Source organism: Streptomyces sp. NPDC046203 (assembly GCF_040646255.1).
GTDB lineage: Bacteria > Actinomycetota > Actinomycetes > Streptomycetales > Streptomycetaceae > Streptomyces.
Map to the genome: position 1 here is coordinate 173,015 of NZ_JBEYZX010000007.1, position 53,999 is coordinate 227,013.

Here is a 53,999-nt window from a genome sequence, read left to right on the forward strand (position 1 = left end):
CGTCGCGGCCGTCCTCCAGGTTGGCGCTCGTCACCTCGACGGGGAACTCGCCGCCGTCGGTACGGCGGGCGGTCATCCGCGCCGGGCGGGTACGGCCCTGCTCGTCGGCGGTGTCCGGGCGGCGCATCGAACCGGGGATCAGCCGCGAATCGAACTCCGGCAGCAGATCGAGCAGCCCGCGCCCGACGAGCGCGGTGCCGGGGGTCTCGAACATGCCGAGCGCGATGGTGTTGGCGTTGACGACCGTGCCGTTGCAGTTCACGAGCACGAGGCCGTCGGGGAGCGCGTCGAGTATGGCGGCGAGGCGAGCAGCGCCTCGGGATGGCCTGCTGCTCACGAGACGCTTCCTCCCTGAACCCACTGCAGGTGCCCTGCAGCTCTTGCGCTTGCGCTGGTGCTTAGTGGCCGGCGGGCCCCATCTTGCCCCCGGGGCCGCGGTGTGTCACGGAGGGATTCTAAGGGAGACACCGGCGGCCGGGGGCTCTGCCCCGGCCAGGGGCCGGACATGAGGGGGCTTCAGACGCGGGTCAGGGGGAGGACGGGCCGCAGGTTCTCCCAGCGGTCCGTCTCGCATCCGTTGATCCGCGAGAAGCGGGCGTCGACGCGGTGCCCCTGCCAGGTCCCGGTGACGCGCGCGGTGGCCGGCCCCCCGTGCAGCTGGGTGCACAGCTGCCCCTCCGGGACCGGCGCGAACGGATTCCCGCCCGCCTGCGCGAGCTGCTTCAGCCGCCGGCACGCGCTCGCCGCCGCCGGGTGCGTCCCGCCGGGCGTGGCACCGCACTCCAGCCGGAAGTCGCCGTCGGCCTCCGGGGACCCGCTGTGCTCGACCCGCACCCGCAGGGAGTCCGCAGCCGGGGCCGAGAGCAGCGGCAGCGGGGGCAGCGGCCCGAGCGCGGGGGCGGCGGTGACGCTCGCGCTCGCGGTCGGGCCCGTGACGGGTACGAGGGCCGCGGCGGCGACGAGGACGGCGGCCGCGGTGGCGGTACGGAGCGGGGCACGGAGCGGGACACGGGTGCGCTGCGGCATGGGGGACTCCCGTCGGGACGTCTGGGTGCCCCGGCGCCCGGGCCGCGCCGGGGCGGGCGTGCCGCGGCGGCGCCCGGGGCGCGGGGCGTTCTGCCCTGCCTAACGCTCCCGGGCCCGCCGCGTTGCGCAATCCGGGTGAGCCGGCGGGAGCGCGGGAGGGAGCGCGGAGCGAGACACGGAGCGAGACGCGAAGGGGAGCGCCGCGCGGGCGCGGGTGGGGCGCGGACCGGGTGGGAGCGGGTGCGAAGGGGGTGCGAGCAGGGCCTGGGGCCGGGTTCCGGGCGGGTGCGAAGGGGGCGCGAGCAGGGCTTGGAGCCGGGGTCCGGGCGGGTGCGGGCAGCGCGGGAAGCGGGGCGTGGAACGGGGCGCGCAGGGGTCGCGGGGGCTTTGCCCCGGGCACCCGGTGCCTAGTACGGTGAAAGCGATTGGTGACACGCCGCTCTTCTGTGTCATCATCTGCACACACCGCTCGCCTGCGCGTGAGGTGTATGGAGGCGTCGCCTAGTCCGGTCTATGGCGCCGCACTGCTAATGCGGTTTGGGTTTTAAAGCCCATCGAGGGTTCAAATCCCTCCGCCTCCGCACGAAGACTGAAGCCCCGGCCCTCAAGGCCGGGGCTTCAGTCGTTCCCGGCCCCGGCGATCCCCACCGCGCCCACTTCGTGCCGCCGCACCTCTTGCGCTTCGTGTGACCCCGGTCTCTTTCCCGCCATTTCGACCCCCTGACGGCGTTCCGCTTGCCCTCCCCGCCCGCCTGGGCGCCCTCCGTGTGATTCGCGTTTCCGCAGGTCAGAGGGGGTGTGGCCAATGGATTTCACAGGACGGCGGCAGTCATGTAATGTTCTTCCTGTCGCCGCGAGCGGGCCGAAAGGCCGGGGAGCGGAGACAAAAACTAAAAACAAGCACTCGTAGCTTAACGGATAGAGCATCTGACTACGGATCAGAAGGTTGCAGGTTCGAATCCTGCCGAGTGCACAGAGTCGAGAGGCCCGGACTAGAGTCCGGGCCTCTCGCGTTATGCGGCCGTACAGCAGTGAAGTACAGCAACCGCACCGATCGCTGCCGACCGCCGTCAGCCGGTGGCGCCGCCCATGACGTCGGACAGCTTGCCGAGGGCAGCGCGCACGTCTTCTTCCCCGGCCGCGGCGTAGACCTCCATCGTCATGGCGATCTGCGAGTGCCGCAGGATCCGCTGTGCCACCTTCGGGTGGACTCCCAGGAGGACAAGGAGAGCGGCGACCGTGTGGCGGGTGTTCCGGAGCGGGATCACGCGGAGGCCGGCCCGACGGGCCCGCAGCGCGAACATCCGGGTGAGGTTCCCCGGCTCGATCGGGGTGCCGTACTTCGTCGTGAAGATGAGCCCGCGGGTGTCCTGCCAGAGCTCACCGACGGCCTTCCGGTCTCCGAGCTGCTGGGCGCGGCGCATCCGGAGCGCCTTGAGACAGATGGCGGGCAGGGGCAGGAAGTCGTCCGACTCCTCGGTCTTGGTCTCCCGGTGGAGGATCTGCCGCCCGGCCCGCTGGATCTGGTGATCCACGTACAGCTCGCCGGTCTCGAAGTCGATCGACTGCCACGTGAGGCCGAGAATCTCTCCGCGACGGAGCCCGAGGCACAACGCGAGCACCCAGGCGGCGAAGAGGTGATCGTCCCGCGCCGCCGCGTCCGCGAGGAACCGTCCTGCCTCGGCGACGGACCACGGCTTGATCCGGCGCCGGCGCGGCTTGGGGACCTTCACGAGGGAGGCGACGTTCTTGCTGATCTCCTCCTCGGCCACGGCGTGCGTCAGCGCGGCACGGAGGGCATCCCGGGCGCCCTGGACGACGCGGCGGGACGGGTACGCCTCACAGCACTCCCCGATGGCGCAGCACTTCTGCCGACGCGGTTCCCGCTTGGTGTCCTTCCCCTGCGCGCAGCACTGGCAGATGCCCGCGAGCTTGGTCAGCCACTCCCGGACGTCCCGGACGGTCAGCTTGTCGAGCCGCTTAGCACCGAGGTGCGGGGCGATGTAGAGCCGGACGTACCCCTCGTACGAGACGTAGGATAGCGGGGCGAGGTTGGGCTTCACGATCGAGTCGAGCCAGTAGGCGAGGAACACGGCGAGGGTGCGGTGCCGGGTGGGCATCGGGCCCTTCTTCGCCTGAGCGTGGAGGTTGAGCCACTTCTCGTGGACTTCCTCGCGAGTCTTGCCGTATGCGTACTTCCGATCACGCTTGCCGTCCGGCTTGGTGACCCAGACGTAGGCCGCGTAGCCGTTCTTGTACTGGTAGATGGACCCCTCGCCGTTGCCACGCTTCCCGCTCATGCGGCCCACTCCTCGGAGCCGGCGGCGACGCGCTCGACGTACTCGTCGACCCAGGCCGGGAGGATGCGGCGGTTGCGGCCCACCTTCACGGATCGGATCTCTCCGGTGAGGACGAGCATCTTCGTCTTAGAAAGCCCGAAGCCGAGCATGGACGCGACCTCGGCGGTCGTGTGCCACCTGGGCTCAATCACGGTCGTGGTCATGCTTCCGTTCCCTCCAGGGGGAGTTGGTCGCGGAGGGCTTCGCGGGCGGTCTCGCGGTTGAGGCGGATGTCCCGGGCGATGGACGCGGCCAAGGCGGCTTCACCGGGGCTGTGGCCCTGGCCGGCGTACGTCCAGGAGGTGAGGACGAGGACGGTGTCCGGGGCGATGTCGTCCAGGCCGCGAGCGGTGTGTTCCTGGGCGGCGCGGTAGTCGGCGCGGGTCTGGCGGAGTTCGCCGAGGGTGGTCGAGTACCGCCGTGACTTGGTGGAGAAGTGGCCGCGGAAGCCGAGCATGTGGGCCCAGGCCGTCAGCCTGCGGTCGGGGTAGAGCGGGTCGAGGTCGAAGCAGGCTTCGACGAGGCGTCGGGTGTGGTCGGGGACGCCGAGGAGGAGCAGGGCTTCCCGGTTGCCGATGCGGCGGTCGAGGCTGCCGGTCGTCTCCGCCGCCTTGGTGGCGTACTTGGCGATGTAGGAGGCGACGGCCTGTTCCGTGACGTCGGAGCCGTCCCCGAACGCCTTTACGGGACGGATGTCGAGCTGGGTTCCCCAGCGGAGAGAGCGGGCGGGGTGCTTGCCTACGGCGGGGACGGTGACTGTGGTGTACGGGTGCGTGGCGGCGGTGCGGATCGCGTCGGTGAGGAGTCCGGTGGTGGCCCACGAGGGCGGCGGCGAGTCGGGTCCGTTCGGGCCGTCGACGCGGATCACGGCGTGGAAATGGACGGCGCCCCGCTTCTGGAACTCGGCGACCTTCCCGTAGGAGATCCGGACGACCGCCTTCAGGTCCTTCTGCGAGAGGCCGGCCGCAGCGGCGATCTCCCGGCGGAGGCGGGTCGTGAATCGCTGCCAGAGCTGCCCGGCGTGGTTGTTGAAGAGGACGGCGGCGGCGTAGTCGTACGACTCGGGGTCGAGCGGCGTGCCAAGGGCGGTGTCGTCCTCGGGGTGGTGGGTGCCGCAGCGGCAGGGGCGGGCGCCGGGGCGGTTGTGGACCGGTCCGAAGGACGGGGCGGTGAGGGTGAGGAAGACCCGGGGGTGTTCGCGGACGGCGGCGGGGATGTCCCGGGCGTTATCTCCGGCGAGGCCGGCGCGGATGAGGTGGAAGGTGCGCCCGCGTACGTTCACGCGCAGGCGGGGCAGCGGGAGGCCCGGCGGTTGCCGCAGGCGATGCGGAGGCGGCCGCCCGGTTCCGTGTCGGTGGAGTATCGGTGCAGGGTCTCGCCGGTGGCCTTGTCTCGGGTGAGGGTCCAGCCGGTGAGGTGGATGGGGTGGGAGCAGCCGCCGGTGCGGTGGATCTGTTCCTTCCAGCGGTCGAAGCCGGGGGACCCGGCCACCCGGAGCATGTCGCTCAGGGTGGCGGTGTCCCATCCGGCCGACGAGGTGGCCGCGTCGGTCATCATGGGGTGGTCCTTCTGGTTCTGCGAACTGGGCAGGGACGGGGCTCCCGGGCGGCGGAGACTTGGCGGTTGAGCCGCCCGGGAGCCCGACTAGCGGTGTCGACGCGGGCCGTTGAGGAGCGAGCGCAGGACGACGGCGCACACGGCGACCGAGGCGGCGCTGACGGCGACGGCGAGGAGCATGGAGACCAGGACCGCGCCGACGACGAGGGCCACTCCGGCGCTGCCGGCGACGACCACGGCCAGCCCGGCCGGGGTGAGGCGCACGGCGGAGGAACGCGCCGGGACCGGAGTGGGGGCCGGGGCGTGGTGGTGGCCGCAGACCGGCGCGTGAACGGTGTGGTGGGGCTCGATGTCCCCGGTCGGGGTCGGCTGGACGAGCGGGGTGACGATGCCGGTCGGGAGCGGGTTGACCGGGATGCGCGGCTGGAACATGGCGGTTCTCCCTACTTGTTGATCGTGTGGTCGATGAGCGGGGCCAAGACACTGTCGGCGAGGAGGTAGCCGCCGAGGAGGATCACAGCGACGAGCCACCAGGGCGGGCGGATGAGCTTGACGCCGAGGCCGCCGACGACGACCAGGGCAAGCCAGAGCGGGACGTCCATGACGTGGTTCCCTTCGACGTCAGCGGGGCTGGCAGCGGTGGGTGCGGGCGGCGAGCTGGGCGGCCGAGGGGCTGGAGTACTCGGAGGACCAGCCGCAGCCGTCGGCCGTGCACACGGCGGCGTGTTTGGTGCGGCCGCGGCGGTCGCGGCGGGTGCCGGTCTGCACCGGGCCGATCCGCATCACGGAGTGGAAGTGGTCGCGGGCAGCCACTGTTCAGACCTCCCTGGTGAAGTCGTCGGCGTGGTCGAGGAGCCACTGACGGATCTCGGCCGACTCGGATTCGTCGGCGGTCGTGATCACCGGCTCGGCGATGGCGACGGCGTCCACCAGCCGGTTGTTCCGGGTCAGTTCGGCGGCGCGCTCCAGGGCGAGCCGGGTCGAATCGCGCATGGTCGACCTCCTTCTCAGGCGAGTTGGGCGGCGATGGCGTCGGCCAGTTCGGGCGGCAGGCCAAGGCGGGTTCGGAGGGTGTCGGTGTCGATTCGGGCGCCGGTGCGGGTGTGGTGGTCGTCGGCGACCTTCCGCGCGTGGGCGACGAGCGCGGCCGGCACGGGCGCCATCGGCGCGGCTTCAGAGGTGGGTTCGATGGCAAGCGGTGTGGGTTGTCGGGACGGGCTCAGCGGCCGACTTCGCCGGTTCGTCAGGCTCAGCACCAGCCGAGGGGGTGGGCGTCGACCCCTCCGGCACCGGCATGGGCGCAGCGCTGGGGGAATGGACGAGGAGAGTGCCGCCGAGGAACGCCAGGGCGGGCCAGCCGGCGACGAGGATGCGCAGCCAGGCGGGTACGTGCCCGAGGTCGAGGAGTCCGGCGGTGGCGACGTTCGCACCGAGGGACGCGACCAGGGCGACCGTGAACCACGTCCAGGCCGAGTGAGACGGCTCGCCCGCCGTCCGCGAGGACCGCAGCCGACGCCAGGCGGCGACGAGCAGGAGGTCCACGGAGACGGGGTAGGCCCACGCTTTCCAGCCGGACTGTCCGGCAGCCGCAGCCAGGTCGTGGAGGTGGGCGAAGGACAGGGCGCCGGCGATCACGGCTTGTACGAGGACGGTGTCCGGCCGGCTGATGGGACGCATCGCAGGTCCTCCCTTCTGGTTTCGGGCATGGGTGGGGTAGGGACCTGGCGTGAAGCGGTCACGCCGCCGTGGAGCGAGGGGATTCAGGCGGTCACGGGAGCCGTGACGGTCGAGGGCTCCGCGGCATTGCGCAGAGGCGGCAGGACGGGCCGAAAGGCGTCCAGCGCGGGGATCTCCGGCGTGCGGTGGGCGTGGGAGTTCGCGATGTTCACGGCTCGCCGGAGTGTGAGGTGGGGCGTGCGGATGCGGACCCACCCGCCGGACGAGTCACCGGCCACGGCGGTGCCGGGGCGGTCGGTGCGGATCTGGACGGTGGCGAGGACGGCGTCCGGGGCGATGTCGCCGAAGGCCATGTTGGCGGAGGTCTCGTCATTGACGCGGTGTGCGGTCCGGCCGCTGAGCTGGGCGCGAAGCATGGTGATGCCCTTGCCGAGCTCGGAGCCGAAGCGCTGCCCGCAGACCTCCAGGTAGATACCGGCGGCACGGCCGAGCTGAGCGAGCCGGATGAGGGAGGTGACGATCCGGTCGCGCCGCTTCTCCTCCTCCTTCGTGGTGTAGAAGGCGAGTTCGGCGACCTCGTCGACCAGGAGCACGATGGGGGTGGGGCGGAGGTGCTGGGGGAGATCCCAGATATCGGAAGTGATCTCCGCATCCGGCAGATCAGCGCTCAACCTCTGCTCGCGACGGATGAGTTGATAGACCTCCTCCATGTGCTCGACCAGGATGTCGAGTAGATCGGCGGCGGCATCAGGATTGTCGGCGAGGGCCGTGAACCGGCGGGCAAGCGGGGCGAGTTCGACTCCTTGCTTGCAGTCGGTTCCGACCAGGGCAACGTCAAGCGCGGCGAGAGCGGCGACGAGGTTGCGCTGATAGACGGACTTCCCGGACTGGGTGGCACCGACGTTCAGAGCGTGCGGGGTTTGACGGTAGTCGCGGTAGTAGACCTCCCCGTCCTCCCGCATGGCCACCGGGACCCGCATCACCCCAGCACGGGTGACCGCAGGCATCTGAACCCGCTTGAGGACGTCGTAGCCGGTCATCCGCAGTTCGACGACACCCGAGCGGATCTCCCGGCCGGTGACGTTCTGCATGACGAACGAGTGCCGGAGCCGGTCCGAGGCGGCGGAGAAGTCGAACGCGTCTTGGCCGGGACGCAGCTTCACCCGCAGGACCAGTCCGGTACGCGTTGCCCGGAGCCGCAGGATTCGAGGCGCCCGGGAATCGGGGATGGGCCGGCCGGTCACCCGGGCGAGCGCCAGACGCCAGCGAGGGGGCGGGACCGTCAGTCCGCACGCGTCCATGACCGAGGCGTAGCGGACGAGGACCCGCACCACGGCGAAGACGACGCCGAAGCTCATCCAGTACCAGGCCGGGTGCTGCCACCGAAGCAACAGCGCGGCCACGGCGACCAGAGCGAAGGTGGCCGTTAACGCGGTCATGGGTCAGCCCACCCGTGCGGCGGAGAGCGAGGTGACCGCGACGGCCCGGAAGCTGATGCCGTGGCGCTTCTGGCCGTTGAACTCGTTCTCCCACGGCCGGGCGACGACGCCGGTCAGCGCGACCGGGGTGCCCATCGTGAGTTCCTCGGAGATGCCGGGCTTCGGCACGGTGAGGTTCAGGATCTCGGCGTTGCCGTCCATGACGAACATGACGTCGATCGTCATCAGAGGGGCGCCGGTGTCGCGGTCGGTGGCGATCTCGCCAGTCTGGCGGTTCGCGATCTTGGGGGTCGGGGGCTGGGCCACCATCACCATCGCGGCGGAGGTGTCGACGGGAATCTGACGCTAGTGGATCACTCCTCTATATGGGCTGGACTCCTTCGCTCATGTATATGAGTGCCATGAAGAAGAGTGCCCAACTCCTATACATGAGTCGCCCTGCCACGGAGAGAATCCGCAGCGGGCTGGGGAGAGTTGAGCGTGTGTCAGTCGGTCGCGGGGATCCGGTACTGGAAGACGAACTGATCAGCGGCCATGAGGGTGTCGCAAACCTCCACGACCCGTCCCTTCTTCGTCACGGCGTTCCGCAGCAGGTGCACCACGGGCGCGCCGGGGCTCAGGGCCAGTTCCGACGACTCCGCCTTCGTGGCCGGTCGTGCCTGGAGCGTCTCCACGAACTCGGTGAAGGTGTGGCCGTGGTCTTCGAGCCGGGCGTAGATGCCGCCGGGGCCCGGGTTCTCGGAGAACAGCTCGGGGATGTCCTTCACCACGTCCCACGGCAGATACGAGGAGGCGGTCTCGACGGGCGCCCCGTTCCGGAAGTGCAGCCGGCGCCGTGCCAGCACCTGTGTCCCCGCGTCGACGCCGAGCCGTGTGGCGATGTCGGCCGGCGCCTCCATGGGCCCGATGTAGAGGACGCTCACCTTGGCCGCGACGCCGGCCTGCTCGGATTCGGCAAGGTAGGCCGCCTTGCCACCGCGGCGATGCGAGGCGTGGAAGCGGTCGGAGGAGCGGAGCCGTACGGGAGGTCGGTCCTTCACGATGGACCCCTTGCCGTGGCGGGTCTCGACGAGACCACTGGCACGCACTTCGACCATGGCCTTACGGATCGTCCCGCCCGCGACGCCGTACCGCTCGACGAGCTCGGACTCGCTGGGCACCATGTCGCCGGGCCTCAGCACCCCCGACCGGATCTGCTGGACGATGTCGTCCGCGATCTGCACGTACCGAGGTACGGCCTTGCCGGCGCCTGCTGGAGTTCCCACGGTCTTACTCACTCTCCTATGCTCCTGTACATGAGTAACGGGAGTTCGGGAACCACGTCAACGCCACTCCCCTCGGTCTCCGTGGCCGGGGCGGTAGTACGCGAAGACGGGCGTCTCCTGGCGATCCGCCGAGCGGACAACGGTACGTGGGAGCTCCCGGGCGGCGTACTCGAACTCACCGAGGCACCCGAAGCCGGCGTTGCCCGCGAGGTCCTGGAGGAGACCGGGATCCACGTCGAGGTGGACGAGCTGACCGGGGTCTACAAGAACACGACGCGCGGCATCGTCGCCCTGGTCTTCCGCTGCAAGCCGTCCGGCGGCACCGAGCGAACCTCGGACGAGTCCACCGCGGTCGACTGGCTCACCCCGGCCGAGGTCGAGGAACGGATGGCGGAGGTCTACGCGGTCCGCCTCCTGGACGCCCTGGACGGAAACGGCCCACACGTCCGCAGCCACGACGGCCGCCAGCTGATCACGCAGCGGTGAACACGCAGCCGGCAGGGCGGATGACCCGCGAGGAAGCCAATGCCCTTGTCCTGCGCCTCATGAACGCAGAGGACTCCGAAGAGGAGTCATCCAAGATCCTTGCCGCCCTTGAACGGGGCCTGGCCTGCCCCCACATCAGTGACTACATCTTCTGGAGCTTCGATCCAGATCTGACGCCCGAGAAGGTCGTCGACAGGGCCATGGCCTACAAGCCGATCGCCCTCTGAGGCCGGCGCGGTAAGAGTTTTTCTACTTCATCAAGGCACCCGCCGCGCCCAGCGCGGCGCGCGCGGCCCGTCGCCCGGGCCTGCGCTCCTGTCTCCGCCCCGCTCCAGCCCGCCCGCCGGCCGCACGCCTGACAGCTCGGGTTGTTGGGCGGATAGAACCGCGGTGTGGCCGGGGTGAGTGCGCGGCGTGCCGGCCAGGACGATGCCTCCGGCGGGGGCGCTCAAGCTCCGGGATGGAGGGGGCCCGTGGGCGTCCGCCGGCAGCGTCGTGGTGGAGGTGGGAGCTGAGGCGCGCTGTGGGTGGTGCAACCGGCCCAGGCATAGACGCTCGGGCCATAAGTCACACGGGACACATAAAAGTGACTTGATTCCGTTTCCTGGAACTCAACTTTGTGGGATGATCTGATGATCAACTGGGGAGGTGCCTAGTGGCAAAATACACACTCGCAAGTTACGCCGTTCGAATCCGCAAGAGCCGGAACAACGACTATCTGCCACTGGATAATTTTGATGGGGCTGGGGGGGATCTCCTTAAGGAGTTCTATGGCTTCCTTCTGCACATCCAGGAGAGGCCCTACGAGAATCAACTCAAGGAGCGCTCTCTCGAGTGCCAGGAGATTGTTCAAGACAAGAGAGCGGTGCGCTTTAAGCTTGGCTCGGGCTATTATGGCGCTCAGTCGCGCATTCGAGACAGGTCTACAGGGCAGGTCGTATTCCAGAAGGAGGAGGATCATGTCGACCTGACCGATCTCCGGAACTATCTCATTGCGCCGGTAAATTCCAGCGCTGGACTCCTGTTTACCGAGAGGTTCCAGGGGAACGGTGTGATCGCATCCCTTACTGAGGCATTCAAGAAGGCGTTTGCGGCCAAGCACTCTGGCTACACGCTGGAAGTCAATAACATGACTTCCGAGTCGGCCTTCGGTTCCTACCTTGCGGACGGTCAGCTTAAGAAGATCCGGCTTGTAAGGCAGGCGATTCCGGACGATGTGGCGGATGCCCTCGGAATGGGGGAAGCGGAGCGAAACCTTGGTTCCATGGAAGTCGTATTGCGCCCCCCGCGCCTAGTTCCTTTCGGCAAGAAGAAGATCCAGTCGGTAATCAGCGGTGAGACTGACGTTTCGAGCATGCTCGAATGGCGTGGCGTGGAGTACCGAGAGATGAAGATCGAAGTCAAGATCGCCAACTCCACCAGGACGTTGTCAGTGTCATCTGGTACAACTCCTGCCATGCTCTACGACTTGGACTCCGAACTCCAGAAGGATGGCCTTCCCGACATCAGTGATGAATGGGTGTACGTTAAGGCCAAGGAACTTGCGGAGGACCTCGCTCAGAATATGGGCATGAGTGTCGAGCTTATGCGTCGAGAGTTCGCGTGGCCGGAACTCTGGGACTTTTACCGACTGGAGGTTCCCGTTGATCCGAATGATTGACCTCATTCCGATCGTTAAGGACCATTTCAATACGCTCCGCAGTCACTCCACAAATAAGATTCTCTGGGGGGAAGTGGTGTTCTTCTATGGGGCGCCACTCATCCTGGGGGGAGCCGGATTTGCCCTAAGTTGGAAGATAGGGGGGGTGGGGAATATTCTCGCTGCCTTCGCTATTCTCGCGGGCCTGCTCTTTAACCTCCTTGTGCTGCTCTTTGATGTTGCAGCGAAGGCGGTGCAGGTCGGCGGGGCCGGTAGTCAGAATGTTCGCCTAAAGCTGGCGAAGCAACTGCAAGCCAACGTTACCTATGCCCTCCTGACTGCGCTAGTAGCAGCCGGGATTCTCGGAGTTGCCTCCGGGATGGGCATGGAGAAAGTCAATCGTTGGCTGAGTGGAATTCTCCTGATCCTGCTCGCGCATTTTACGCTCACGCTTTTGATGATAATTCGCAGAATTCGTTCTGCGTTTCTGAACTCTCTGGTTTAATGCTGCCCTATCTCTAGGGTTGCAGTAGAGAGTCCCGTCGCGGTCGATTAGGAATAGCGGCGGGAGTGCGAGCGGCGAGCGCGCGGGGCCGGAAGTCGTCGGGGGCGGGCCGTGGTGGTTGACGGGGGTCGCGGCCGGGGGGTGAGGGTGAGGGATGGCTGAACATCCGATGCCCGAGCCCGTTCCCCAGTCCCAGTCCCAGTCTGAGTCCGAGTCTGAGCCCGTATCCGTTCCCACGCCCGTGCCCGTGCCCGCGTCCCCGGTCGTCCAGCGGCTGGCGCGGTACGCGAAGGAAGAGCAGGACGAGATCCTTGGCGGCGGCGACGATCCCTTCGGGGTCGCGTACGCCGGTCTGACGTGGCGGCCCAAGGAGGAGCATTTCGGGGTCAGGGCCGGTGGGCGGCTCGTGGCGCATGCCGGGCTGGTGCGGTTGCCGTTGTCGGTCGGCGGCGTGGATACCGAGGCCGTCGGCGTCGGTGGGGTGGCCGTTGCGCCCGGGATGCGGGGGCAGGGGCTCGCGCGGTTGGTCGTCGGGGCCGCGCTGGATCACGCGCGCACGTTGGGGCCGCCGTACGGGTTGCTCTTCTGCCGGCCCGCGCTGGTGCCGCTGTACGAGCGGCTCGGCTGGCGGGAGGTCGGCGAGGAGGTCCGGGTCGAGCAGCCGGAGGGGACCGCGGTGATGCCGCTGCGGACCCTGTGGACGCCGCTCGGCGAGGGAGTGGCATGGCCGGGCGGTGCCGTACGGCTGCGCTCGAATCCCATGTAGGTGCAGGCGTATGCAGTCCCATGCAGCCGATGCCCCCGGCCGGTTCGGACGGGGGCATCGGTGCGGCGGGGCCGGCGGATCGGAGAGGTGGGGAGGGTCAGCAGCCGTCGAGGTAGGCGGTGTGGATCCAGACGCCCGTGTTGCCGCCCCAGAGGTCGCCCATCACCCAGTTGCCCTCGACGCCGCGGAAGTTGAGCTTCTGGCCGCGGTTCACCGTGCCGAGGACGGGATAGTTGGTGCCCGGGCCGCCGCGGAAGTTCACCCCGTTGTCGTTGACGGTGCACACGGTGGCGGCCTGGCGCGGGTGGGACGCGTGGGCGGCCGGAGCGGCGGTCTGGGGGGTGGCGGCGGTGGCCATGCCGGTGGACACGGCGGCCCAGCCGATGAGTGCTGCGGCGACGGCGGTGGAAGCGCGCTTGATCACGATGATCCCTTCGTTCGTACCGGAGTCTCGCGCCCTCAGTCTGCATCGCTCTCTGTGGCCTGAACAGGAAATTCACTACTGTGAGTGACTGTCGAGGGGTGAGGGAATGGCCCTCGGAGTGTCGGGGTAGCGGGCGCCGCGCGATAGCGTCATGCGTCGTGGATGTCTGGTACGTCGCCTATGGGTCGAACATGCGGGCCGAGCGGCTCGGTCGGTATCTCGCGGCGTGCCGGGCCACGGCCGCGCCCCGGGAATCGCGGGCGGTCGTGACCGCGGGGACGGTGTACTTCGCGACCGAGTCCCGGGTGTGGGGCGGCGGCCGGGCGTTCTGCGATCCCGGTGCGCCCGGGGCCGTTTGGGGGCGGGCGTATCTGCTGTCCTCGGGGCAGTTCTCCGACATCGCCGCGCAGGAGATGTACCGGGCGGCGGGCGCGGACCTGGACCTCGGCGACGTACTGGCGCGCGGGCGGGCGGAGTTCGGGCCCGGACGGTACGAGACCCTCGTCCGCGTCGGCGAGCTGGAGGGGGTGCCGCTGCTGACGTTCACCGCGCCCTGGGCCCTCGGCGAGGCCGAACTGCGCCCGCCCGTCGCGGCGTACCTGCGCCAGCTCGCCGCCGGCCTGCGCGAGGCCGGGGCCTGGAGCGACACGGAGATCGCCCGCTATCTCGCCACCCGCCCCGGCGCGGCGGGGCGTTGGGGGGAGGGGGAGCTTCTCGGGTTGATTGCCGGGGATTTCCCGAAAACCTACTGATCCATCCTGAAAGACCGTTAACATCCTGAATACGGTGAACCCACACCTTCGGGTGAACCGAACTGATATCCATGTCAGTTGAATATGCCTTCGGCCTAGCTTGTGCGTGGAGGTGATGACCGGTGAAGGCCACCGATGCCATCGATGTCGACGACTTCGTGTACGCCGCCACGGGATCGCGGCTCAGGAGGCTGACGCTCCCGGACGGGACGCACTGGTTCCCCGCCGTGGACGCGGCCCGGCAGCTCGGGTACGCCAGCGCGCGGCAGGCGCTCCGGGCGCATGTCGACCCGGCCATGCACACCACGGTCGGGGAGCTGCCCTGCGATCCCGACACGGACGCCCAGGACGCCCACCCCAAGGGGCTCAAGGACTCGACCCGCGTCGTGTGTCTCGAAGGGCTCGTCCAGCTCGTCACCGCCTCCGGCCGCGTCGAGGCGAGGCCCTTCAAATCCTGGGTCGCCGAGGTCGTGACGGGCGTCCAGCGGGACGGTTCCCACGGTCTGGAGCTCTCGCCCCTGCGCGCCGCCGGGTTCGTGCTGCCGCAGCGGCTGCTCGACGTCCTCGTGCGGCTGGAGGAGGGCACCATCGAACTCGACGCGGAACAGAGCGCGCTGCTGGAGGAGGCCGGCCGGGATCTGCACCGGATCGCCGAGCGGATCTCCGAGTCCCTGGGGCGGTTCGCCTTCCCGCAGATCCCGGCCCAGCGCTCGCTCGGCGCCTCCTCCCCGGTCTCTCCGGTCTCCCCGGCGGCTCCCGCCGCGCCCGCCGCCGCTCCCCCTTCCGCGGACGGCCGTACGGACCGGACGGGCCGATCCGCCGGGTCCGGTTCCGGCTCCGGCTCCGGTACGGCCGGCGCCTCCGCCGACAACGAGGTCACCGGCAACGGTTCAGGCGGCGGCTCCCGCTCCTCCGCCCTCACCCCGCAGGAGCTGCTCGCCTCCTGGTCCGCGCGGGACGTCGTCGTCGGCGAGGACATCCACGCCGTCGCCTCCTGCCTCGCCCCCGCTCTCGTCCGCGGCGGGGTCCGCTACCGCCTGGAGGAGGTCGCCCGCCGCACCGGGCTCACCTCCGAACGGGTCCGCGACTGCGTCCGCATACTCGTGGAGCGCGGCTGCATGCGGCACGCGGGCGGCACCGGAGCCGACGGCGGACTGCTCTACGTCCTGCCCTGACGGCCCCGAGCGCCGAGCCCCGCGCCCACCCTCATGCCCCCCTACGCCCCCGCGCCCGGCTCCCCGGCTCCCGCGGTGCCCGCTGTCAGTGGGCCGTACGAGACTGGACCCATGGTGGTGTGGCGGAGTGCCGGCGTGTCCTGGCGGGACGGACGGCCCGCGCTGCGGTGGGAGGGCCGCGACGGCCGGGCCAGCGTGCTCGCGTACGGGCAGGACCTGGCCTTCCGGGCCCTCGGCGAGCGGCACTGCTCCGGCGCCCGCGGCAACCCCTGCCCCCTCGCCGCCACCGTGCCCGGCCCCGCCACCGGCGGACGCTGCCCCTCCTGCGCACGTCTCGACCGGGCGCACTCCGTGGCCGCCGACACGTTCGCCGACGACCCCCGCCCGTACCGCGTCTATCTCGCCTGGTTCGGCCCCGGGATGGTCAAGGTCGGCATCACCGGCGAGGCGCGCGGCGCCACCCGCCTGCTCGAACAGGGTGCGATCGCGTTCTCCTGGCTGGGGCGCGGACCGCTGATGGCCGCCCGGCGTACGGAGGAGGTGCTGCGGCACGCGCTCGGCGTGCCCGACCGCATCCCGTACGCCCGTAAGCGCGCCGCCCGGTACGCCCTGCCCCCGGCCCCCGAGCGGGCGCGCGAGGTCGAGGAACTGTACGCACGGGCACACGGCGTCCCGGCCTGGAGCGAGACGCTGGAGGCGCTGCCCTGCGAAGTCCACGACCACGCCGAGGCGTTCGCCCTGGCCGCGCTCGGCCCGACGGCCCCAACGGCACCGACGGCACCCGGACCGCACACCCCGCCCCGTACCCACGACCCCTACGGGCTCGTCGTCACCGAACTCGTCGACGGCGGGGTCGTCTCCGGGCGGCTGCGCGCCGCCGCCGGCCCCGATCTGCATCTGAGCGATCGCGACGGGCGCGCCCTGGTCCTCGACACCCGGCTCCTCACCGGCTGGGAACTCGCCGCCGCGCCCGCCGGGCACCCGGTGACCGTCCCGCTGACCGCGCCGCCCCCGCCCGCCGAGGGCAACGGGGTCCGGGGCAGCCAAGGGACCCCGCAGGAACCGCTGTTCTGACACCGCCCGCGACCGAAGCCCGAAGCCCGAAGCCCGGAGCCCGGAGCCCGGAGCCCGGAGCCGTACAGTCGCCTCACCTGCCAGGAGAGGAGCGACGCCCATGAGCGCGACCGAGGACCGGTCCGAGGCCGACGACGTCAGGGACTTCGCGCGGCGGATCGGGATACCCGGACTCGTCGACGTCCACACCCACTTCATGCCCCGCAACGTCCTCGACAAGGTGTGGGCGTACTTCGACTCCGTCGGCCCCCTCACCGGCCGCCCGTGGCCCATCGCGTACCGCACCGAGGAGGACCGGCGGGTGGCGACCCTCCGGGAGTTCGGGGTCCTTGCCTTCACCTCGATGCTCTATCCGCACAAGCCCGCCATGGCCGCCTGGCTCAACGAATGGTCCGCCGGTTTCGCCGCCCGTACCCCCGACTGCCTGCACACCGCGACGTTCTTCCCCGAGCCCGGCGCGCCCGGTTACGTCCGGCAGGCGCTCGACGGCGGGGCGCGGGTCTTCAAGGCGCATCTCCAGGTCGGTGCGTACGACCCGAACGACCCGCTGCTCGACGGCGTCTGGCGGCTCCTGGAGGACACCGCGACCCCGGTGGTCGCCCACTGCGGATCCGGACCCGTCCCCGGCCCGCACACCGGCCCGGGCCCCGTCGGCGCGCTCCTCGCCCGCCACCCCCGGCTGCGGCTGATCGTCGCGCACATGGGGATGCCGGACTACGGCGACTTCCTGGACCTCGCCGAACGGTACGAGGGCGTCCACCTGGACACCACCATGGCCTTCACCGATTTCGTCGAGGAGGCCGCGCCCTTCCCGGCCGCCGATCTGAAGCGGCTCGCGGAACTGCGCGACCGGATCCTGCTCGGCACCGACTTCCCCAACATCCCCTATCCGTACGTCCATCAGCTGCGCGCCCTCGAACGGCTCGGGCTCGGTGACGACTGGCTCCGTGCCGTCTGCCACGGCAACGCGGCACGTCTGTTCGCCCTCGGGTAGCGACGGCTTTGCCTGCCCTTTTCCGTTCTCAGGAGATTCACAGGAAAGCGAAAGGGTCGTCTCACGCGCATCGGAGAGCGTGTCCCGTATGACTGCGACCACGTTCCGCTCGCGTACCGAAGCACCCCGGTCCGACAGCAGCAGTACGGTCCGCGTCCTCGTCGTCGACGACGAGGAGGCGCTCGGCGAACTCCTCTCGATGGCCCTGCGCTACGAGGGATGGCAGGTGCGGCGCGAGGGCGACGGCGCCGGGGCGCTGGAGGCCGTACGGGCCTTCCGGCCCGATGTCGTCGTGCTCGGTCTGTCCCTGCCCGACATGGACGGCCTGTCGGTCCTCGCCCGGCTGCGGCGCGAACTGCCCGAGGTGCCGGTGCTGTTCCTGGCGGGGAAGGCGGACCGGGCGGCGAAGTCCGGCAAGGACGCCACCAGGGAAACCACCAGGGACGCCGCCAAGGACGCCTCCGAGGGCGTGATCAAGGGCGTGATCAAGGGCGTCGCCGAGGACCGGGTCGCCGGGCTCACCGCCGGCGGGGACGACTACGTCACCAAGCCGTTCGGCATGGAGGAGGTGGTGGCCCGGCTGCGCGCGCTGATCCGCCGGTCCGGGGCCGCGCGGGCGCGCGGCGGCCGGCCGCTGCTCACCGTCGGCGACCTCACCCTGGACGAGGACAGCCATGAGGTGACGCGGGGCGGCGAGTCCGTCCATCTCACCGCCACCGAGTTCGAGTTGCTGCGCTATCTGATGCGCAACCCGCGCCGGGTGCTCAGCAAGGCGCAGATCCTGGACCGGGTGTGGTCGTACGACTTCGGCGGCAAGGCCAACGTCGTCGAGCTCTACATCTCGTACCTGCGGCGGAAGCTCGACGCGGGACGCGCCCCGATGATCCACACCCGGCGTGGGGCCGGTTATCTGATCAAGCCGGCGGAGTGACCGCGCCAAGGCGCCTTTCCCGGGCGTGACTTCGCTCGCGGCCCGTTCCGGCCCCGGCCCCCGCTTCGGCCCGGGGGCGGCCGGGGGCGACCCGTCCGGGCTTGCGCCGACAGGTCTTCCATAAATCCCTATACAGCGTACGAGGACTCCTCTACGGTGTACGAGAACTCGCCTCGTACACCGTATAAGGAGTTGCCATGACGGCGTCGACCGCCACGAGCGGACGCGTAGCGACAGGCGGCCATCCCCAGCGCTGGCTGATCCTCGGCGTCATCTGCCTCGCCCAGCTCACCGTCCTCCTCGACAACACCGTCCTCAGCGTCGCCATCCCCTCCCTCACCACCGAACTCCACGCGTCCACCAGCGACATCCAGTGGATGATCAACGCGTACTCGCTCGTCCAGTCCGGCCTGCTCCTCACCGCCGGCAACGCCGCCGACCGCTACGGCCGCAAGAAGCTCCTCGCCCTCGGCCTCGCGCTCTTCGGCATCGGCTCGCTCACCGCCGGCCTGGCCGGCTCCACCGGCCAACTGATCGCCGCCCGCGCCGGCATGGGCATCGGCGGCGCGCTCCTGATGACCACGACCCTCGCCGTCGTCATGCAGATCTTCGACGACTCCCAGCGGGTCAAGGCCATCGCCATCTGGGCCACCATCGGCTCCCTCGGCTTCGCCGCGGGCCCGCTGATCGGCGGCGTGATCCTCGACCACTACTGGTGGGGGATGATCTTCCTGATCAACATCCCGGTCGCCGTGATCGGCCTCGCCGCCGTCCTCAAGCTGGTGCCGGAGTCCAAGAACCCCAAGGGCGAACGCCCCGACCTGCTCGGCGCGCTGCTCTCCACCATCGGCATGACCGCGCTCGTCTACGCGATCATCACCGGCCCCGAGCACGGCTGGACCTCCGCCCAGGTGCTGATCCCGGCCGCGATCGGCATCGCCGTCCTCGGCGCCTTCGCCGCGTGGGAACTGCACATCCCGTACCCGATGCTCGACATGCACTTCTTCCGCAACCAGAAGTTCGTCGGAGCCGTCGCCGGCGCGATCCTGGTCATGCTCGGCATGGGCGGCTCGCTCTTCCTGCTCACCCAGCACCTGCAGTTCGTCCTCGGGTACGAGCCGCTGGAGGCGGGCCTGCGGATGACGCCGCTCGCGCTGACGATCGTCGTCCTCAACCTCTCCGGAGTCGGTCCGAAGCTCGTCATGAAGATCGGCACGGCACCGGCCGTGGCGGGCGGGCTCACCCTGGTCGCCGCCGGTCTGACCTCGATTGCCCTGCTCGGCGGCGGTACGGACGGCGCGTACAGCGGCATGCTGCTCGGCCTGGTCCTGATGGGCGCGGGCATCGCGCTCACCAGCCCGGCCATGGCCAACGCCATCATGAGTTCGATCCCGCCGGAGAAGGCCGGTGTGGGCGCGGGCATCAACGGCACCCTCTCCGAGTTCGGCAACGGCCTCGGCGTCGCCATCCTCGGCGCCGTCCTCAACGCCCGCTTCGCCGCCCTCGTCACCGTCACCGCCACCTCGCTCCCGGCGGCCTTGGCGGCGGCGTCCGGCACCGCCGAACGGCAGAAGATCGCGGACGCCTTCGCCACCGGCCTCCAGACCAGCCAGCTGGTCGGCGCGGTCGCGGTCTTCGTCGGCGGTCTGCTGGCGGCGGCCCTGCTGAGCCGGGCCGAGCGCGCGGAACGGCGGGCAGCGGCGGCGAACGGCGCCGCGAACGGGGCGGCGAGCGGGTCGGCGGGCGGGTCGGCGAACGGAAGCGAGCCCGCCGGGGGATCGGAGGACCCGGTGTCCGCTGCATAGCATGGGCGTGAGCGACGGACAGACGGAGGAACGCGATGGTCAGGGCAGCGGACAGGGCCAAGAACCCGACGCGTTCCAGTGTCTGGCTGGAACAGGACAAGGAAAGCCGGGCCGCCCGCGGCGTGAGCGGCGGAAGCGGCCCGGCCGGGCTCGACCGTGAGCGGATCGTCGCCGCCTCGATCCGGATGCTGGACGAGGACGGCCTGGCCAAGCTCTCGATGCGCCGGCTCGCGACCGAGCTGAACGTCACCGCGATGTCCCTGTACTGGTACGTGGACACCAAGGACGACATCATCGAGTACGTCATCGACTCCTGCTACGAGGAGATCGACCTGGCCGAGATCGCGGCGGCCGACGGATGGCGCGAGCGGATCCGGGTGCTCGCCCTGGCGTACCGGCGGATGCTGGTACGCCACCCGTGGATGTCGGCGTGCATGGGCCAGTACCTCAACGTCGGCCCGAACGCGATCGCCGTCGGCAACGAGATGCAGCGGGCGATCCGCGACACCGGTCTGCCGCTCTCGCGCGTGCCGAGCGCGATGTCCGCCGTCTTCCAGTTCGTCTACGGCTACGGGACGATCGAGGGCCAGTTCGGCCGGGTCGCGGAGCAGGCCGGGATGTCGCAGGACGACTTCTACACGGACACGATCAAGGCGTTCCGCGAGGAAGACCAGTTCAAGGAAGCCATCGAGGACATGTCCTGCCTGCTCGACGAGCGGCTGTCGCACGGCACCGTCGAGCAGATCTGGGACCGGGACTTCCTGTACGCCCTGGACGTGCTGATCGCGGGCATCGAGGTCATGGTCGAACGCGGGCGCGGGGAAGCGGCGGCGGAGTCGGCGCAGAGGGCGTAACCGGCCAGGGGACGGCGGGGCGGTGCGGCGGTGGCGCGGCGGGGCGGCGGCGCGGCCGTACGGTCCGGGCCCGGCCCCCCGCCGTACACATGAGGAAATGACGAAGCGGCGGGCCGTCCCCTGCCCGCCGCTTCGTACGTACCCGGCCGCGCCTCCGCTCGGAGCGCGGCCGGGAGTTTTTCTACTTGCCGGATGCGTCCGCCGGGACGGCGTCGGCCGGGACGGAGTCCTGCGGCTCGTCGGCCTTCTTCACCGTGTTGCTCTTCAGCGCGACCTCCTTGATGAACAGCGTCACCAGGAAGGCGAGGAAGGCGAACGGCGCCGAGTAGAGGAAGACGTCACCGACACCGTGTCCGTACGCGCTCTCCATGACGGTACGGATCGGGGCGGGCAGCTTGTCCATGTCGGGGATGCCACCGCCACCGGCCTGGCCCATGGCCGCCGCGGCCTTCGGGCCGAGCTCGGCGATGCCTTCCTTGACGTACTCGGTGACCCGGTGGGCCATGATCGCGCCGAGCGCCGAGACACCCATCGCACCGCCCAGGGAGCGGAAGAAGGTGACGACGGAGGAGGCGGCGCCGAGGTCGGCGGGCGCGACCTGGTTCTGGGTGCACAGGACCAGGTTCTGCATCATCATGCCGATGCCGAGGCCGAGGATCGCCATGAAGAGGGCGATGTGCCAGTACGGGGTGTCGTACCGCAGGGTGCCGAGCAGACCGAGGCCGCCGGTGGCGAGGGCGCCACCGCTGACCAGCCAGGCCTTCCAGCGGCCGGTCTTGGTGATGACCAGGCCGGAGACGGTCGAGGAGACGAAGAGACCGGCGATCATCGGGATGGTGAGGACACCGGACATCGTCGGCGACTCGTTGCGGGCCAGCTGGAAGTACTGGCTGAAGAAGACCGTGCCGGCGAACATCGCGACACCCACGAAGAGCGAGGCGAGCGAGGCGAGGGTGATCGTCCGGTTGCGGAACAGGCGCAGCGGGATGATCGGCTCGGAGGCACGGGACTCGACGAGCACGAAGACGAGACCGAGCAGGATCGAACCGCCGACCATGGCGCCCGTCTGCCAGGACAGCCAGTCGTACTTGTCACCCGCGAAGGTGACCCAGACGAGGAGCAGGGAGACGGCGGCGCTGATGAAGAAGGCGCCGGCCCAGTCGACCTTGACGTCGCGCTTGACGACGGGGAGCTTCAGCGTCTTCTGGAGGACCAGGAGGGCGATGATCGCGAAGGGTACGCCGACGTAGAAGCACCAGCGCCAGCCGAGCCACTCGGTGTCGGTGATGACGCCGCCGAGCAGCGGGCCGCCGACGGTGGCGACGGCGAAGGTCGCACCGAGGTAGCCGCTGTAACGGCCGCGCTCACGCGGGGAGATCATGGCGGCCAGGATGATCTGGGAGAGGGCGGTCAGACCGCCGACGCCGATGCCCTGGACGACACGGACGGCGATGAGCGTGCCGGTGTTCTGGGAGAGGCCGGCCACGATCGAGCCCGCGACGTAGATGACCAGGGCTATCTGGACCAGCAGCTTCTTGGAGAAGAGGTCGGCCAGCTTGCCCCAGAGCGGGGTGGTCGCGGTCATCGCCAGGAGGGAGGCGGTGACGACCCAGGTGTAGGCGGACTGGCCGCCGCCCAGGTCGGTGATGATCTGCGGAAGCGCGTTGGAGACGATCGTGGACGACAGGATCGCGACGAACATGCCGAGCAGGAGCCCGGACAGTGCCTCCATGATCTGCCGGTGCGTCATCGGGGCGTCGGAACTGTCGCTCCGGCCCTCCTGTGCACCCTTGGAAGGTGCGGTGGTGGCCATGAATGTCCTTTGCGTGAAGTCTGGGTCTGGCTGCGTGAGGCCTGGGCAGGTCAGGCAGGTCAGGCGTGGTGGGGCAGGAAAGTCGGGTGTGATCAGGCTCGGTCGGGTTCGATCTGGCTTGATCGAGTGAGGTCGGGCTTGATCGGGTGGGGGCGGGCAGGGGCGGGCAGGGTCAGGCGTGGTGGGCCCGGCAGTCCCCGAAGGAGTCGCGGAGGCGGGCGAGGAGGGTCGTGAGCAGGACGACGTCCTCGTCGGACCACTCCGCGAGATGGCGGGCGAGGACGTCGTTCAGCCGGCGGTCGAGTTCGGCGAGCATCTCCTCGCCGCCCGGGGTGAGGTGGAGGAGGCGGGAACGCCGGTCGGCCGGATCGGGCAGCCGCTCGACCCAGCCGTTCTCCACGGTGTGGGCGACGTGCCGGCTGCTGACCGACATGTCGACCGACATCAGCTCGGAGATCCTGCTCATGCGCATGTCTCCGTGGTGGTGAAGCAGTGCGAGGACGATCGCGGAACCGCCCGGGCACTCGGCAGGCAGGCTGCGGGCGAGTCCGCGCTTGACGGCCCCGATCGCACTCATCTGCCGGCTGAGCGCCTCGTACCGGTTCAGCTGGTCCATCAGGCACCCCTCCATCTTGTTGCTTAGAGCAACGATATAGATGGATGGTTGCTCCAGGCAAACTAAATCGGTCAAAGAGGGCTAAAGAATCGGCAAAGGTGGGGGTGTCGTACGGGTCACGTGCGCGGGTACGGGGAACGACGGGGCAGGGCTTGGGGGCGTCCGCCCGACTTCGCTAGGGTCCGGGCCATGGCACACAACCCCCAAGCACCGTACGGCCAGGGCGGGCAGCCCCCCGAGGGCTCCTACGACCCCGCCGGCAGCACCCAGATGTTCCGCGCCTTCGTCGACGAGGGTGCCCCGCAGGGGCAGCAGCAGTACTCGGCTGCCGTCACCTCTTCCTCCTCCGGCGGCCCGCGCGTCGGCTTGATCGTCGGCGTCATCGTCGCGATCGCGATCCTGGCGGGCGTGGCCTGGCTGGCGCTGGGCTGACCTGCCCGCCGCACGTCTCTGGTCACTCGCCTTCGACGGCCCCTGTGTGCTTCGGCATGCGGGGGCTGTCGGGGTTTTGGGGGTGGGTGTACGGGGGCGGGGGCGAGGTTGTACGAGGGGACGGGGCGGGGCGCAGGGGGTGGGCGGGGCGTTTCTTAGCGCGAGGTCCGGGTGGGGTGTGGCGTGGTGTCCGCCTTCCTTCCGAGAGTCGCGCCTTCCACCACCGCGTCAAGGGCGCTCCCTTCGGTCGCGTCACTGCGTGATGGGCTGCGCCCACCCTTGACCCGGCGCTTCCAGGCGCGAAAGACACTCTCGGAGGGCGGACCAGGGGGAAAGGTCCACGCGGGGGCGGTGCCGTCCGTCGGCCGCCGTGGGCGGGTGGCGGGTCGGTGGGGTGGGGCTGAGTTCGCGGCCCGGGCCGGTGGGACCGTGTCCGCCGGCCCGGGGTGCGCAGCAGTGCAATGGGGCGGCCCGGGCCGTCTCGGCGGATGACAGCCGTCGTCGGGTTGGGATTCATGCCCCGCTGGTCACCCCCGGCGGAAATAACTCGAAATCCCCGCCCGAAGTGAGACCGGTGTGAACTCGTGTGACTCCAGAGGCGACCCTGGGCGCTCGCGAGCGAGGAAGCAATCCGGCGCTCCACCAGCCAGAATGAGGCTGAAGCGCTAGATCGGGGAGGGTTCGTGCGGAACTACACGCTGACCATTTTTCTCGTCGTGTACGTCCCCTTCATGGCGAGCAGCGCGATCGACCGACTCTCCGGCGATGGTTGGGCGCGGGTATGGGGAGTTGCCGAGGCCGCCCTGGCTGTCGGCATCCTGATCGGTTCGATCGGCGAGATGCGGCAGGGCTGGAAGAAGAAGCGGCAGAGCGCCGCCGACGAGTAGGGCACCTCCGGCAGGCCCGGGCCTCAGCGGACTTCCGACGGACGGTGGTCTCCCTCCGGCAGGCGGCTGGTCCGGAACATGACGCAGGGGCGGAGCGGACCTTCGGGCGAGGTCGTGTCCTCGAAGTCGTCGGCCGGATCGTGGGTCATGCCGAGCCGGCGCATGACCGCCTGGGAGCGGAGGTTGGCGACCTTCGTCATCGCGACCACTTCCGTGAGTCCCAAGGTCTCGAACGCGAAGGTCAGGCAGGCCAGAGCGGCCTCGGTCGCGTAGCCGTTCCCCCATGCGGAGCGCTTCAGCCGCCATCCCACGTCCACGCCCTTGACCGGCAGCCCCTTCACGACGTCCAGGCCGGCGCGACCGAGGAACTCCCCCGTCTCCAGCGATTCGAGGGCCCACCATCCGAAGCCCCGTGCGGCGAAGTCGGCCCGCATCCGGGCCACCGTGGCATCACTCTCTTCCCGCGTCAGCAGGTCGCCCAGGTATCTCCGGATCTCGGGGTCGGCATTCATCGCCGCCCAGGGCTCCAGGTCGGACTCTTGCCAGGGACGCAGGAGAAGGCGAGCGGTTCGAAGCTCTGACATACCGATCAGCCAACCCAATCCCCTTCAGCGTGTCGATCAGTTTGTTCCAGCCATCGGCCGGGGGTGATCAGCGGGGCATGAATCCCAGCCCGCCGACGGTGGTCATCCGCTGAGACGGCCCGGGCCGCCCCATTCCACGACCGCGCACCCCGTACCGGCGGACACCGTCCCGCCCACCCTGGCCACGAACCGAGCCCCACCCCACCGGCCTGCCACCCGCCCACGGCGCCCGGCAACGACCAACGGTGTCGCGTGGACCCTTTCCCCCGGCCCGCCCTCCGAGTGTGAAAAGGCTCCCGCAGCCGGGCGGTCAAGGGTGGGCGTAGCCCATCGCGTCAGCGACGCGACCGAAGGGAGCGCCCTTGAGGGCCCGGCGAAGGGGGCCACACTCGGAAAGAGGGCGGGCCACCACCCGAACCCACCGCACACGCCCACCGATAGGACCCGCTCCTCGGCCACGCCCCCTGCGCTCCGCCGTAAATCCCCGGACATTCGCCCCTAAGACCACTAGCTTTCTTCCTAGAAGTCCTAGGAAGAAGGAGCTCGCGCATGGTGCGTGCCGGCATCACCCCCGATCTGCTCGTCCGCGCCGCCGCCGAACTGGCCGACGAGGCGGGGTTCGAGAAGGTCACCGTGTCGGCTCTGGCCCGGCGGTTCGGGGTGAAGGACGCGAGCCTCTACTCGCACATCAGGAACCTCCGCGACCTGCGGGTCCGGCTCGCCCTGCTCGCCTCCGCCGAGATGAACGAGGCGATCGGAGCAGCCGTCGCCGGCCGCTCCGGCCGGGACGCGCTCGTCGCCTTCGCCGACGCCTACCGCGACTACGCCCTCGCGCACCCCGGCCGCTACGCCGCCACCCAGCAGCGCATCGAACTCGACGAGGTCGCCGACACCGCCGTCTTCCAGCGCGCCGTCGAGCTCACCCATGGCATGCTCCGCGCCTATGGCCTGGCCGAACCCGACCTCACCGACGCCGGACGGCTGCTGCGCGCCACCTTCCACGGCTTCATCCACCTCGAGCTGAGCGGCGGATTCGCGCACCCGCGCCCCGTCGCCACGTCCTGGGCGCGCTCGCTCGACGCGCTGCACCGCGTTCTGGAGGACTGGGGGAACCCCACATGACCACGACTGCGAAGATCACGACCGACTCGACCGCCTCGACCGACGCGACACCCGCGCCGCCCACTGCCGTGCGCTCCGGAACACTCCAAGTCCCCGGCGCCACCCTGTACTACGAGGTCCGGGGAAGCGGACCGGTGCTGCTGCTGATCCCCGGCGGGGCCGGTGACGCAGGGCTGTACGAGGGGATGGCGGGCCTGCTCGTCGCCGCCGGGTACACCGTGGTCTCGTACGACCAGCGCGGCCTCTCGCGCAGCCCGCTCGACGCCCCGGAGCCGGCCGGGCAGCGGGTCGAGGTGTGGCGGGAGGACGCCCGAGCCGTTCTCGACGCGGTGCTGCCGGCGGGCGAGCGGGCCTACGTGTTCGGATGCAGCTCGGGCGCCATCGTCGCCCTCGCGCTGCTCGCGGCCCACCCCGGCCGGCTGCATCGGGTCGTCGCCCACGAGCCGCCGCTGGTCGAACTGCTCGCCGACCCCGCCCCGTACCGCACCCGCTTCGCCGAGACCCGTGAACTCCTCCGCACGCGGGGAATCGGCCCCGCGATGGCCCGCTTCACCGGACAGCCGGAGCGGGAAGAGCCGGGGACGCGGGACTCGGCGGCCCCTGAGCTCGAACTGCCGGACAGCATCCGCCAGATGGCGTCCCGGATGACGGCGAACATGCCCGTCTTCCTGGAGCACGTCCTGTGTTCGTTCTCCTCCTCCACCCCCGACCTCGACGGGCTGCGGGCAGCCGTTGGGCAACTCGTCCTGGCCGTAGGCGAGGAATCGGACGGACAGGAGGAACTGGTGGGCCCGGCCCGCCGCCTCGCCGAACTGACCGGCGCCCCGCAGGCCGTCTTCCCCGGCGGCCATGTGGGCTGCGTGCAGCGGCCGGAGGAATGCGCGGAGCGGCTGATCGGCATCCTGCGGGCGTAGGGGCTGTCCGGTGGGTCACCGCCAGTCGGCGGTGACCTCGCGGGTGTCGATGTGCATCCCGAGCGGCACCCGCCAGGCGTCCACGCAGACCGTGTACGTACGGGTCTCGGACGTGCCGGGCGCGAGCGGTACGGGCAGGGGCTGCGTGGAGTCGAGCGTGGCCCAGTCGACGCCGAGAGCGCCGATCACATGCGTGGCGAAGGTGACCGTCCCCGAACGGGCCGCTGTACCACCGGTGTTGTGGAAGATGACGGTGACCTTCTCGCACCAGCGCCGGTCGGTGCCGGCCCGCACGGGCGCGGAGAGAGTGAGCGCTGCGGCCGACGGCGGCCCGGTGGGCGCCGGAGTCGGGGGCGGGGCCGGAACGGGTGCCGGGGTGGTGGAGGGGGCGGGAGCCGGTGGTGTCGCCGGAAGGGGCGGGGCGGGCGTGCCCGGTGTCCGGCGGGGCGTTCCGGGTGCGTCCGGCGCCCTGGAAGCCTGAGGGGCACGGGGGCCGGGCAGGGCCACGGGCGATACCTGGTCGCCGTCCCGTGCGGGGTGCCCTCTCGGAGCCGTACCGCCGGAAGCCTTCGGTGCAACGGAGCGATCGGGCTCCAGAGGGATCAGCGTGACCGGGCCGGGCGAAGGCGCCGCACCCCGGGGGCCCGTCGGGCCGGCGGCGCCGACCGCCGCGTAACCCTGGGGGTCGTCGTCCGCACCGCACGCGGTCAGCGCTCCACCGAGGCAGAGCGCGACCAGTACGGCCGGTGTGGCCGCGGCTCCCGCTCGCTTCCCACGCCGGTGGCTCGTGGCTGCCATGCCTGTCAGTCTGGCTGACGGGCCGTCAGGAAGGAAGTAGGGGGAAAGCGGCGGGAGTTCAGTCCGCGATCAGGCCCTCGCGGAGCTGTGCCAGGGTGCGCGTCAGCAGGCGCGAGACGTGCATCTGCGAGATGCCGACCTCCTCGCCGATCTGCGACTGGGTCATGTTGGCGAAGAAGCGCAGCATGATGATCTGCCGCTCGCGGGGCGGGAGTTTGGCGAGCAGCGGCTTGAGCGACTCGCGGTACTCGACGCCTTCCAGGGCCGTGTCCTCGTAGCCGAGGCGGTCGGCCAGCGAGCCCTCGCCGCCGTCGTCCTCCGGGGAGGGCGAGTCGAGCGAGGAGGCGGTGTACGCGTTGCCGACGGCGAGGCCGTCGACCACGTCCTCCTCCGACACCCCGAGCACGGCGGCGAGTTCGGGGACGGTGGGGGAGCGGTCGAGCTTCTGCGCGAGCTCGTCGCTGGCCTTGGTGAGGGCGAGCCGCAGCTCCTGGAGGCGGCGCGGAACGCGCACGGACCACGAGGTGTCGCGGAAGAAGCGCTTGATCTCACCGACGACCGTCGGCATCGCGAACGTCGGGAATTCCACGCCCCGTTCGCAGTCGAAGCGGTCGATCGCCTTGATCAGGCCGATGGTGCCGACCTGGACGATGTCTTCCATCGGCTCGTTGCGGGAGCGGAAGCGGGCCGCCGCGTACCGCACGAGGGGGAGGTTGAGCTCGATCAGGGTGTCGCGGACGTAGGTCCGCTCCGGGCTTTCCTCGGCCGCGCCCTCCTCGTCCAGGGCGCGCAGCCGCAGGAAGAGGGAGCGGGAGAGCGTGCGGGTGTCGATGGCCTCGGTGGTGACGGCCGTCGGCGCGGAGGCGCGGCCCGCGGCGCCGTCGGCGGCGGTCGGAGCCGTCGTCTGCGCGGGCATGGGCGTGAGCGTGAGCACCTTCGAGCTGCCCTGTTCTGCGGACATGCCACCCCCTTTGAGGTCGCGGACGGTCGTGGTGGCCACGGCCATCTGAGGAACGCAGCCTCCACCTGAATACCGGAGGTGGGGCTGCGGCAAACGCGGTTTCCGCAGAATGTCACAAGTCGGCAACACGCTGTAGTGACATGTCGACACAGAGCAGCCGAGTATCCGCAGGAAACAAGGGGTGCAGGGCTTTTGGGAGGCCGAAAAGCCGCTCCGGAAGGGTCTACCCGATCCGGTTACGCCTCGATCCTATTTGCGGATCTCAGGCGGGCGAAGCTCCGGGCGAGGAGCCTTGACACATGCATCTGCGATACCCCGAGCTCCTGACTGATCTGGGACTGGGTCAGGTTGCTGTAGTAGCGGAGCATCAGGATGCGCTGCTCGCGCTCGGGCAACTGGACGAGCAGATGCCGTACGAGATCGCGGTGTTCGACTCCGGCGAGCGCGGGATCCTCGTAGCCGAGGCGGTCGAGCAGGCCCGGCAGGCCGTCGCCCTCCTGGGCGGCCTCCAGGGAGGTGGCGTGATAGGAGCGGCCGGCCTCGATGCAGGCGAGCACTTCGTCCTCGCCGATCTTGAGGCGCTCGGCGATCTCGGCGGTGGTAGGGGACCGGCCGTGGGCGGTGGTGAGGTCCTCGGTGGCGCCGTTGACCTGGACCCACAGCTCATGGAGGCGGCGGGGGACGTGCACCGTGCGGACGTTGTCGCGGAAGTAGCGCTTGATCTCGCCGACGACGGTGGGCATGGCGAACGTCGGGAACTGCACGCCCCGGTCCGGGTCGAAGCGGTCGATGGCGTTGATCAGGCCGATGGTGCCGACCTGGACCACGTCCTCCATCGGCTCGTTGCGGCTGCGGAAACGGGCGGCGGCGTAACGGACGAGGGGGAGGTTGGCCTCGATCAGCGCGCCGCGGACGTGCTGGTGCTCGGGGGTGCCCGGCTCCAGGTTCTTGAGGCGGGCGAACAGCACCTGGGTGAGGGCGCGGGTGTCGGCGCCGCGGGTGCCGGGGCGGTGAACGCCGGTACGCGGGCCGGAGGCGCCGTCTCCGTCTCCGTCGCTTTCTCCGCCGGGGCTCTCGGGTGCGTCCGGCGTGCCGGGGCCCGTGTCGGGGCCCGCGTGGGGGTCGGTGCCGGCGCGGGGGGTGGCCTCGGGGGCGCCGGGGGCGGCGGGGGTGGTCGAGGTGTCCGAGGTGTCGCGGGGGCTCGGGGTGCCGGGCGTGGGTGCGGGTGCGGGTGCGGGTGTGGGCGCGGTGCGGCGGTGGGGGGTGTCCGGGCTTCCGGGCTCGTTCTGGGGAGGGACTTGAGGCGCTGCACTGGCCGGCACGTTCACGCCACCCCTTCACGTCAACTTCGGTCGACTCATTCGTCAAAAGCGGTCATAGCATCACAAGACATGTCCACTGTGTGCAAGCACCGCATAACTACGTGTTGAGTGAGCGCGTGACGGGTAAGAATCCGGGCCCTCCGCCGTCGACGGCGGAGGGCCCGCAAGGGTGGTGACGCGTACGTACGCGTGGGTGGGCCGGAGAGGCCGAAGTGAGGGATCAGGCCTCGAACGGGTAGTCGGCGATCACCCAGGTGGAGAACTCGCGCCAGAGCGCGACACCCGCCTGATGAGCCGGGTGCTCCAGGTAGATCTTGAGCGCGTCCGCGTCGGCGACGGCGGAGTTGATGGCGAAGTCGTACGCGATCGGCCGGTCCGAGACGTTCCAGGCGCACTCCCAGAACGTCAGCTCGGGGATCTGCGAACCGAGGGCACGGAACGCCTCGACGCCCGCGACCACCCGCGGCTCGTCCCGCTCGACACCGTCATTGAGTTTGAAGAGGACCAGATGGCGGATCACTGCCGTCTCCCGTGAACGAGTCCGATACGAGTCAGTTGACGAGCTCCGTCATGAACCGGCCGACGCCTTGAGCGGCGCTCGATATGCCCTCGAACCCTACCTGGACGAGATCCGCCGCCCGGGCCGGGGAAGTGATGATCGTGTACAGCACGAAAACCCCGACCGCATAGAGCGCGACCTTCTTCACCTGCGCCATTCGTCCGCTCTCCCCAGTCGCCCCGAAGACCCCTGTCACCACCGCTGTCGGCGCCGCGTTCACGCGGTCGCCGAGTCTAACGGAGCCCCTTCCGGCCGGGCCTTTATGGACCAATGGCCCACCCAACGGGGCCTTTCGCCGACCCCCGGAACAACGGCCGCCAGAGCAGGATGGGTGTCGAGCCCGGCGGATCTGGCAGGAATCCGCAGGGCATCGAACCGGCCCTCACTGCGGGGTCCGCGCCGAGTGCTTCCCCTGACCACGGCGCCGGACTTGAAGGTTCGGTTCGCATCGGGGGGAGCGGCTTGTCCCCCCCCCGATGCCGCTCCCCCCGGCCAAGCGCCTCATGCGTCTGTTCCGCGCCTTCTGGGGGGCCTCCCCCCCCCGCCCCCCACCCCCTCCCCACCCCCCCTTTTTCTCGCGGCCCCGGCCCCGGCCTCGGCCCCGGCTTCGGCCTCGCTCTCGGTGTTCCGCGGCCGGGAGCCTTCACCGTCCCTTCGCGCTCACCTCACGCTTGACCCTTCGCTTCCGTCTTGCCCGGGCGTCCGGCGCGCTGCCGGCCTGGCGGCACATCAGGCGCACGGCGGGCGGCGGGCGGTGAGTCCGAGAGGGCCGAACGGTGAGCACTCACGAAGAACGGCGGAGCGACGAGCGGCCGGACGAGCGCACCACCGGGCGGCCCGACGACCAGGGGCCGGCGGCCTCGCACGCGTACGCCTCGGGGCGGGACATGTACGGCGCCGAGCAGGGCGACGTACACCTCCGCATCGACTGCACCGAGACCGCCGACGGTCGCGAGCGCCACACCGTGGGCCCGATCATCGACGACCGCCCGTATCCCGGTCCGTCCGCCTTCACCGCATCCCAAGCCGACCGCTTCCGCGCGGGTCGTGACAGTCAGGGGTTCTCGACGCTGATGCTCCCGTTGCTGCTCTTCAGGGTGAGCCGATGCAGGCCCGCCGGGTCGTCGGGCAGTCCGATCCTCTTGTCGCCGTTGCTTGTCCGCGCGGCTATTCGATAGCCCGTGCCGGGCACCTTCAGATCGATGCTGCCGTTGGTCGTCCTCGCCTCGACGTCCGAGGGCGCGGCCAGGGTCAGATCGATGCTGCCGTTGGACGTCCGGGCCTGGACCCGGCCGCCCTTGACGTCCGACCCGGTGATGCGGCCGTTGGCGGTCGTGACGTCGACCGGGCCGTTCACCCCGGTCAGTTCGATCCGGCCGGCGCCGGTCTTCACCCGGACCGCCCCCACCTTCGTCAGACTGACCGTGCCGTTGGACACCTTGCCGCTCACGGGAATGCCGGCGGGGACCTCGACGTCGTACGCGACCGAGCAGTCGAAGCTGCCGCAGTCGTCGAGGATCAGTACCCCGTTCTCCACGCGGTGGGTGGGGCTCTCGGGCTTGCCGTGCTGGTACGAGACCGTGCGCCGCAGCGACGGCGGCTCGCCGTCCGCGATGCCGTGGACGGTGACGTGTCCCGACCCGTTCTCGAGCCGGACCGAGGTGATCTTCGCGGGCAGCGAGCTGCTGTCCTCGTAGGTCTTGCTCTTCACCAGGCCGCACCCGGAGAGCCCGCCGATGGCGAGCCCCGCCGTCGTCACCGCGATGCCGAGTAGACGGAAGTTCCTGCGCATTCGTGTCCCCCTGTTGCGGAAGGCCGCCCGGATCGGGCCGGGCCGGCCCGATGGCAGCGTCGGGCCAGGCCGGGCCCCGTGGCGTCCGACGCCTGTTGCCTGACGCTCTTCGAAACTAATGGGCCCTGGGGGAGGCGGACATCAGGGAAGCCCCCGAATAAAACCCCTGATTCGTCCCGGGGTTCCGGCCGTCGGACCCTTCCGGGTCGGCCCGGCGGAGAGCCCGTGGGAAGAGTGCGGGAGAGGCGCGTGGGGCGTGTGGGGCAGCAGGGAGCGGCGGGGTGGCGGTGGCGGAAACAGCCGGCGGGAGAAGGGGCCGGGGCACCGCAGGGAATCTGTGGGAAAAGCAGAACCGCCTCCGGCCTGCTGTCGCAGATCGGAGGCGGTTCAAGAGCGGTAGCGGAGGGATTTGAACCCTCGGTGAGTTTCCCCACACTCGCTTTCGAGGCGAGCTCCTTCGGCCGCTCGGACACGCTACCGAGAGAGAGCTTAGCCCAAAGGCGCCCAGGACTGAAATCCGTGTCCCCGCGCAGGTCGGAGCGGGTGCCCGAAGGCCGGCTGGAGGCCGGTCGGCGGCCGGTCCGGCAGGCGTCAGCGGGTGCGGAAGAAACGGGTCAGCTGGGCCGAGCACTCCGCTTCCAGGACGCCGTGGATCACCTCGGGGCGGTGATTGAGGCGGCGGTCGCGGACCAGGTCCCAGAGCGAACCGGTCGCTCCCGCCTTCTCGTCGAAGGCGCCGAAGACCACCCGTTCGACCCGCGCCTGGACGAGGGCGCCCGCGCACATCACACACGGCTCCAGGGTCACGACGAGCGTGCAGCCGGTCAGCCGCCACTCGCCCGTCGCCGCCGCCGCCCGGCGCAGGGCGAGCACCTCGGCGTGGGCGGTCGGGTCGCCGTTCGCCTCGCGCTCGTTGTGGCCGGTGGCGAGGACGGTGCCGTCCGGGGCGAGCACGACCGCGCCGACCGGTACGTCACCGGCCAGCGCGGCCAGGTCGGCCTCGGCGAGCGCGTGCCGCATCGGGGCACGCCAGGGGTCCCGTACGGGATCCCCTACGGGCTCCGGCACGGGTTCGGGGGCAGGGGAGGGGGCGGTGTCCTCGCCGTGTGCTGCGCGGGGCACTAGCGCACGGCCTCCAGGATGTCCGCGGCGCCGATGGCCTCCGCGATCTCCCCGAGGGCGTCGCCGGTCTCCAGACCGAGCAGTGCCTGCTCGTCCATGCCGAGGTCGGCCAGGATGAGCGTCTCGCCGAGAGGCCCGGCCGGGGCGACGGCCGCGGCGTCCGCCGCCTCGTCGTCCTCGTCCGCGTCCGCCGGCTCGCCGTCCTCCGTGCCGTCCAGGTCGGTCAGTTCGTCGAGCGCGCCGTCCTGCTCGTCGTCGCCGAGGATCTCCGAGGTGAGGATCTCCCCGTACGAGGAGCGGGCGGCGGCGGCGCCGTTCGAGACGAACACGCGGGGGTCGTCCTCGCCGTCGATGCGGACGACGCCGAACCAGGCGTCCTCCTGCTCGATGAAGACGATCACCGTTTCCCCGTCGTCGGCGGCGGCCTCACGGGCCAGTTCGGCAAGGTCCGCCAGCGTTTCCACGTCGTCGAGCTCTGTATCGCTCGCTTCCCACCCGTCTTCGGTGCGCGCGAGCAGTGCGGCGAAGTACACCTGACTCTCCCACTGTCCAGAGGTGTGATGACCGGCGGCGCGCTCCTGATGCCCCGCCCAATCGGCATCGTGACAGAAACCTCGCCGTCAGGAGAGGTCTTCGGCTGTTGCGTCGTGCATCAGTCTGAATGACACCGCGATCGGGCGGGCGTGCGACCCCGGCGCACGCGGGCGTACCCGGCGTGGCGGGACTTCCCGCAGGTCACCCGGGCGCACTACCGCGCCCGTCGCGGCGTCGCCGCCATGCCACCGCCGGGCCATCGTCGTACGTCCCCGTGTCACCACCGGAACGTACGCATCCGCATCGCCTGCCGCATCCGGGCCGCCCGGGCGCGCCGCGGCTGGACGCGGTCGCGCAGCGCCTTGGCCTCGTGCAGTTCGCGCAGGAACAGCGCGCGCCGGCGGCGGCGATCCGTCTCGGGGTCGAGATCGGGGCCGAGACCGGGGTGGAGATCGGCGTCGGCGTCGGGGTCGGGGGCGGGAAGGTCGGGGGCGGCGGCCGGTCCTGACGTGCTCGGTCCGCTCGGCCTGCTCGGCCCGCTCGGCGCGTCCGGCCTACCCGGGCCGGCCTCCGGCGCGTCCGGGTCAAGGCCCGGGGCCGGTGCCGGCGAGGTGCCCGGCGGGGCGTTCCGGCCCGGCGGCGCCGAGGCGCCGATGGACTCCGCTTGACCCCTCCTACCCCTCCCACCAGGCATTCCGGGCGTTCCAGGCATCTTCTCCGGGTCGGGCATCGGCCACACCACCCCACGACTGCGTCCCTGTGTCCCCACCTTCCCCCGGCGCCCCGGGGCCGCGCCACCCCGGCCGCTGTCCGGGGCCCGCCACCGGCCCGGCTACTGTTGACGTATGCGTCTCCACGTCGTCGATCACCCGCTGGTCGCTCACAAGCTCACCACGCTGCGCGACAAGCGCACGGACTCCCCGACCTTCCGCCGGCTCGCCGACGAGCTGGTCACCCTGCTCGCCTACGAGGCGACCAGGGACGTGCGCACCGAGCAGGTCGACATCGAGACCCCGGTCACGAAGACCTCCGGCGTGAAGCTGTCGCACCCCCGCCCGCTCGTCGTTCCGATCCTGCGCGCCGGTCTCGGCATGCTCGACGGCATGGTGCGGCTGCTCCCGACCGCCGAGGTCGGCTTCCTCGGCATGATCCGCAACGAGGAGACGCTGGAGGCGTCGACCTACGCCACGCGGATGCCGGAGGACCTGTCCGGTCGCCAGGTGTACGTCCTCGACCCGATGCTCGCGACCGGCGGCACGCTCGTCGCGGCGATCAAGGAACTGATCCGGCGCGGTGCGGACGACGTCACCGCCGTCGTGCTGCTCGCCGCCCCGGAGGGCGTCGCGATCATGGAGCGCGAGCTGGCCGGTACGCCGGTGACGGTCGTGACGGCCTCGGTCGACGAGCGCCTCAACGAGAACGGCTACATCGTGCCGGGCCTCGGCGACGCGGGCGACCGCATGTACGGCACCGCCGAGTAGGACCTGCGGACCGGCGGACTCACGGCCCCGCGGACTCGCGGACCCGCACCGGTCCTGGCTCGGGCCGGCACTCGGGCCACGGCTCCGGGTGTACGGGGCCACCGGGTGTACGGGGCCACGGCTCCGGCCGGCGGCCTCCCGCCGCTTGAACGCACGTGAAGGCGCCCGTCCCCCTTCTCGTACGGAAGAACTCCGATTCATCCGTACGAGAAGGGGGACGGGCGCCTTCGTGCTGTCAGCAGTGCCCCGGAACCGGCTTCGGCTTGTTCAGCGCCACGAGCGCCGCGTCCGCCACCGTCTTCGGGTCGAGCTGTTTGAAGGCGGTGCCGATGACGAAGTCGATGTCCGCCGTCGTCCGGGTGTCGACCTTCGTCGTCGCGCCCTTGAGCTGGGCGCCGACGACGGAGAAACCGCCCTTGGTGGCGCCCGGAGCGCCGAGCAGAAGTCCTGTGCCGGTCACCTTCTTGTCGAGGTCGGCCGGTGCGTTGCCCACCTTTCCGATGACGAAGCCGCGCTTCTTCAGCTCGTCCGCGGTCGCCTTCGCGAGACCGCCGCGCGGGGTCGCGTTGTAGACGTTCACGGTGATCTGGGCCGGCTTCGGGAGCGTCGCGGCGGCGGGGGTGGTCGGCTTGGGCGCGGGCTTGCAGTCGCTGGGCTTGCCGGCGGCCGTGACCGTCTTCGTACCATCGCCACCGCCGCCGGAGAAGACGTCGACGAGCTGGAATGTCCCCCAGCCGGCCGCGCCGAGCACGAGCACGGCGGCCGCCGCCCCGAGAACGATTCTGCGCCGACGGTGAGGGCGGCGCATGCGGGGATAGACGTCCCCTGTGATGCGGTACTTTCCGCCCATTCCAGGGGGAGTGAGCATGCTCATGAACGCAGCGTAGTGCGGCCCGTCGGTGATGCCTACTGGATGATCATGTGATCGCGTCCGGACGGGCGTGAAGTGGCCCCGAAAGGGTCAGCCCCGAGAGCCGTGGGCCCCGGGGCGCACGCCGGGCGGGTATGGGGCCGGTGCGTCGGCCGCGTACTCCCGGCGGGTACTCCCGGCGGCCGAAGCCGGACGGCCGGCTCCGGGCAGTCGAACTCGGACAGCCGGACAGCCGGACAGCCGGATGGCCGGACAGGCGGATGGCCGGTGGCCGGATGGGCCGTCCCCGTCGTCCAGGGGAGCGGTCAGCCCAGTTCCAGCACGCGCGCGTGGAGCACCTGACGCTGCTGGAGTGCGGCGCGGACCGCTCGGTGCAGTCCGTCCTCCAGGTAGAGATCGCCCTGCCACTTCACGACGTGCGCGAAGAGGTCGCCGTAGAAGGTGGAGTCCTCGGCGAGCAGCGTCTCCAGATCCAGCTGGCCCTTGGTGGTCACCAGCTGATCGAGGCGGACCGGGCGCGGTGCCACGTCCGCCCACTGCCGGGTGCTTTCCCGGCCGTGGTCGGGATACGGCCTGCCGTTTCCGATGCGCTTGAAGATCACACGGAAAGCCTACCGGGCCCGCGGCTCCCGGCGCAGCCACGCGAACTCAGTGCGATGCCGGGGCAAAACGGGACCGATCCGTACGCATGGAAGGTCCCGCCGCGCGGGAGCGGCGGGACCCGGGGCGGTTCGGGGGCCGGGGCGGCCGTCACGGTGTCCGGCACCGACACGGCCGCCGTGCCCTCGCGCCCCCTGCCGACGACAGCGACAGCGACAGCGACGGCGACGGCGGGGGAGCGGGAGCGGGGGTGGGGGTGGGGGCGGCTACGGAGCCGGTGTACGGCCTCGGTTACGGAGTCGCCTTCTCCTTCTCGATCACCGGAGCGGACGGGGCGTTCGCCTTCACCGACTCGATGCCGTTCAGGCAGGAGGCCTTGCTCTCGTACGCCTCGCCCACCGCGATGATCTCCCCGTTGCCCGCCTTCAGACGGAACCGGTACTTGTCCGCCTTGTCCTTGTAGACCTCGAACTTGCCCGCCATGCGCGTCACCTCTCAGCTCTGCCCCCTGAGGCGACGCTAGGCTGCCGCGCCGGGACGCGCAGCCGGAAGAGGGCCGACGGGCCGAGGGGCCGAGGGGCCAGTGTGCCGAGGGTGCCGGCGAGACCTCCCGGCCCCCTCGGCACCCCCGGCTCCTCCGGCCGGCAGTGTCGGCTACTCCGTCGCCTCGTCGTGGTCGGCGTGCAGACCGCCGTTGGCCGTGCCCTCGCCGTCCGTCCGGCCGGTGCTCGCGACCGGCTTCCGCAGCGAGCTGATGTCGTGGGCGTAGGTGCCGACGGCGTTGGCGACGACACCGATGTTGATGTCGAACGCCCGCATGTTGATGTTCGTGATGTCGTCGCCCTTGGCGTGGTAGTTCACGTCGTACGCGACGCCCGCCTGGCCGCCGAACTTCCGTGCCTGGGCCTCGGTCTTGAGGCCCTCGGCGCCGGTGAAGGTGCCGCCGGAGGGGATGCCCGCGTCGATGAACGGCCCGTAGTCGGAGCGGCCGTCGAAGTCGGTGCCCTCGTGCGGGACGCCCCGCCGGTCGAGGTAGTCGTTGATGTCGCGCTCCAGCTGAGCGGAGCCGGCCGGGCCGGGGCCCGCGCCCTTGCCGTCGGAGTCGTCGCCGTCGTAGACGAAGATCCCGTAGTTCGGCGAGGCGATCATGTCGAAGTTGAGGTAGAGCTTGATCTCCTTCTTGTCGAGGGAGCTCATGTGGTCGGCGTAGTACTCGGAGCCGAGCAGGCCGTACTCCTCGGCGGACCACCAGGCGAAGCGGACCTTGTTGCGGACCTTGTCCTTCTCCTTGGAGGTGGCCTTGGCGAGTTCCAGGGCGGTCTGGAGGAGGGCGGCCGAACCGGAGCCGTTGTCGTTGATGCCGGGGCCGGCGGCGACCGAGTCGAGGTGGGAGCCGAGCATCACGGTGTTGGCGGCGTTGCCGCCCTTCGTCTCCGCGATGACGTTGTTGGTGGTGCGGTTCTCCCGGAACTGGCGGATGTCCAGGGACAGTTCGACCGGCCCCTTGGCGAGGTCGGCGGCGAGCTGCTCGCCCTCCGCCTGGCTGATGCCGCCGGTGGGGACCTTGCCGGCGTCGGCGGCGCCGAGGGTGCCGTTCAGCGCGCCGTCGGTGTTGTTGTAGATGACCGCGCCGACGGCGCCGGCCGCGGCGGCGTTCGCCTGCTTGTCGGCGAAGGTGCAGCCGCCGCGCTTGATGAGCGCGATCTTGCCGGTGAACGTGCCGGAGGCGAAGTCGCCCGGCTCGCAGCCGTTGCTGCCGTCGGCGTCGACCGGGGCGGCGGCGAGACCGGCCTTGATGCCGCCGACCGGGGTGGACGCGGTGTACGTCATCGCGTGGATCGCGAGGTCGCGCGGGGCGGGGGAGACGACGGCGGCCTTCTCGGCCCGCGTCTCCGTGAAGATGAAGTCGAACTTCTGGTACGAGACGTTGTAACCGGCCTGCTTGAGCAGGGAGTACACGTACGCGGCCGAGGCGTCGTGGCCGGCCGAGCCGGCGACGCGGGTGCCGCCCGACGAGTCGGCTATCGCCTGGAGCTTCTGGAGGTGCCGGTAGGCGTCCTTGGCGGTGGTCTCGCGTACCAGCGTCTTCGCCAGCTTGGCGGCGTCCCGCGCCTCGGCGGCCCCCGGGGCGGGGTCGGCGGTGGCGGGGACGGCGAGGACCAGCGGGGTGGCGAGGGCGGCGGCGGCCAGAACGGCGGCGGCTCTGCGCTGCGAGGCGTTCACAGAAGTCCTTCCCGGTGGGTGCGAGGTTGAGGGGAAGCTAGCGACCGTTGGGGGTTCCTGTGAACAGATTCGTCACAATTTCTGCCGTGCGACACAGGATTGGCATCGGGAATGAACAATTCCCCGTGTTTTAAGGCTTTTTGGCGGAGGGCGTGGTCTTCTTCGAGGCTGCGGACCGGGCGGACTTCGCGGTCCCGGACGCCCCGGGCGTCTTGGTGCCCTGGGCCGTCTTGGCTGTCTTGGCTGTCTTGGCCGCCTTGGCGGCGGCCTTCAACTCCTGCTTGTGGGCACGGACTTTGGCGAGCGACTCCGGCCCGGTGATGTCGGCGGCCGAGCGGAACGCGCCCGCCTCCCCGTACGCCCCGGCCGCCTCCCGCCAGCCGTCGGGCCGCACCCCGTACTGCTTGCCGAGGAGGGCCAGGAAGATCTGCGCCTTCTGCTTGCCGAACCCGGGCAGCGCCTCCAGCCGCGCCAGCAGCTCGGATCCCGTCGCCACTCCCCGCCACACCGCTTCCGCGTCGCCCCCGTACTCCTCCACCAGGAAGCGGCACAGCTGCTGGATCCGCTGGGCCATGGACCCCGGGTAGCGGTGCACGGCCGGCTTCTCGGAGAGCAGCGCGGCGAAGGTCTCCGGGTCCTGGGCGGCGATCTCGCCCGCGTCCAGATCGTCCCGGCCCAGCCGGCCGGCCACCGTGAACGGGCCGGAGAACGCCCACTCCATCGGCACCTGCTGGTCCAGGAGCATGCCGACGAGCGCGGCGAGCGGGGAGCGGCCGAGGAGCGCGTCGGCGTCGGGCTGCTGGGCGAGATGGATCTCGGGGCTCATACCCCGATCATCGGGCCGGTCGGCCCGGTGCGCCCGGCGAGTGCGGCACCGGGAGCAGCGGGAGCAGCGGGAGCGCCGGGAGCAGTGGGAGCAGTGGGAGTACGGTCCGACGGGTGCCGACGGGTGCCGACGGGTGCTGACGGAGTCCCGAGGTCCCGAGGTTCCGGGGTTCAGCTCTCCAGGGTGGCGCCGTCCGCCGTTCCGAACCGGGCGAGGGCCGTCATCACGCGCGTACGGGTCTCGTCGACCCCGAGATGCCCGCCCGCGTCCACGATGTGCAGCTCGGCGTCCGGCCAGGCGCGGGCCAGTTCCCAGGCGGTGAGCGCCGGGCCGCCGAGGTCGAGCCGTCCGTGGACGAGGACGCCCGGGATGCCGGCGAGCCGGTGGGCGTCCCGGATCAGCGCGCCTTCCTCCAGGAACGCGCCGTGCGCGAAGTAGTGCGCGCAGATCCGGACGAAGCCGAGCCGGGCGTCGTCGACCCGGTCGGTGTACGGGGTGCCCTGGCCCTCCAGGGACAGGACGGCGTCCTCCCAGGCGCACCAGTCGGCCGCCGCCTTCTCCCGTACGGAGCGGTCGGGACGGTCCATCAGGGCGGCATATGCCTCGATGATGTTCTGGCCCTCGGTGCGCGGGGGGACGCCCGCGCCGTCCCGGAACCGTTCGTGGGCCTCGGGGAAGTACCGCCCGACGCCCTCGTACAGCCACGCCGTCTCGGTACGGCGGGTGGTGGTGACGGCCGCGATCACGATCTCGGTGACGTGCTCCGGGTGCGTCTCGGCATAGGCCAGGATCAGGGTGGACCCCCAGGAGCCCCCGTACAGCAGCCAGCGTTCGATGCCGAGGTGGACCCGCAGCCGTTCCATGTCGGCGATGAGATGGGCGGTCGTGTTGACCGACAGGTCGGTGGCCGGGTCGCTCGCGTGCGGGGTGGAGCGGCCGCAGCCGCGCTGGTCGAACTGGACGATCCGGTAGACCGCCGGATCGAAGACCCGGCGCGCGTGCGGCGACGAGCCGGAGCCGGGGCCGCCGTGGACGACGAGTGCGGGCTTTCCTTCGGGGTTCCCGGCGACGGACCAGTACACGTGGTTGCCGTCGCCGACGTCGAGCATGCCTTCGTCATGGGGTGCGAGCTCAGCGAACATCCCGCCGACGCTACTCCCGCAGGCCGGCCCGCGCCGCCGGATAACGGCCCGGACGGCGGGGCCCGGACGGTCCGAACGGCACGGGTTGGACCGGCCGAACCGGTTTGGCATATGCCCCGACGGCTCTCTCCCGCGGCTCCCTACCGCGGCTCGGCCGCCGGCTCGGCATCCGTCTCGTCGTGAAGGAGCTGGCGTATGCCCGCCTTCAACTCGTCCGGCGACAGATGCTGTTCCTCCGTCAGGTGGTGCATCAGGCTCGGGGAGAACGGGGCCAGCAGGAGGTGGGCGAGCAGAGGGGCGTTGGCGGCGGGGCGGGTCTCGGCGAGCAGCAGCCTGACGTGGGCGTGCGTGGCGAGGTACGCGCCGTTGGTGTAGCGGCCGGTCGGCGAGGCGGTCTGGGCGGCCAGGAGCAGCGCGCGCTGGTCGACGACGTGGTCGACGTAGGCGCAGAGGAAGGCGTAGAGGCGCTGCGCGGCGGGCGCGCCGGGGCCGAGCGGCGGAGGGCCGCTCAGATACGTCTCCTGGAACCGGCGCTCGCGTTCGTCGAGCAGCGCCCACAGCAGGTGCGAGACCTCGCCGAAGCGGCGGTAGACCGTGCCGACGCCGATGCCGCTCGCCTGCGCGACCTGGTTCATGGTGACGGCCTCGGGGCCGTTCTCCGCGACGATCCGGGCGGCCGCGTCGAGGATCTTGCGCCGGTTGCGGGCGGCGTCGGCGCGCTCGGGGACGGGGGCGCCGAGGGCCGGGAGCAGGGGGAGCGGCGGTACGGGCCGGTCGGCCGGCGCCGACGACTCTGCCGGTCCCGCCGATTCTGCCGATCCCGCCGGTCCCGCTTGGTCCGCCGGACCGGTGGTGGCCGTGGCCTGCGGTTCGTGGGTGCTCATCGGCTGCTGCCCGCCTCTCGTTCCTGCTCTCGTTCGCGCGCTCTTTCGGCATCGGCGGCTCCCTGTCCGGGGTCCGCCCGCGCCTCCCCGTCGGCTGCTTCCTGACATCGAGCATACCCGGGACCCTTGCTAAACGGATAGACCTCCGCTTAGGCTGCGGGTGTTGAAGCGGAAAGTAATCCGTTTCTCTGTGAGGGTGTTGTCGCAGGTCACGGGTCGCGGGTTGCACGTCGTAGATCGCTCGCAGGTCTCTTTCCAGGTACAGGTGCAGGTACAGGTCCTCAGGAGGGCTCAGCATGTCCGTCAAGGTCGCCGTCATCTACTACTCGTCCACCGGGAACGTCCACCGGCTCGCCGAGGCGGTCGCCGAGGGTGCCGAGAAGGCCGGCGCCGAGGTGCGGCTGCGCCGGGCCGCCGAGCTGGCCCCGGCCGCCGCGATCGACGCGAACCCGGCCTGGCGCGCCCATGTGGACGCCCACGCGGACCAGGTCGAGGTCGCCACGCTGGAGGATCTGGAGTGGGCGGACGCGTACGCGTTCGGCTCGCCGACCCGGTTCGGCAACATCAGCGCCCAGCTCAAGCAGTTCATCGACACCGCCGGCGGCCTGTGGCAGCAGGGCGCGCTGTCCGACAAGCCGGCCACCGCCTTCACCAGCGCGTACAACACGCACGGCGGCAACGAGTCCACGCTGCTCGCGCTCTACAACACCTTCCACCACTGGGGCTCGATCATCGTCTCGCCGGGTTACACCGACCAGACCGTCTACGCGGCCGGCGGCAACCCCTACGGGACCGCCTTCGCGGGGGTCAAGGGCGAGATGGACGAGGCCGTCCTCGCCGCCGCCCGCTACCAGGGCGAGCGCCTCGCGAAGATCGCCAAGCGGCTGAACGGCCTCGCGGCCGACTGACCGGCGGCCTCGCGGCCCCCTTGCGCCGCGCGCGGCGCGTGGTGCGTGGTGCGCGCGGTGTAGCGCGCGGTGTGTGGCGCGCGGAGCGTGCCGAGAGTGTGATGTACCCCCGGGGTTGGATACCCCCGGGGGTACTTCTGTTTCTGTTATGGTCGGTTGTATACCCCAGGGGGTAACGAAGGGTTATTCGGGGGTCCCGTTCCTGGAAGGAGTGCAGGTTTGCTCATCGCCCTCGCGGCCGGCGCAGTCGTCGGGCTCTCGCTCGGCGCGCTCGGCGGAGGCGGCAGCGTCCTCGCCGTCCCCGCGCTGATCTACCTGCTCGGCTTCACTCCCGCTGCCGCTGCCACGGCGAGTCTGTTCATCGTGCTCGCGACCTCCGCGACCGCACTGTACGGACACGCGCGGGACGGTCAGGTGCGCTGGCGCACCGGCGCGCTCTTCGCGGCCGCCGGAGTCGTGCCCGCGGCGCTCGGCGGACTGCTCTCCAGCAGGCTGCCCGACGCGCTCTTGACCCTGGGATTCTCCTTGGTCGCGGGCTTCGCGGCGGTACGGATGGTCCGCCGGGCCCCGGAGGCCGAGTCGGTACGGCGTCCGGCGCCGGCCGTCGCGGGCGCGGGGGCCGGACTCGGTGCCGTGACCGGTGTGCTCGGTGTCGGCGGAGGGTTCCTCACCGTGCCGGCGCTCGTCCAGGTTGTCGGCCTGAAGATGCGCCCGGCCGTCGGGACCAGCCTCTTCGTCGTGGGAGCCAACGCTCTGGTCGCGCTGCTCGCGCGGGCCGGCAGCGCCCCGGCCATGAACTGGGCGGTCGTCGCCCCGTTCACGGGCGCGGCGGTGCTCGGCGCCTGGGACGGGCGACGGCTGGCGAAACGTATCCCCGGAGACAAGCTGCGCCGGATCTTCGGCGTGATGCTGCTCCTGGTGGCGGTGGTGATGCTGGTCGACCTGCTCCTGTAGCCGAGGCGAGCCGAGTCGGGCCGGGGTGAGCCGGGCCGGGGCGTGATCCCGGCCGGACGGACCGTACGAGCGGACCGTGAGAACGGGTCGTACGCACGGGCCGGGCCGTACCGAGCCGGCCGAGCCGCGCGGGCGTCCGGGACGCGTACCCGTACCGGCGCGCGTACCACCGTCCGTACACCCGTACCCGTATCCGCACCCCCACCCGTGCCCGTCCCCGCGTCCGCGCGCGGATCCGGACCTGCCGGACCTAGGCCAGCGAGAGGAACAGCTTCTCCAGCCTGGCCCGCATCTGGTCGGGGTCCTCGCCGCCGCGCTGCCCCTTCTCCATGTCGGTGAGGCACTGCTGGAGACCGGTCGCGATGATCGCGAACCCGGCCCGGTCCAGTGCCCGGGAGGCGGCGGCCAGCTGGGTCACGACCTCTTCGCAGTCGCGGCCCTCCTCGATCATCCGGATGACTCCGGCGATCTGCCCCTGTGCCCGGCGCAGCCGGTTCAGTACGGCCTTCAGCTCGGCGCCCGCGAGATCCAGTTCCACAACCACTCCTCCACAGATACCCCCGGGGGTAAGTTACCCCCCGCTCCGGGGTTCCGTCGAAGACCAAGGATGACACCTGCCATGAGCACCACGACCCGTACCGTCGAAGCCGACCAGATCCGCGCCCGCCTCGACGAGCTGACCGTCATCGACGTCCGCTCGCCCGGCGAGTACGCGGGCGGTCACCTCCCCGGCGCGATGAACATCCCGCTCGACCGCCTCAAGCACGCCCTCCCCGCCCTGAAGGAGGCCGCGTCGCGCGGCGAGCTGCTCGTCGTCTGCCAGTCCGGCAACCGCTCCCGCAACGCCTGCGCGCAGCTCGCCGCCGAGGGCATCCCCACCCTCGACCTGGTCGGCGGCACCAGCGGCTGGGCCTCCCGCGGCAACGCCCTCGACCGCCCGGCCGGCGGCCCCGTCCGCGTCCCGTGGGCCATGGACCGGCAGGTCCGTCTGGCCGCAGGCTCGCTCATCCTGCTGGGCCTGCTCCTCGGCGTCCTGGTCCACCCGCTGTTCCAGCTGCTGTCGGCCGGTGTGGCCGGTGGTCTCGTCTTCTCCGCGCTGACCAACACCTGCGGCATGGCGGCGATGCTCGGCAAGCTCCCCTACAACCGCGCCACCTCGTGCGGTGTCGACCTCTCCACCACCCTGAACCGCCTCAACAACGGCGGTAAGTGAGCCCGGACGCCCGGACACCCTCCGGCGTTCGCCGACGACCCGGACCCGTAGGGGCCGCCACGTGAGGGGCGGTCCGTACGGGTCCGGGTCGCGTCGGGGTCCGGGGAGGGTGCTCCCGGAGGGGGGTGGGGGAGGGCGCTGGGCGCTCCGGAAGCCGGGAAGTGCCCCGGGGAAGAGCCCTGAGTAAGGGCCCCGGGACTCAGCCGGTCTCCGGCCCCGCTCCCTCGCCCTCGTCGACCGGGCGGATCACCACCGGGTGGTCCGGAGCACCGGCCGGCTGCGGACACCGGGCGACCCGGGCCGCGATCTCGGTGACCCGCTCCAGGCTCGCGCAGTCCAGCACCCAGTACCCGGCGATCACCTCCATCGTCGTCCCGTAGGGTTCTCCTGGACGACGGGGCGGCCCTCGGAGTCCGCCGTGACGAACCGGGTACGGGCCGGCTCGACCAGCCCCCGCGCCTCCACGAGCTCGCCGCTGTCCCGGAGGTCGTCGTTGATCGCGTTCATGTACGCGAACATCGCCCGCAGCTCCGGCTCGCTCCAGGCCGGGCCGTGCCCTGAGGAATGCCCCTTCATCGCGTCGTAGTCGGCCTGGGCGCCCTGCACCATCACCAGGTACTTCATGAGCTTCTCCCGCTTCCGTTCTCCGCTCCCGCTCCCGCTCCGGTTCCCGGCCCCGGCGGGGCGTCGGACCGCCGGGAAGGCTCCCTCACAGGAGACGGCAGAGCCCGGCGCCGCCGCCCGGCGCTTGGTCCGAACCCCCGCGGGACGCCACCCGAAAGGGGTGGACGAGGGGTGTCCCGAGGGGCCCGAGCTGCTTCCCGGGAGGACCTATGGCCCCTGATACCCGGCCCCTGACTTCTGCCCCTGACAGGGGTTTCCCGGGCGGGATCCTCCGTAGGGGGCGCGCAGCGGGGCGCCCGTGGGGGCCGTGCTCAGCCGCCGGACAGTTCCTTCTCCAGCGGGGTACGGAAACGCGGGGTGACCCGAACCGCGTCGAGCCGCCCGGCCAGGCGTGCCGCCTCCGCCTCCACCGCCCGTACGAGAGCCTTCCGGTCACGTTCGCGGCCACGATCACGGTCATGTTCGTGTCCGGTCCCGTCGCCACCCGCACTCGCACCCGCACCCGGCAGTAGCCGCCACGCGATCTCGCCGTCCGGGCGCTGCGCCCAGCCGCCCACGATCCGGCCGTTCCACCACACCGTCGGCCCGATGTTCCCGCTCCGGTCGAAGAGCGACGGACGATGGGCCGGGTCCAGATACCAGTCGCGGTCCTGCCAGCCCATCGCCGTCGGATCGAGCGCCGGGAGCAGCGCCGCCCACGGCTCGGCCGGGGATGGCACGGGATCGAGGTCGTCGGGCAGGACGAACCCGGGCGCCGGCCGACCGGCCCCGGCCCCCGTACCCCCGTCCCCGCCGAGCGCCCCGCCGAGGGTCACCCATACGGCGCCGAGCGCGCTCAGGGCCCGCCGTACCTCCGTCAGGGTCCACCCCGTCCACCACTTCAAATCGGCTTCCGTCGCCGGTCCGTACGCGGCCAGCCAGTGCCGTACGAGTTCCGCGCGGGCCTCGGCGGGCGGCGGGACGGGGACCGGAATGCCCGTGCCCGCGCCCGTACCGGTCTCGGGGGCGTCCGGGGCGGGCGACCATCGGAACCGGTTCGACGTCCAGCCGCCCTGCGGCCGTCCCCGGACGATCAGCCCCCGCATCCCGAGTATCCGCAGGACCCGGGTGCCGACGGTCTGCGGCCCTTCCTGGCGGGTGCCGACCCCGTACACGTACGTCGCTCTCAACCTCGGTACCGCAGCGCCGAGTTCAACCCCGGTCGCCTCGCCGCGCGCGGTCAGTTCGGCGAGGACCAGGCGTTCGGTCTCGGCGAGCCATGCCTCGTCGTAGTCGCTGCCCTCCGCCAACTGCCTGACGAGCCGGGCGCGTTCGCGGACACCAGCGGCCTCGGCGGAGGAGGAGTGCACGGCGGCGGCGAGTTGTGAGGGCACGACGAAGACGGTGTGCCGCATGCCGTGCATCCGCACCAGCGTCCGCTCCCCGTACAGCGCCCGTTCGGTGTCCGCGACCGGATCCGGGCCGCCGTCCGCCAGCCGCGCGCCGATCGCCAGGAACACCGTCGCCGGATCCGTGCCGTGCAGCGCCACCAGCGACGCCGCGACCTCCTCCGCCGCCGTCGCCCGTGCGCCGACGGCCAGCCGGTGCCGCGTCGCGAGCCGCGCCCGGCGCTCCTCGGCGCCGATCAGCCTCTGTTCGCCCATGCCGGTTTTCTATCGCGGGTCAGGGAGCCCGTAGGGGATCCCGGAGAGGAAATCCCTGATCGCGGCGTGCAGTACCCCCGGCTGCTCCAGATGCGGATCGTGTCCCGCGTCCGGGATGCCGACCCCGTGCAGCCGCGCGGGCTGCCGCTCGGCCATTCCGTCGTACTGCTCGGTGGACACGATCCCGCGCCGGCCGAGCACCGCGAGGACGGGTACGCCGATCGCGGCCCACTCCTCCCAGCGGTCGCGCCCGGAGTTCTCGGCGAGCGCGGCGGCCAGCAGGGCGGTGTGGCCGCCGTACGACTGGCCGATCAACACCGGCCGATGCAGGCCGAGTCGGTCGATCACGGCGAGGATGTCGGCGACGTACGCCTCCCGGGTCACGTCCCGAGGGCGCCGCTCGCTCGCACCGTGGCCGCGCTGGTCCAGGACGACGACCCGGTGGCCGCCGGGGGCCTCCGGCGGGCGATCCCGTCCCACTCGCCGGCGTGCCCGACGAGCCCGTGCAGCAGAAGCAGCGGCGCGCGCCCGGAGTGCTTCCGGGGGTCGTCGTGGTGGGGGCCTCCGGGGTCTCGTCGGGGTATTCGTCAGGGGTCTCGTCAGGGTGGTGGCGGTGCCAGTCGCGGAGGGAGAGCCGTACCCCGTCGCGTATCAGGGTGCGTTCGAGGTCCTGGGGTTCATGCGGTCTCCCGGGGCGTCGGGGCGTCGGGGCGTCGGGACGGCGGGGCCGCCGGTCCGGTTAGCTGTTGCGGTAGTGGGCGACGAGGGCGTTGGCGTGACCGTGGCCCAGACCGTGCTCGGTCTTCAGCCACTTCACCAGCTCCATGTGCTTGACCAGCGGGGAGGCTTCGATCAGCGCCAGCCATTCGGTGACGGGGCGCCCGTACTTCTTCTCGATGGCGGGGAAGTAGCTGGCGGGGTTCGGGGCGGTGGCGGCGGCCATGAGGGACCTCTTTCCGGGGGCGTTCGCGGTGACGTGGGGGTGGTCAGTGGCGCTCGGCGGTAGTCGGTGGTGCTCGTACCGAAAGGCTCGACCGACAGGACAGACCGCCACCTCTTCGGAAACTCATCGGTGGGGCGAAGATTCTTTCGATGAGCTGTCGACGCCCCGTCATATGCCCGCCCGAAAGCGCGTGTCGTGCGGATTTGCGGTGCCCGGCCCGTACCGCCTCCTAGGCTCGGCGCGTGACCGAGAACGAGATCAAACTCAAGGCCATCGCCGCACTGACGGCCTTGCGCGGCGGGGTCGACGAGAGCCTGGTCTCGGACCTGCTGGGGGAGGTGATCCCGGGGCAGTTCGCGGTGCCGTCGGGGGCGAGTGCCGAGGAGGTCGGCATGGCGGTCCTCGCCCAGCTCTCGGAGCCGCTGAGCGCGCTCGTCAACGGCTTCATCGTGGCGTTCGACGCGGTGGCCGACGCCCATGACTCCGCCGGGGCGGACCCGGACACCGAGCACATCCTCCAGGAGCTGGCACTGCGGCTGGCGAGCGACAACTTCGAGTGACCGTCCGCCCGGTGAGGGGAAGCGGAGGAATCGGGTCAAGGGCTGTCCGGCCCCTCGGCGGGGGACCACTCGGGGACGGCTACCCCAGGAAAAAGGGCAGGCCATCCGCGTCGGGCTGGCGTACCGTCACGTCTCGATTTCCCGATCTTGGCCGGATCACCCACCCTGACGACGGAGTCACCTTGTCGATACGCCTCACCCCGCTCGCCGATCCCGAACGCACGGCGCTCGGTCACCGCCTCGCCTGGCTGGCGACCGGATCCGACGGAACCCCGCTGGGGCACGCGTTCCTGCGCCTCCTCACCAAGCAGGGCCAGCGGCACCTCGCCGAGGTGGACGTACGGGTCCACCCGACCGAACGCCGCAACGGCGCCGGATCGCTCCTGCTCGGCGCCGCCGTCGAGGCCGCCCGCGAGGACGGGCGGCGCAGTCTGGTCGCGCAGGCGGAGGCCGGATCGCCGGGTGCGGCGTTCCTCGCCGCCCGGGAGTTCGGGGTGGCGCTGCGACTGACATATGCCCGGCTCGCGCTGGCCGACGCCGACCTGCCGGTGCTGACGGCGCTCACCGAACGGGCGCACCCCGGCTACCGGCTGGTGGAGTGGACGGGCCTCGTGCCGGACGAACTGGCCGACAGTTACGTGGCGTCGCGCCGGGCCATGGACGACATGCCGATGGGGACGGTCGACTACGGCCGGGTGGTCTGGGACCGCGAGCGGGTACGGGCGGCGGTGGCCGCGGTCGCCGGGCGCGGCGAGGTGCTGCACACGGTGGCGGCGGTGGCCGAGGCGGACGGCTCCGTCGCCGGGTTCACGGAGCTGGTGACCCCGGGCAACGGCACCGGCGACGGCCTGCACTACGGGACGGCCGTCCTGCCCGAGCACCGCGGGCACGGTCTCGCCCGCTGGATGAAGGCGGCTTCGATCGTGCGGGCCCGCGAGCGGCAGCCGGGCCTTGCCGGGCTCGTCACGGACACGGCCGACAACAACCCGTACATGCGTCGGGTCAACGACAGTCTCGGGTATCTGCCGACTCACGAGGCGCACGAGTTCCAGCGTGCGCTGTGAGGTGGTGAGGTGGTGAGGCGGTGAGATGGTGAACGGGTGGCTTGGAGCCGGGGGTCACCCCTAAGGGTGATCGCCGGTGTGCCTGCGGGAAGGGGCCCGGTGCGGCCTCCGAGGATGCGTCCATGCGCCTTTCCCCCTCCGGATTCCGCCCTGGTTCCCGCCCCCGATTTCTCCCCTGTTCCGGCTCGCCGTCCCCGCGCCGCCGGGCCCTGCTGACCGCCGTCGCGCCGTTCGTGGCGGCCGTCGCGGTGCTGACCACCGGCGTCTCGGCCACGGCCGCCGCCGCGGAGGCGTGCGGCTCGATCATCACCGCCCCGCTCGCCCGCCCGGTCCCGGCGAACGACCCCTGCCCCAGCACCGACCCGGTGGTGTGCCGGATCCGCGTCATGCCGATGGACGAGAAGGTCGAGGCCCAGCGCGTCCGCATCCGCTACCACCACCTCCTGGAGGACATGCACCGCACCGAGGCCGACATGCGGGCCGGCGGTTCCTCCGAGGAGGAGATCGCGCGCGAACTGGTCGACATGCGCAACCAGGCCAAGGAGATCACCCGCGCCGGCATGACCCCCTCCGAGGTCCGCATCCTCGAGGAGCGCAACCAGGCCAAGTACGGCAACCCGCTGGGCCCGACCGCCGACCAGCTCTACGCCAAGTACGGCTCCTGGGAACTGGTTTCCGACGCCGCCATGCGCACCAGCTTTGCCGTCGACCGCGAACTGAGCCTGGAATACCGCCCCTGCCCGGTCTGACCGACTCTGCCGGGCCGGGAGGCAATGCCCGATCCGACCCGCCCGTGTCTGCTCCGACCGCCCGCCGGTCGGCCCGACTGCCCTGCCCTGCCCGGTCCGACCGGCGGGGCAGGGCAGGGGCGATGTCAGTGGCCGCTCCTAGCCTGCGGCCATGAGCATGATCGGCGAGTACTTCCGTGTGACAGCCGCCCAGTTGGACCGAGCGATCGAGGACCCGGACTGGGCGCTCGCATACATCGAGGACACCTTCGACGCCGAGGAGTCGGCGGACTCCATGGGCGGGGAGGACGGGCCTCCGCCGGCCGGGGCCCGCCATTTCTCCACGGACAAGGCGTGGCACCTGCTCGACTTCCTGCTGAGGCGCGTGGACTTCCCCGTCGACGTCGTCCACGGGGAAAACCCCCTCGGCGACGCCGGCGACTGGGGATACGGGCCGCCGTGCCACCTCCCGGTGGACCGGGTCCGGCTCGCCGCCGAGGCGCTGAGCGGTCTGACGTACGACCGGCTGCTCGACGGAGTCGACCCGCGCGACCTGACGGCGGCGGAGATCTATCCGCTGGGCTGGGAGGACTCCGCCTCCCTCGACTGGGCCAGGGACTGGTTCGCCGGCCTGACCACGTACTTCGAGGCCGCCGCACGGGACGGCCACGCGGTCGTCGTCTGGCTGGACTGACGGCGGCACCGACCTGCCTCGCGGTGGCGTCGGGGCGGTCGACGGGCTACGTCGGCGGCCGGGTCGCCGTGACGACGTAGTAGTCGAGGATCCGCTCCTTGTACGCGCGCAGGAAGTTGCGGGGCCAGGTGTCCGGGGCCCACCACCGGGCGAGCCACTGGTCCCAGCCCGGCCAGACGTCCGGGCCGATCGACTCGACCCGTACCCCCGCGAGTCCCGCCGCGGTGAACGCGTCGGCGAGGGCCCGTACCGGCCGGGCGATGTCGAGGCCGTTGGCGTACGTCTCCAGCAACCGGGCCGGCTGCTCGGTCCGGCCGGGCGCGTCGTCCACGGTGAAGAAACTGGTGACGGCCACCCGTCCGCCCGGCCGCAGCACCCGCGCCGTCTCCGCCGCGAAGGCCTCCAGGTCGGGGAAGTGCTGGGCGGCCTCGACGCTGATGAGCGCGTCGAATCCGCCGTCCCGTACCGGCATGTGCTCCGCCGCCCCCTGCACGAACCGCAGCCGCTCCCGCTCCGCCGGGGACAGGCCGGCCTGGGCGCGGCGCGCCCGTTCCAGCTGGTCCGGGTGGATGTCCAGGCCGGTGATCGCGGCGGGCCCGTACTCCCGCAGAGCGATCGCGCACCCCATGCCGAGGCCGCAGCCCACGTCGAGGATCCTCGGGTGCCGCGGCAGCCCGGCGGACGTCAGGGTGTCCAGGACGTGCCGGTAGAGGTCCTCCTGGCTGCGGACCCGTTCGGCCTCGCCCACCGGGCGGTCCAGGTCGATCGCCCGCCAGTAGCCGAAGTTGATGAAACCTCCGGCGAAGATCGGCTCCCGGCTCAGATCGACCGGACCGTACGTCTCCCGCACCATGGGCCGCATACCGCCGTCCGCCACCATGCCTGCCGTACCTCCCGAGAATCCGGCCCGCGCGCGTGCGCGCCGACGCATTCGTCTGGCTGTCTGAAGAACTACCCGCGCGGCGGACCGGTAACGGCCGGGGGCGCCGCCAGGAACCGGCCCGCCACCTGGCCCACCCCCACCCCCCCGGACCGTCGCGGATCCCGGCTCGCTCAGCCCACGTGCGGAGTGCCGAGGTAGGGGAAGCCGGGGAGCAGGTCGGTGTGGGGGCCGATGTGGTCGGTGGGGACCTTGCCGGCGGTCAGCATGGTGAGGCGGGCGGAGGTGACGTCGTCGGTGAGGGTGCGGCCGTTGGGGTAGGCGGCGGGGGCGGCACGGTCGTAGCGGAGGACGTCCGGCAGGACCGTGCGCAGGGCCTCCTCGGCCGCCGGACGGTCGTATTCGCCGAAGTGTTCGAGAACGGCGGCCCACGGCTCGCGGTAGGTGGCCCAGTCGTCGGCGGGCTCGCCCGCGTTGTAGGAGTCCTTGGTGTCCTCGGCGTTGAAGTAGGCGGTCAGGGACGGGTGCGCGCCCCGGTCGACGGACATCAGCCGCCCGTCCTGGCGCAGGCTCACCCGGCCCCAGACGCCGATGACGGGGTTCGTGCCGAGTTCGGCGTCCGGCATTTCCAGGACGAGGGCGAAGACGTTCTTGTCCGCGCCCCAGTCCACGCCGGTCCACTGGAACTTGGCGACGATGCCGTCCAGATCGGCGAAGAACGGGTCGCTGCGGAATCCGGCGAAGAGGGCGTACGGGCCGGACTCCGCCTGCACGGGCTCGGCGTTGAAGACGACCGGCACGTTCTCGAAGATCTTCTCTCCGGCCGCTTCGTGGGCCCGGGCCTCGTCGCCGGTGGCGCGGTACACGGTGACCGTCTGCCCGCCGTCGGCGGAAGGAGCGGAGAAGACGAAGCTGAACGCGATGTCGGAGCGGTGATCGCCGTCGGTGTCGACGTTGATGCGGTAGACCGCGTCCGGGTGGAACGCCGTGCCGCCGGTCGGGGCGACCGGATTGACGTTGAGGATCAGTACGGTCCGGTCGCCGGGCGCCGCGAAGGCGAACAGGTCCGTCATGTCGAGCCGGGCGTCGTTCATGGGGGAGCGGAGGTTGGGCCCGCTGAGGTGGTGGGACATGCCCCCAGCAATAGCGGCCCGGTTCCGGTCGGCCGGGCGGCACCACGCGTGCCCGCCGCCAAGTCGCTCGTCCGGCGCACACCGGCCGGGGGCCGCGCAGACCGCCGAGGGCGGCGGGCACGGTCGGGAGGAGAGAGGCCGGCGAGGGCCGTTGCTGTGCGGGAGTAGATCGCGGTGGGGCTTCGGTTACTTGCCTGACGTGGGGCCGTACCACTGGAGTGCCTGCCCGGTGACAGCCGCGATGCACTCGAAGTCGCGATCGCGATGCAGCAAGGTGAGTCCCTGTAGTTCGGCTGTCGCTGCCACTACCAGGTCCACGGCTCCCGCGCTGCGGTGCAGACCGCGATCGGTGAGCGCTTCCTGCACCTGCCAGGCGCGGGTGTAGGCGCGATCGTCGACCGGAACCCAGCCGAAGATCATTCGCATGTCCTCGATTCCCTGAGCCCTGTCACGGGATGAATGAG

Annotated in this window: 61 protein-coding genes, 3 tRNA genes and 4 pseudogenes (2 of these 68 running past the window's edge); 27 read left to right on the top strand and 41 right to left on the bottom strand. The window is 71.1% G+C overall.

Annotated elements, in window-relative coordinates:
* Both ABZ990_RS08680 and ABZ990_RS08685 read right to left on the bottom strand, forming a co-directional pair.
* Positions 1-337, bottom strand: partial view of a PAS domain-containing protein gene (locus ABZ990_RS08680; RefSeq protein WP_361227370.1) — the 5' end (the start) only. 3,668 nt of this gene lie to the left of the window's left edge; only the first 337 of its 4,005 coding nucleotides appear in the window; the start codon lies at positions 335-337; its stop codon lies off the left edge, out of view.
* A 179-nt stretch (positions 338-516) separates the two neighbouring features.
* Positions 517-1,026 (bottom strand): SSI family serine proteinase inhibitor, encoded by a 510-nt coding sequence (locus ABZ990_RS08685; protein ID WP_361227373.1) that lies wholly within the window; start codon positions 1,024-1,026, stop codon positions 517-519.
* A gap of 490 nt (positions 1,027-1,516) precedes the next feature.
* Here ABZ990_RS08685 and ABZ990_RS08690 point away from each other — a divergent pair.
* Positions 1,517-1,607: transfer RNA gene (locus tag ABZ990_RS08690), tRNA-Ser, on the top strand.
* 319 nt (positions 1,608-1,926) lie between these two features.
* Positions 1,927-1,999, top strand: a tRNA-Arg gene (locus tag ABZ990_RS08695).
* Between the two features lie 97 nt (positions 2,000-2,096).
* On the opposite strand, the gene ABZ990_RS08700 is transcribed toward ABZ990_RS08695, so the two are convergent.
* The 11 genes and pseudogenes from ABZ990_RS08700 to ABZ990_RS08750 form a co-directional block, all read right to left on the bottom strand.
* Positions 2,097-3,335: a site-specific integrase gene (locus ABZ990_RS08700; protein ID WP_361227376.1), complete on the bottom strand. Its 1,239-nt coding sequence runs from the start codon at positions 3,333-3,335 to the stop codon at positions 2,097-2,099.
* Positions 3,323-3,529, bottom strand: coding sequence for an excisionase family DNA-binding protein (locus ABZ990_RS08705; RefSeq protein WP_361227379.1), 207 nt, complete (start codon positions 3,527-3,529; stop codon positions 3,323-3,325). The genes ABZ990_RS08700 and ABZ990_RS08705 overlap by 13 nt, the downstream gene beginning before the upstream one ends.
* A pseudogene (gene repSA, locus ABZ990_RS08710) lies at positions 3,526-4,919 on the bottom strand (replication initiator protein RepSA). Before repSA ends, ABZ990_RS08705 begins: the two are co-directional and overlap by 4 nt.
* A 90-nt stretch (positions 4,920-5,009) precedes the next feature.
* A complete protein-coding gene (locus ABZ990_RS08715; protein ID WP_361227382.1) occupies positions 5,010-5,354 on the bottom strand; it encodes a SpdD-like protein in 345 nt (114 codons plus the stop codon).
* Positions 5,355-5,365: 11 nt separating this feature from the next.
* Positions 5,366-5,524, bottom strand: a complete 159-nt coding sequence (locus ABZ990_RS08720; protein ID WP_361227385.1) for a hypothetical protein — start codon at positions 5,522-5,524, stop codon at positions 5,366-5,368.
* A 19-nt stretch (positions 5,525-5,543) separates the two neighbouring features.
* Positions 5,544-5,735: a mobile element transfer protein gene (locus ABZ990_RS08725; protein ID WP_361227387.1), complete on the bottom strand. Its 192-nt coding sequence runs from the start codon at positions 5,733-5,735 to the stop codon at positions 5,544-5,546.
* Between the two features lie 3 nt (positions 5,736-5,738).
* Positions 5,739-5,915 carry a hypothetical protein gene (locus ABZ990_RS08730; RefSeq protein ID WP_361227390.1) on the bottom strand — a complete coding sequence of 59 codons (177 nt, stop codon included), beginning with the start codon at positions 5,913-5,915 and terminating at the stop codon, positions 5,739-5,741.
* A 14-nt stretch (positions 5,916-5,929) separates the two neighbouring features.
* A pseudogene (locus tag ABZ990_RS08735) lies at positions 5,930-6,599 on the bottom strand (DUF2637 domain-containing protein).
* Between the two features lie 83 nt (positions 6,600-6,682).
* Positions 6,683-8,038 (bottom strand): FtsK/SpoIIIE domain-containing protein, encoded by a 1,356-nt coding sequence (locus ABZ990_RS08740; RefSeq protein ID WP_361227393.1) that lies wholly within the window; start codon positions 8,036-8,038, stop codon positions 6,683-6,685.
* A gap of 3 nt (positions 8,039-8,041) precedes the next feature.
* Complete coding sequence (locus tag ABZ990_RS08745; protein WP_361227396.1) at positions 8,042-8,353, bottom strand: hypothetical protein; 312 nt, start codon at positions 8,351-8,353, stop codon at positions 8,042-8,044.
* Positions 8,354-8,523: 170 nt separating this feature from the next.
* Positions 8,524-9,303: a GntR family transcriptional regulator gene (locus tag ABZ990_RS08750; protein ID WP_361227571.1), complete on the bottom strand. Its 780-nt coding sequence runs from the start codon at positions 9,301-9,303 to the stop codon at positions 8,524-8,526.
* Positions 9,304-9,321: 18 nt separating this feature from the next.
* On the opposite strand from ABZ990_RS08750, the gene ABZ990_RS08755 reads away from it, so the two are divergent.
* From ABZ990_RS08755 to ABZ990_RS08775, 5 genes are all read left to right on the top strand, one after another.
* Positions 9,322-9,789: an NUDIX domain-containing protein gene (locus ABZ990_RS08755; protein WP_361227399.1), complete on the top strand. Its 468-nt coding sequence runs from the start codon at positions 9,322-9,324 to the stop codon at positions 9,787-9,789.
* The gene (locus ABZ990_RS08760) at positions 9,786-10,016 is read left to right on the top strand and encodes an e9imm peptide (protein ID WP_361227402.1); all 231 of its coding nucleotides are present in this window, start codon (positions 9,786-9,788) and stop codon (positions 10,014-10,016) included. Before ABZ990_RS08755 ends, ABZ990_RS08760 begins: the two co-directional genes overlap by 4 nt.
* Before the next feature lie 428 nt (positions 10,017-10,444).
* The gene (locus ABZ990_RS08765) at positions 10,445-11,449 is read left to right on the top strand and encodes a hypothetical protein (protein WP_361227405.1); all 1,005 of its coding nucleotides are present in this window, start codon (positions 10,445-10,447) and stop codon (positions 11,447-11,449) included.
* Positions 11,442-11,933, top strand: coding sequence for a hypothetical protein (locus tag ABZ990_RS08770; protein WP_361227407.1), 492 nt, complete (start codon positions 11,442-11,444; stop codon positions 11,931-11,933). Before ABZ990_RS08765 ends, ABZ990_RS08770 begins: the two co-directional genes overlap by 8 nt.
* A gap of 247 nt (positions 11,934-12,180) precedes the next feature.
* On the top strand, positions 12,181-12,699 hold the full coding sequence (locus ABZ990_RS08775; protein ID WP_361227410.1) for a GNAT family N-acetyltransferase: 519 nt from the start codon (positions 12,181-12,183) through the stop codon (positions 12,697-12,699).
* 97 nt (positions 12,700-12,796) lie between these two features.
* Here ABZ990_RS08775 and ABZ990_RS08780 read toward each other — a convergent pair whose 3' ends face one another.
* On the bottom strand, positions 12,797-13,123 hold the full coding sequence (locus tag ABZ990_RS08780; RefSeq protein WP_361227413.1) for an SH3 domain-containing protein: 327 nt from the start codon (positions 13,121-13,123) through the stop codon (positions 12,797-12,799).
* A gap of 158 nt (positions 13,124-13,281) precedes the next feature.
* On the opposite strand from ABZ990_RS08780, the gene ABZ990_RS08785 reads away from it, so the two are divergent.
* From ABZ990_RS08785 to ABZ990_RS08815, 7 genes are all read left to right on the top strand, one after another.
* Positions 13,282-13,875, top strand: a complete 594-nt coding sequence (locus ABZ990_RS08785; protein ID WP_361227416.1) for a histone deacetylase — start codon at positions 13,282-13,284, stop codon at positions 13,873-13,875.
* Positions 13,876-13,997: 122 nt separating this feature from the next.
* Complete coding sequence (locus ABZ990_RS08790; protein WP_361227419.1) at positions 13,998-15,050, top strand: Bro-N domain-containing protein; 1,053 nt, start codon at positions 13,998-14,000, stop codon at positions 15,048-15,050.
* 111 nt (positions 15,051-15,161) lie between these two features.
* Entirely contained in the window at positions 15,162-16,124 is a 963-nt protein-coding gene (locus ABZ990_RS08795; protein WP_361227422.1) for a DUF2797 domain-containing protein, read from the top strand.
* A gap of 100 nt (positions 16,125-16,224) precedes the next feature.
* Positions 16,225-17,118, top strand: a complete 894-nt coding sequence (locus tag ABZ990_RS08800) for an amidohydrolase family protein (RefSeq protein ID WP_361227425.1) — start codon at positions 16,225-16,227, stop codon at positions 17,116-17,118.
* A gap of 88 nt (positions 17,119-17,206) precedes the next feature.
* Positions 17,207-18,049 (top strand): response regulator transcription factor, encoded by an 843-nt coding sequence (locus tag ABZ990_RS08805; protein WP_361227428.1) that lies wholly within the window; start codon positions 17,207-17,209, stop codon positions 18,047-18,049.
* A gap of 197 nt (positions 18,050-18,246) precedes the next feature.
* The gene (locus ABZ990_RS08810) at positions 18,247-19,854 is read left to right on the top strand and encodes an MFS transporter (protein ID WP_361227431.1); all 1,608 of its coding nucleotides are present in this window, start codon (positions 18,247-18,249) and stop codon (positions 19,852-19,854) included.
* A 35-nt stretch (positions 19,855-19,889) separates the two neighbouring features.
* Entirely contained in the window at positions 19,890-20,708 is an 819-nt protein-coding gene (locus tag ABZ990_RS08815) for a TetR/AcrR family transcriptional regulator (protein WP_361227434.1), read from the top strand.
* 181 nt (positions 20,709-20,889) lie between these two features.
* Here the strand turns inward: ABZ990_RS08815 and ABZ990_RS08820 are convergent, their stop codons facing one another.
* Positions 20,890-22,521 (bottom strand): MDR family MFS transporter, encoded by a 1,632-nt coding sequence (locus tag ABZ990_RS08820; protein WP_361227437.1) that lies wholly within the window; start codon positions 22,519-22,521, stop codon positions 20,890-20,892.
* 172 nt (positions 22,522-22,693) lie between these two features.
* Positions 22,694-23,137 (bottom strand): MarR family transcriptional regulator, encoded by a 444-nt coding sequence (locus ABZ990_RS08825; protein ID WP_361227440.1) that lies wholly within the window; start codon positions 23,135-23,137, stop codon positions 22,694-22,696.
* A 189-nt stretch (positions 23,138-23,326) separates the two neighbouring features.
* On the opposite strand from ABZ990_RS08825, the gene ABZ990_RS08830 reads away from it, so the two are divergent.
* Positions 23,327-23,569: a hypothetical protein gene (locus ABZ990_RS08830; protein ID WP_361227442.1), complete on the top strand. Its 243-nt coding sequence runs from the start codon at positions 23,327-23,329 to the stop codon at positions 23,567-23,569.
* A 683-nt stretch (positions 23,570-24,252) separates the two neighbouring features.
* Positions 24,253-24,456, top strand: coding sequence for a hypothetical protein (locus ABZ990_RS08835; protein ID WP_361227445.1), 204 nt, complete (start codon positions 24,253-24,255; stop codon positions 24,454-24,456).
* A gap of 23 nt (positions 24,457-24,479) precedes the next feature.
* Here ABZ990_RS08835 and ABZ990_RS08840 read toward each other — a convergent pair whose 3' ends face one another.
* Positions 24,480-25,040, bottom strand: coding sequence for a GNAT family N-acetyltransferase (locus ABZ990_RS08840; RefSeq protein ID WP_361227448.1), 561 nt, complete (start codon positions 25,038-25,040; stop codon positions 24,480-24,482).
* A gap of 549 nt (positions 25,041-25,589) precedes the next feature.
* On the opposite strand from ABZ990_RS08840, the gene ABZ990_RS08845 reads away from it, so the two are divergent.
* Entirely contained in the window at positions 25,590-26,162 is a 573-nt protein-coding gene (locus ABZ990_RS08845) for a TetR/AcrR family transcriptional regulator (RefSeq protein WP_361227451.1), read from the top strand.
* Positions 26,159-27,076 (top strand): alpha/beta hydrolase, encoded by a 918-nt coding sequence (locus ABZ990_RS08850; protein ID WP_361227454.1) that lies wholly within the window; start codon positions 26,159-26,161, stop codon positions 27,074-27,076. Before ABZ990_RS08845 ends, ABZ990_RS08850 begins: the two co-directional genes overlap by 4 nt.
* 15 nt (positions 27,077-27,091) lie before the next feature.
* Here ABZ990_RS08850 and ABZ990_RS08855 read toward each other — a convergent pair whose 3' ends face one another.
* From ABZ990_RS08855 to ABZ990_RS08895, 9 genes are all read right to left on the bottom strand, one after another.
* Positions 27,092-27,370, bottom strand: a complete 279-nt coding sequence (locus tag ABZ990_RS08855) for a hypothetical protein (RefSeq protein WP_361227457.1) — start codon at positions 27,368-27,370, stop codon at positions 27,092-27,094.
* Positions 27,371-27,932: 562 nt separating this feature from the next.
* Entirely contained in the window at positions 27,933-28,835 is a 903-nt protein-coding gene (locus tag ABZ990_RS08860; RefSeq protein WP_361227460.1) for an RNA polymerase sigma factor SigF, read from the bottom strand.
* Positions 28,836-29,071: 236 nt separating this feature from the next.
* Positions 29,072-30,157, bottom strand: a complete 1,086-nt coding sequence (locus ABZ990_RS08865; RefSeq protein ID WP_361227463.1) for an RNA polymerase sigma factor SigF — start codon at positions 30,155-30,157, stop codon at positions 29,072-29,074.
* Between the two features lie 220 nt (positions 30,158-30,377).
* The gene (locus ABZ990_RS08870) at positions 30,378-30,677 is read right to left on the bottom strand and encodes a Dabb family protein (RefSeq protein ID WP_361227466.1); all 300 of its coding nucleotides are present in this window, start codon (positions 30,675-30,677) and stop codon (positions 30,378-30,380) included.
* 31 nt (positions 30,678-30,708) lie between these two features.
* Positions 30,709-30,873: a hypothetical protein gene (locus ABZ990_RS08875; RefSeq protein ID WP_361227469.1), complete on the bottom strand. Its 165-nt coding sequence runs from the start codon at positions 30,871-30,873 to the stop codon at positions 30,709-30,711.
* Positions 30,874-31,770: 897 nt separating this feature from the next.
* Positions 31,771-32,508 carry a DUF4097 family beta strand repeat-containing protein gene (locus ABZ990_RS08880; protein WP_361227472.1) on the bottom strand — a complete coding sequence of 246 codons (738 nt, stop codon included), beginning with the start codon at positions 32,506-32,508 and terminating at the stop codon, positions 31,771-31,773.
* Between the two features lie 394 nt (positions 32,509-32,902).
* Positions 32,903-32,987, bottom strand: a tRNA-Ser gene (locus ABZ990_RS08885).
* A gap of 112 nt (positions 32,988-33,099) precedes the next feature.
* On the bottom strand, positions 33,100-33,528 hold the full coding sequence (tadA, locus tag ABZ990_RS08890; protein ID WP_361227574.1) for a tRNA adenosine(34) deaminase TadA: 429 nt from the start codon (positions 33,526-33,528) through the stop codon (positions 33,100-33,102).
* Positions 33,529-33,629: 101 nt separating this feature from the next.
* Positions 33,630-34,163, bottom strand: coding sequence for a hypothetical protein (locus tag ABZ990_RS08895; protein WP_361227475.1), 534 nt, complete (start codon positions 34,161-34,163; stop codon positions 33,630-33,632).
* A 371-nt stretch (positions 34,164-34,534) separates the two neighbouring features.
* Here ABZ990_RS08895 and ABZ990_RS08900 point away from each other — a divergent pair, with 371 nt between their 5' ends.
* Positions 34,535-34,672: a hypothetical protein gene (locus tag ABZ990_RS08900; protein ID WP_361227576.1), complete on the top strand. Its 138-nt coding sequence runs from the start codon at positions 34,535-34,537 to the stop codon at positions 34,670-34,672.
* Positions 34,673-35,009: 337 nt separating this feature from the next.
* Entirely contained in the window at positions 35,010-35,645 is a 636-nt protein-coding gene (upp, locus tag ABZ990_RS08905; RefSeq protein ID WP_361227478.1) for a uracil phosphoribosyltransferase, read from the top strand.
* 235 nt (positions 35,646-35,880) lie between these two features.
* Here upp and ABZ990_RS08910 read toward each other — a convergent pair whose 3' ends face one another.
* From ABZ990_RS08910 to ABZ990_RS08940, 7 genes are all read right to left on the bottom strand, one after another.
* Complete coding sequence (locus ABZ990_RS08910) at positions 35,881-36,519, bottom strand: LytR C-terminal domain-containing protein (protein WP_361227481.1); 639 nt, start codon at positions 36,517-36,519, stop codon at positions 35,881-35,883.
* 302 nt (positions 36,520-36,821) lie between these two features.
* On the bottom strand, positions 36,822-37,118 hold the full coding sequence (locus ABZ990_RS08915) for a type II toxin-antitoxin system VapB family antitoxin (protein WP_003955420.1): 297 nt from the start codon (positions 37,116-37,118) through the stop codon (positions 36,822-36,824).
* Between the two features lie 289 nt (positions 37,119-37,407).
* On the bottom strand, positions 37,408-37,599 hold the full coding sequence (locus tag ABZ990_RS08920) for a YegP family protein (protein ID WP_361227484.1): 192 nt from the start codon (positions 37,597-37,599) through the stop codon (positions 37,408-37,410).
* A gap of 171 nt (positions 37,600-37,770) precedes the next feature.
* A complete protein-coding gene (locus ABZ990_RS08925; RefSeq protein WP_361227487.1) occupies positions 37,771-39,339 on the bottom strand; it encodes a M28 family metallopeptidase in 1,569 nt (522 codons plus the stop codon).
* Between the two features lie 130 nt (positions 39,340-39,469).
* Complete coding sequence (locus ABZ990_RS08930; RefSeq protein WP_361227490.1) at positions 39,470-40,165, bottom strand: HhH-GPD-type base excision DNA repair protein; 696 nt, start codon at positions 40,163-40,165, stop codon at positions 39,470-39,472.
* Between the two features lie 170 nt (positions 40,166-40,335).
* A complete protein-coding gene (gene pip, locus ABZ990_RS08935; protein ID WP_361227493.1) occupies positions 40,336-41,307 on the bottom strand; it encodes a prolyl aminopeptidase in 972 nt (323 codons plus the stop codon).
* Positions 41,308-41,447: 140 nt separating this feature from the next.
* A complete protein-coding gene (locus tag ABZ990_RS08940) occupies positions 41,448-42,191 on the bottom strand; it encodes a TetR/AcrR family transcriptional regulator (RefSeq protein WP_361227496.1) in 744 nt (247 codons plus the stop codon).
* Positions 42,192-42,487: 296 nt separating this feature from the next.
* On the opposite strand from ABZ990_RS08940, the gene wrbA reads away from it, so the two are divergent.
* On the top strand, positions 42,488-43,099 hold the full coding sequence (gene wrbA, locus ABZ990_RS08945; protein ID WP_361227499.1) for an NAD(P)H:quinone oxidoreductase: 612 nt from the start codon (positions 42,488-42,490) through the stop codon (positions 43,097-43,099).
* A gap of 219 nt (positions 43,100-43,318) precedes the next feature.
* Complete coding sequence (locus ABZ990_RS08950; protein ID WP_361227502.1) at positions 43,319-44,053, top strand: sulfite exporter TauE/SafE family protein; 735 nt, start codon at positions 43,319-43,321, stop codon at positions 44,051-44,053.
* A 250-nt stretch (positions 44,054-44,303) separates the two neighbouring features.
* Here ABZ990_RS08950 and ABZ990_RS08955 read toward each other — a convergent pair whose 3' ends face one another.
* Positions 44,304-44,591: a metal-sensitive transcriptional regulator gene (locus tag ABZ990_RS08955; protein WP_361227505.1), complete on the bottom strand. Its 288-nt coding sequence runs from the start codon at positions 44,589-44,591 to the stop codon at positions 44,304-44,306.
* Positions 44,592-44,672: 81 nt separating this feature from the next.
* Between ABZ990_RS08955 and ABZ990_RS08960 the strand changes: the two genes are divergently transcribed.
* A complete protein-coding gene (locus ABZ990_RS08960) occupies positions 44,673-45,266 on the top strand; it encodes a rhodanese-like domain-containing protein (RefSeq protein ID WP_361227508.1) in 594 nt (197 codons plus the stop codon).
* A 199-nt stretch (positions 45,267-45,465) separates the two neighbouring features.
* On the opposite strand, the pseudogene ABZ990_RS08965 reads toward ABZ990_RS08960, so the two are convergent.
* The 4 genes and pseudogenes from ABZ990_RS08965 to ABZ990_RS08980 form a co-directional block, all read right to left on the bottom strand.
* Positions 45,466-45,890: pseudogene (locus ABZ990_RS08965) on the bottom strand (YciI family protein).
* A gap of 311 nt (positions 45,891-46,201) precedes the next feature.
* A complete protein-coding gene (locus tag ABZ990_RS08970; protein ID WP_361227511.1) occupies positions 46,202-47,533 on the bottom strand; it encodes a winged helix DNA-binding domain-containing protein in 1,332 nt (443 codons plus the stop codon).
* A gap of 9 nt (positions 47,534-47,542) precedes the next feature.
* On the bottom strand, positions 47,543-48,013 hold the full coding sequence (locus tag ABZ990_RS08975; protein ID WP_361227514.1) for an alpha/beta hydrolase: 471 nt from the start codon (positions 48,011-48,013) through the stop codon (positions 47,543-47,545).
* A gap of 259 nt (positions 48,014-48,272) precedes the next feature.
* Positions 48,273-48,476, bottom strand: a complete 204-nt coding sequence (locus tag ABZ990_RS08980) for a DUF4287 domain-containing protein (protein ID WP_361227517.1) — start codon at positions 48,474-48,476, stop codon at positions 48,273-48,275.
* 242 nt (positions 48,477-48,718) lie between these two features.
* Between ABZ990_RS08980 and ABZ990_RS08985 the strand changes: the two genes are divergently transcribed.
* The 4 genes from ABZ990_RS08985 to ABZ990_RS09000 all read left to right on the top strand — a co-directional run bounded on the left by ABZ990_RS08985 (position 48,719) and on the right by ABZ990_RS09000 (position 51,522).
* Positions 48,719-49,036 carry a hypothetical protein gene (locus ABZ990_RS08985; RefSeq protein ID WP_361227520.1) on the top strand — a complete coding sequence of 106 codons (318 nt, stop codon included), beginning with the start codon at positions 48,719-48,721 and terminating at the stop codon, positions 49,034-49,036.
* A gap of 182 nt (positions 49,037-49,218) precedes the next feature.
* Complete coding sequence (locus tag ABZ990_RS08990) at positions 49,219-50,100, top strand: GNAT family N-acetyltransferase (protein ID WP_361227522.1); 882 nt, start codon at positions 49,219-49,221, stop codon at positions 50,098-50,100.
* 122 nt (positions 50,101-50,222) lie between these two features.
* Positions 50,223-50,849 (top strand): hypothetical protein, encoded by a 627-nt coding sequence (locus tag ABZ990_RS08995; protein ID WP_361227525.1) that lies wholly within the window; start codon positions 50,223-50,225, stop codon positions 50,847-50,849.
* Between the two features lie 151 nt (positions 50,850-51,000).
* Positions 51,001-51,522: a YfbM family protein gene (locus tag ABZ990_RS09000; RefSeq protein WP_361227528.1), complete on the top strand. Its 522-nt coding sequence runs from the start codon at positions 51,001-51,003 to the stop codon at positions 51,520-51,522.
* A 46-nt stretch (positions 51,523-51,568) separates the two neighbouring features.
* Here ABZ990_RS09000 and ABZ990_RS09005 read toward each other — a convergent pair whose 3' ends face one another.
* From ABZ990_RS09005 to ABZ990_RS09015, 3 genes and pseudogenes are all read right to left on the bottom strand, one after another.
* On the bottom strand, positions 51,569-52,402 hold the full coding sequence (locus ABZ990_RS09005) for a methyltransferase domain-containing protein (protein WP_361227531.1): 834 nt from the start codon (positions 52,400-52,402) through the stop codon (positions 51,569-51,571).
* A 173-nt stretch (positions 52,403-52,575) separates the two neighbouring features.
* Positions 52,576-53,535: a DUF4331 family protein gene (locus ABZ990_RS09010; RefSeq protein ID WP_361227534.1), complete on the bottom strand. Its 960-nt coding sequence runs from the start codon at positions 53,533-53,535 to the stop codon at positions 52,576-52,578.
* A gap of 186 nt (positions 53,536-53,721) precedes the next feature.
* A pseudogene (locus ABZ990_RS09015) lies at positions 53,722-53,999 on the bottom strand (PIN domain nuclease); it runs 146 nt beyond the window's last position.

What these genes read in the sequence shown, in the direction of transcription:
- ABZ990_RS08685 (WP_361227373.1), bottom strand. Translation starts at nt 1,026, where the DNA reads ATGCCGCAGCGCACCCGTGTCCCGCTCCGTGCCCCGCTCCGTACCGCC.
- ABZ990_RS08705 (WP_361227379.1), bottom strand. Translation starts at nt 3,529, where the DNA reads ATGACCACGACCGTGATTGAGCCCAGGTGGCACACGACCGCCGAGGTC.
- ABZ990_RS08715 (WP_361227382.1), bottom strand. Translation starts at nt 5,354, where the DNA reads ATGTTCCAGCCGCGCATCCCGGTCAACCCGCTCCCGACCGGCATCGTC.
- ABZ990_RS08720 (WP_361227385.1), bottom strand. Translation starts at nt 5,524, where the DNA reads ATGGACGTCCCGCTCTGGCTTGCCCTGGTCGTCGTCGGCGGCCTCGGC.
- ABZ990_RS08730 (WP_361227390.1), bottom strand. Translation starts at nt 5,915, where the DNA reads ATGCGCGATTCGACCCGGCTCGCCCTGGAGCGCGCCGCCGAACTGACC.
- ABZ990_RS08740 (WP_361227393.1), bottom strand. Translation starts at nt 8,038, where the DNA reads ATGACCGCGTTAACGGCCACCTTCGCTCTGGTCGCCGTGGCCGCGCTG.
- ABZ990_RS08745 (WP_361227396.1), bottom strand. Translation starts at nt 8,353, where the DNA reads ATGGTGATGGTGGCCCAGCCCCCGACCCCCAAGATCGCGAACCGCCAG.
- ABZ990_RS08755 (WP_361227399.1), top strand. Translation starts at nt 9,322, where the DNA reads ATGCTCCTGTACATGAGTAACGGGAGTTCGGGAACCACGTCAACGCCA.
- ABZ990_RS08770 (WP_361227407.1), top strand. Translation starts at nt 11,442, where the DNA reads ATGATTGACCTCATTCCGATCGTTAAGGACCATTTCAATACGCTCCGC.
- ABZ990_RS08795 (WP_361227422.1), top strand. Translation starts at nt 15,162, where the DNA reads ATGGTGGTGTGGCGGAGTGCCGGCGTGTCCTGGCGGGACGGACGGCCC.
- ABZ990_RS08800 (WP_361227425.1), top strand. Translation starts at nt 16,225, where the DNA reads ATGAGCGCGACCGAGGACCGGTCCGAGGCCGACGACGTCAGGGACTTC.
- ABZ990_RS08805 (WP_361227428.1), top strand. Translation starts at nt 17,207, where the DNA reads ATGACTGCGACCACGTTCCGCTCGCGTACCGAAGCACCCCGGTCCGAC.
- ABZ990_RS08810 (WP_361227431.1), top strand. Translation starts at nt 18,247, where the DNA reads ATGACGGCGTCGACCGCCACGAGCGGACGCGTAGCGACAGGCGGCCAT.
- ABZ990_RS08815 (WP_361227434.1), top strand. Translation starts at nt 19,890, where the DNA reads ATGGTCAGGGCAGCGGACAGGGCCAAGAACCCGACGCGTTCCAGTGTC.
- ABZ990_RS08820 (WP_361227437.1), bottom strand. Translation starts at nt 22,521, where the DNA reads ATGGCCACCACCGCACCTTCCAAGGGTGCACAGGAGGGCCGGAGCGAC.
- ABZ990_RS08825 (WP_361227440.1), bottom strand. Translation starts at nt 23,137, where the DNA reads ATGGACCAGCTGAACCGGTACGAGGCGCTCAGCCGGCAGATGAGTGCG.
- ABZ990_RS08830 (WP_361227442.1), top strand. Translation starts at nt 23,327, where the DNA reads ATGGCACACAACCCCCAAGCACCGTACGGCCAGGGCGGGCAGCCCCCC.
- ABZ990_RS08840 (WP_361227448.1), bottom strand. Translation starts at nt 25,040, where the DNA reads ATGTCAGAGCTTCGAACCGCTCGCCTTCTCCTGCGTCCCTGGCAAGAG.
- ABZ990_RS08845 (WP_361227451.1), top strand. Translation starts at nt 25,590, where the DNA reads ATGGTGCGTGCCGGCATCACCCCCGATCTGCTCGTCCGCGCCGCCGCC.
- ABZ990_RS08850 (WP_361227454.1), top strand. Translation starts at nt 26,159, where the DNA reads ATGACCACGACTGCGAAGATCACGACCGACTCGACCGCCTCGACCGAC.
- ABZ990_RS08860 (WP_361227460.1), bottom strand. Translation starts at nt 28,835, where the DNA reads ATGTCCGCAGAACAGGGCAGCTCGAAGGTGCTCACGCTCACGCCCATG.
- ABZ990_RS08875 (WP_361227469.1), bottom strand. Translation starts at nt 30,873, where the DNA reads ATGGCGCAGGTGAAGAAGGTCGCGCTCTATGCGGTCGGGGTTTTCGTG.
- ABZ990_RS08880 (WP_361227472.1), bottom strand. Translation starts at nt 32,508, where the DNA reads ATGCGCAGGAACTTCCGTCTACTCGGCATCGCGGTGACGACGGCGGGG.
- tadA (WP_361227574.1), bottom strand. Translation starts at nt 33,528, where the DNA reads ATGCGGCACGCGCTCGCCGAGGCCGACCTGGCCGCGCTGGCCGGTGAC.
- upp (WP_361227478.1), top strand. Translation starts at nt 35,010, where the DNA reads ATGCGTCTCCACGTCGTCGATCACCCGCTGGTCGCTCACAAGCTCACC.
- ABZ990_RS08910 (WP_361227481.1), bottom strand. Translation starts at nt 36,519, where the DNA reads ATGAGCATGCTCACTCCCCCTGGAATGGGCGGAAAGTACCGCATCACA.
- ABZ990_RS08920 (WP_361227484.1), bottom strand. Translation starts at nt 37,599, where the DNA reads ATGGCGGGCAAGTTCGAGGTCTACAAGGACAAGGCGGACAAGTACCGG.
- ABZ990_RS08930 (WP_361227490.1), bottom strand. Translation starts at nt 40,165, where the DNA reads ATGAGCCCCGAGATCCATCTCGCCCAGCAGCCCGACGCCGACGCGCTC.
- pip (WP_361227493.1), bottom strand. Translation starts at nt 41,307, where the DNA reads ATGTTCGCTGAGCTCGCACCCCATGACGAAGGCATGCTCGACGTCGGC.
- ABZ990_RS08940 (WP_361227496.1), bottom strand. Translation starts at nt 42,191, where the DNA reads ATGAGCACCCACGAACCGCAGGCCACGGCCACCACCGGTCCGGCGGAC.
- wrbA (WP_361227499.1), top strand. Translation starts at nt 42,488, where the DNA reads ATGTCCGTCAAGGTCGCCGTCATCTACTACTCGTCCACCGGGAACGTC.
- ABZ990_RS08960 (WP_361227508.1), top strand. Translation starts at nt 44,673, where the DNA reads ATGAGCACCACGACCCGTACCGTCGAAGCCGACCAGATCCGCGCCCGC.
- ABZ990_RS08970 (WP_361227511.1), bottom strand. Translation starts at nt 47,533, where the DNA reads ATGGGCGAACAGAGGCTGATCGGCGCCGAGGAGCGCCGGGCGCGGCTC.
- ABZ990_RS08980 (WP_361227517.1), bottom strand. Translation starts at nt 48,476, where the DNA reads ATGGCCGCCGCCACCGCCCCGAACCCCGCCAGCTACTTCCCCGCCATC.
- ABZ990_RS08995 (WP_361227525.1), top strand. Translation starts at nt 50,223, where the DNA reads ATGCGCCTTTCCCCCTCCGGATTCCGCCCTGGTTCCCGCCCCCGATTT.
- ABZ990_RS09000 (WP_361227528.1), top strand. Translation starts at nt 51,001, where the DNA reads ATGAGCATGATCGGCGAGTACTTCCGTGTGACAGCCGCCCAGTTGGAC.
- ABZ990_RS09005 (WP_361227531.1), bottom strand. Translation starts at nt 52,402, where the DNA reads ATGGTGGCGGACGGCGGTATGCGGCCCATGGTGCGGGAGACGTACGGT.
- ABZ990_RS09010 (WP_361227534.1), bottom strand. Translation starts at nt 53,535, where the DNA reads ATGTCCCACCACCTCAGCGGGCCCAACCTCCGCTCCCCCATGAACGAC.